Source organism: Aquimarina brevivitae, assembly GCF_004216895.1.
GTDB classification, from domain to species: Bacteria; Bacteroidota; Bacteroidia; order Flavobacteriales; family Flavobacteriaceae; genus Aquimarina; species Aquimarina brevivitae.
In genome coordinates, this window is sequence record NZ_SGXE01000001.1 from 1213551 (window position 1) to 1271221 (window position 57671).

Consider the following 57671-nt stretch of genomic DNA (forward strand, 5'->3'; position numbering starts at 1 on the left):
CTTACTGGTATGCACGCTTACAGCTTTTGCTATCCTGGCTACAGGGGTTTGGCAATTTTCTGATCAAAATGGAATTAGTCTTACCTTATTGGCGTTTAATTCAGCGCTACCTGCTGGATTAGGGGATATTCTTCTAATGATAATGGTTTTGGTGTTTGCATTTTCAACCTTGTTTTCGTATTCACATTATGGAGTAATGTGCCTGGGATATTTAACTAAACCTAAATATGGAAAGTATTACAATTATTTTTATGTCCTATCGATTATCGTAGCAGCAGTGGTTAAAATTGACGTAGCAGTAAATTTAATAGACAGCGCTTTTGCACTTATGGCAATACCTACAGTATTGTCAGGATTATTATTGGCACCTACCATTAATGATATGGCAAAAAAATATTTTAAAGAATTAAAAACCACATCCAACAATACGGTTAATACTTCGTAACGCTTATTCGACTTTATCCCACATTTTATCAGCAGTTAATCTAAAACTTCCTAAATGATTAAAACTACATTCTTCTGGTGCTATGATGGATAGAAATGGATCATCGTTTTCATCCTTATAAAGATAATACACATTACCTACCACAGGCTCGAAACTGAATCTGGCATTATAGATAAGGTTATTGTATTCGTATTTAGTCATCAGTGCCTCATACTGTGCCTTTATTTCATCAAATTGAGCTTTAACTTGCTTATTGACCTTATGGATATTATTGTTTTTCCAGGCGATAGTATCACCGATTTCTATAGCTGGTGCGCCAACATTAGTAGTATAAGGCTTTAAAGCGGCATCATATTTACCTTGCTCCTCATCAAATACCACAGCATCTGGTTTTTTCTTTTTAGTCATTACCTCTTTGCTATTTTATTATGTGTTATCTGTTTTTGACGCGAACATTTAAAACGTCCGGATTCAAAATTACGTAATTTTTGGTGTTTTGTTTTTCGGCCCTGAACGCGTTTACGCCATAACTTAAAGCTCGAGGCTTTCATCTCTCTTCGCATTAAATCGATAACATCTTGTTCTTTAAGATCAAATTGCCATAGAATAGCGTCGAAGGGAGTTCGGTCCTCCCAGGCCATTTCAATAACTCGATCAATTTCTCTAGGTGATAAATTTTGATATGTTGTGTTTTTTTTATCCATTTTGTAATTAACTATTAGTTTAAATTATCCCTGTCGGGGAGTGTATGTTTTTTTAATATCCTAAAACTTTCTTTCTGAACCAAAGGATCTTTTCGTAGCTCCCATAAGGTGTCACTGGCTTTTTTTCGGGTTTTTTGAATATCAACAATGGGTAAAGGATAATCTTCGCCCAATGTAAAATCGTACATTTTTTGCTCCATCGGCGTCATCAGATAAGGTTCGTGGATAAAGTTTTCTGGAATATCGCTTAGCTCCGGAATCCATTTTTTAATAAATTCACCTTTAGGATCGTGAGCAACACTGTTTTTGACCGGGTTATATATGCGCAAGGTATTGATACCGGTTTCGCCTGCTTGCATTTGCAATTGTGGAAAATGAATACCGGGTTCAAAATCCAGAAACATTTGTGACAAATGCGCTGTTGCGGCTTGCCAGGGCTGCCATAAATTATGGGTAAAAAAAGAAACAACTAAAGCACGCATTCTAAAATTGAGGTACCCTGTCTCCTTTAAGCATCGCATACAAGCATCTACAAGCGGATAACCTGTTTTTCCTTCTTTCCAAGCTATTTGGTAAGCTTCAGCAATCTGTTTTTTAAGTTTTCTATACCCCTTATTAATGCTTTCGAACTCCATGACGTCCTCCATTTCAAATTTTTGAATAAAATGTGCTTGCCATTTAAGTCTGGACATAAAGGCATCAATTTGTTTTTTATTTGAGGAAGTTTTTCGTTTTTCTAAGGCATAGTGTATTACTTGTCGTACAGATAAATTCCCCCAGGCCAAATAGGGAGAAAGTCGGCTACATCCTGTTCTTGCTTCCAAGGGTTTGGAAATATGGGCATTGTAATTTACGTAGCGTTCTGCAAAAAAAGACTCCAAATAATGCAAACCTTTTGTAGTGCCTCCAGGTTGAAAGCTGGTGTTATTGTGGGTATGGAGATCAACAGGCTGAAATATTTTTTCTAATTCAGCAATTGTTTCCATTGACATAAAATTATGAGACACACTGGTAAAATCAAAAATAGGCGCGATCATATAGCTTTCCCAATCTTCACGCCAGGTTTCTCTGTTTTCTATACCTCTAAAAACACCATTATTTATATTTTCTTTCCACTGGATTAGATTGTTTTTGCAAAAACGAGAAAAAGCCTTATCGCGGTCATAGGTCAAACGTATTCCTGTTTCTTGATGCGAAAAAACAGATTCAATTTTCCAAAATTGTTGCAATGTACTAATCACAGGGATGATCTCTGATGCTACCGAAAGTACTTTAGTGTTATATGGAGCCAATTGATTATTGAGATCTACAATAGATTGTTTTATAAAATTCCAATGCCGCTCACTGTAGTGTTTATCTTCGATTAGAGAATGTTCAAAAACATATAACAGAAGGGTAGGGCGACTGGCTTTTGCCGCATTATAAATAGCTTCATTATCTTGCAATCGCAAGTCTCTTTTAAACCAAACAATATTTACAGTTTCCTTTTTAGTATTCATCGGGGTTTTTTATAATAGCATTCGCTCTTTCTTTAAGAGCTTTCAACTTCTCCTTATCCATTTTATCTAAAGTGCTAAGCATCATGTTCATGCGTTGGTTGTCCTCAAAATAGGAACGTTTTTCATCTAAAAAATTCCAGTATAATGAATTAAACGGGCATGCATCTTCTTCTGTTTTTTTAGACACTTTATAGTGGCAATCTTTACAATAATTACTCATTTTATTGATATAGCTTCCGCTAGAGACATAAGGTTTGGTAGCGATAATGCCTCCATCCGCATATTGGCTCATCCCACGGGTATTTGTAATTTCTACCCATTCGATGGCATCGATGTATACACCTAAATACCAATCGCAAACTTCATCAGGGTGCACCATACTTAGCAACGCATAATTACCAGTGATCATTAATCGCTGTATGTGATGTGCATAAGCTTCGTCCAAGCTTTCTTTAATGGAATGATGTAAGCAATTCATTTTGGTTTTTGCAGTCCAATAAAATTCAGGTAATTGATTTTGATTATCTAATTTGTTACTTCTTCGATAGCCGGGCATTTCTTTCCAATAAATACCTCTCATGTATTCTCTCCATCCGATAATTTGACGAACAAACCCTTCTACTTGCGAAATGTGAATGTCATCCTTATGTTCCCGCCAATACTCAATTACGGCATCAACAACCTCTTTTGGATGAAGCATTTTACTATTCAAGGCAAAGGATAGGCGACTGTGAAATAGAAATTTTTCATCGGTGTGCATGGCATCTTGGTAATCGCCAAAGTGTACAAGTAAATTTTTACAAAAATAATTTAATACAGATAACGCATCCTCTCTGGATGTTGGCCAACTAAAATTAGTGGCATCTATAGTACCCATCGTTTCCACACCGTGCTCATCAAGTAAAGTTATAATATCAGAGGCATCTTTTCTAAACCCTCTTTCATGTGGGATCTCTGGGTCGCCTTTCCACTTTTTACGATTACTTTTATCAAAATTCCATTTACCCCCTTCAGGATCTTTATCATTAACCATCATAATGTCATATTTCTTTCGCATATGGCGATAAAAATATTCCATGGTGTATTGTTTCTTTCCTTCATAGAAATCAGCAAGATCTGTTCTTGAGGTTAAAAAGTGCTCCGAATCGTACGCATGGGTTTCGATATCCAGATTTTTACAAATCTCAGTTAGTTGCTCGTCTAATCGATATTCGTCGGGTAACTGGTATTCGAACTTATTTGCATTATGCTCTTTAATGAGTTGTTTTAGATTTTTAGTAAGATCTTGCTTGTTATTTTCGTGATCCAATTGATAATAAACCACTTGGTGACCTTTTTCTTCGAGCCAGTTTTTAAAATTGCGCATACTGAGGAAGAAGGCTACAACTTTTTGGATGTGATGACGTGTATAATCTGTTTCTTGTCGCATCTCTGCCATAAAATAAATGACCTCGTCATCTGTAGATGAATACCAGGAATGTTTATAGTTCAGTTGATCGCCAAGTAGTAGTCGTATAGTCATAGTTGCTTAAAATAAAGTGGTTTGTAGCCATTGATTCTGAAATTTTTGATTGGGGTCATAACGCTCTGCCTGACTTGAAATATTAAATTTTCGATCTCTGGGGTCATTACCAACACCAGCAACATACATCCAGTTACCATAATTACTATGAACATCGTAATCTATTAATTGAGATTCAAAATAGGCTGCACCGATGCGCCAATCGAGCTCCTGTTCTTTGGCAAAAAACGAAGCTACATTTTGACGGCCACGATTACTCATCCATCCTGTTTCTTTGATCTCTATCATATTGGCATTGACAAATGGCTCTTTAGTATTGCCAGAAATCCATTGCTCGATAAGCTTAGGATCAGTTTTCCACTCGTAGTCTTTTTCAAGGATACCGCCAATCTTAAAAATACTCGATCCATGTTTCAATGAAATGTATTTAAAAAAATCTCGCCATATGAGCTCAAAAATTAACCAATACGTAGAATCATTCTTATGGACTTTTTCTTCGTATTTCTTTACTTCATCATAAACAGTTCTGGCAGATAGGCAACCGATAGCTAACCAGGCTGATAGCTTAGAGCTATAATCAATACCTACTAAACCATTTCGTGTTTTTTTGTAGTATGACAATTTTTTGGTATCCCAAAAATAGTGTTGGATGCGGGCTAAACCAGCACGCTCACCACCCTTGAACGGAAACGCTGACCTAGAATCCACTTCAAATGGTGCAAAACCTAATGCCTCTAAAGAAGGGATGGAAGTATTGATATCTATTTTATTTTGGGGCGGTAAAGGTGGTATCCCAATAGGCTTTTTGACGGTAACATATTTTTCACATTTTTTTCGAAACTGAGTAAATACTTTAGGGGTTTTTTCAAAGTCAAAAGGAAGTTCATCCGGATCAAAAAGAAATTGATCATAGTAGGCGAACCAATTTGTAGAAGTAGAAGATGCTGCTTGCACGCTAGTCAATACTGTTTGCTCTTCTTGTGTCCATTCCTTTTGTAGATAAACGTTTGATATTTTATACTTATCGATAAGATAAGGAATAGTGTTCTCGGGTGTTTCGTGAGCTACGTGTAAGGAAATATTTAAGTTGTTTAAGTTTTGTTTTAGTTCTGTAACGGATTCAATCATAAACTTAGCTCGGTACTTCTCTGTTTTTTTAAAGCCATAAAGGGTGTCTGCAAATAGTCTGGGATCAAAGCAAAAGACTCCTATGACGCTATCGTTTTGTTCGATAGCCTTATGTAATACGAGATTATCTTGGGCTCTAAGGTTGGTAGTAAACCAGACTAAAGCTGTTTTCATAGCGTAGGCGTTTTTGGGTATTTTTTGTTGCGATTTCTACGGCACCGCTCACTACAATATTTTACTTCATCCCAGACATTTTCCCATTTTTTTCGCCAGGTAAAAGGTCTTTCGCAAACAGCACATATTTTTGTAGGGAGATGCGTTTTCTTCACAAGTATATTTTTGTTTATCAAATTTAAATAAAACTTAAACAAAAATATGAGTTGGACAAGTCTTTAACAGGAATTTTATCATTATCTTAAGTATTAATTTATCCTTTGACGGTACTTAGGATCAATTTCATTACTAATCAAAAGTATATAAAGGGTATAAAGAATATCTTTGCAGTATCTTTGTAAAAAAATACATATGGCGCATAAAGCTGGTTTTGTAAATATTATAGGTAACCCTAATGTGGGTAAGTCTACCTTAATGAATGCGATGATAGGCGAAAGACTTTCAATTATTACTTCGAAAGCGCAAACGACTAGACACCGAATTTTGGGTATCGTTAATGGAGAAGACTTTCAGGTAATCATATCTGATACTCCTGGTATCATAAAACCAGCCTATGAATTGCAAGCTTCGATGATGGATTTTGTTAAATCTGCCTTAGAGGATGCAGATGTACTGCTATATATGGTAGAGATTGGTGAAAAGGATTTAAAGGACGAAGCATTTTTTGCTAAAATTACGCAGTCAAAAACCCCAGTTTTATTATTGTTAAATAAAATTGACCTTTCTAACCAACAGCAGTTAGAGGAGCAAGTAGGGTATTGGAAGGATAAAGTGCCTAATGCCGAGATTTACCCGATTTCAGCTAAGGAAAATTTTAATGTAAAAGAAGTTTTTGATAGAATTATTTCGCTCTTACCAGACTCCCCTCCATTTTACCCTAAAGATCAATTAACGGATAAACCAGAACGGTTTTTTGTTAATGAAGCTATCCGCGAAAAGATTTTAGAGAACTATAAAAAAGAAATTCCATACGCGGTGGAAGTAGAGACTGAAGAGTTCATTGAAGATGAGGATATCATCCGGATTCAATCTGTTATTATGGTAGAAAGAGATTCTCAAAAAGGAATTTTAATAGGACATAAGGGCTCTGCTCTAAAAAGAGTGGGTATACAAGCTAGAGAAACGTTGGAGACTTTTTTTGGTAAAAAAATACACCTTCAATTATTCGTTAAGGTCAATAAGAATTGGAGAAATAATGAGCGTCAATTAAAGCGTTTCGGATACAATCAATAAATCCCTGGATAACATTTTTATAACCTCAACTAAAGTTTCGTCTTTTTAACTTATCATTTAAGTAACCTTAAGGACATATTAAATATGAAGTTTTGAAAAAACTAATCATACAAAACTTCATTAATGAAAATTTTAAACAAATCTATTGTACTAGGGGTAACGCTCGCAGGAATGTTAATTTCATGTCAGCCAGATGATTTTTCTGGTGGTGGCGGAAAAGAAATCACCTTTAAAAAAATTGGAGGCTTAGTCAACGGAACTGGGGATGAGGGTTTTGCTGAGATTTCAGCCTTTGACCCTATTACAAATAAACTTTTTATAGTTAATCCTAATGAGCAGGAGCTTTCGGTTTGGGACTTATCTGAACCATCTACTCCAATTCACGGTACTGATATTTCCTTATCCGGGATACCAAACAGCGTTTCCGTATACGATGGAAAGGTCGTTGTAGCACTAGAAAATGCTGCTAATAAGCAAGCTAACGGTACGGTTGCTATTTTTGATACAGACACCCAAAATAATATTAACTCTTATACAGCCGGGGCATTACCTGATATGGTAACATTTAGTCCAAATGGTAAATACATCGTGGTGGCTAATGAAGGAGAACCTAATGATGATTATACCATAGACCCAGAAGGAAGTATAACGATCATCAATACCGAAACTCAAGAGTCTTCCACTATTGGCTTTCAGGCTTTTTTAACAGATCAGCTTCAAAATGGATTTAGAGTGTTTGGTCCTGGAGCTACAGTTGCTCAGGATATCGAACCAGAATATATTGCAATTTCTGACGACTCTCAAACAGCCTACGTAGCGCTTCAGGAAAATAATGGTTTGGCCATCGTAGATTTAATAACTAAAACCATTACAGATGTGATAGGTTTAGGCGTTAAGGACTATTCTTTAGCAGAAAATCATATGGATGCCAGTGATAAAGATGATATCATTGGTAATTATCAAAGTTGGCCAGTTTTTGGATTTTACCATCCAGATGCGATTACGTATACCAAGATTAGAGGAGCTGAATTTATTATCTCTGCTAATGAAGGAGACGCCAGAGATTATTACGGATATTCTGAAGAAGCCAGAGTTAAAGACCTTACTTTAGATCCAACAGTTTTTCCAAATGCAGCAGAATTACAAGCTGATGAAAATCTAGGAAGGTTAAAAACGACCTTGGCGAATGGTGATCTTGATGGGGATGGAGATTATGATGAGATTTATTGCTATGGGGGTAGATCATTTAGTATTTGGTCGACTTCGGGTCAATTAGTATATGATAGTGGCAACACGATTTCTAAAAAAGTGTTAGAACTGGATCCTTCTTTCTTTAATGCTAATGAAGAGGGCGAGGCAGATAAAAGATCTGATGATAAAGGAGCAGAACCAGAAGCCGTGACCACGCTTAAGGTAAAAGGAGAAATGCTGTTGTTTGTCGGTCTGGAACGTACTGGAGGTGTAATGGTTTATAACATTTCGAATCCTGTAAGCCCTGTGTTTTTGGATTGGCTTAGAGATAGCGAAGACATATCTCCTGAGGGACTAATTGCTATAAAAGGAGAGGATAGTCCCATAGGTAAACCTTTAGTAATTGTTACCAATGAAGTTTCGAATAGTGTGGCGATTTATCAGGTAGATTAGTCATCCATAAAAAGTTTGATGTTTTACAGTAACCAAGTAAGCACTAATAGTTTTTATCTTTGACTTAAGTAATTATTTCACTGACTGACTATCAATTATGAAAAAAGTTCATTGTATCTCACGATCTTTGAACTTTTTTTTGTTTACATAAGTTTTATACTCTCCTTGTAAAGCAGTCTTCTAGAGCGATAGCTATTCTATGGATACGTTTTATCAATCTTTTTTTAAGCTTGCTTAGCGGTAGAATAAATGATTAGATCATACTTATTTAAGAAATGTGAATGGGACTCCAATAAAAAAGCTAATTTTGCACTAAATTTAAAGAAAACCAATGAGTGGAATTGTAGCCATTGTAGGAAGACCTAATGTAGGAAAATCAACCTTTTTTAATCGTTTAATTAAAAGACGAGAGGCCATTGTAGATGCAGTAAGTGGTGTTACCAGAGATCGACACTATGGTAAATCAGATTGGAATGGTGTTGAATTTTCTTTAATCGATACTGGCGGATATGTTGTAGGTAGTGATGATGTATTTGAAGCCGAGATTGATAAGCAAGTGGAATTAGCTATCGATGAAGCGGATGCCATACTTTTTATGGTAGATGTAGAAAGTGGTATAACAGGTATGGATGAGGATGTGGCTAATCTCCTTCGAAAAGTGGATAAGCCTGTTTTTTTAGTAGTTAATAAAGTGGATAATGCCAAGCGAGCGGCCGATGCGGTAGAATTTTATGGGCTTGGATTGGGAGAATATTATACGGTAGCTAGTATGAGTGGTAGTGGTACCGGCGAGTTATTAGATGATCTAGTAAAAGCCCTACCCGAAAAAGAGGACGTAGTAGAAGAAGAGCTGCCTCGATTTGCTGTTGTTGGAAGACCAAATGCGGGTAAATCATCATTTATAAATGCGCTTATTGGAGAAGATCGATATATTGTTACAGATATTGCGGGCACCACAAGAGATGCTATAGATACAAAATACAATCGATTCGGGTTTGAATTTAACTTAGTAGATACTGCAGGAATTCGAAGAAAATCCAAAGTAAAGGAAGACCTTGAGTTTTACTCAGTAATGCGATCCGTGCGAGCGATCGAGCACTGTGATGTTTGTTTACTAGTACTTGATGCTAATAGAGGATTTGATGGTCAAGTTCAAAATATCTTTTGGTTGGCAGAACGAAATAGAAAGGGAATTGTCATTTTGGTTAATAAATGGGATCTTATTGATAATAAGACTAGTAATTCTATCAAGGAATTTGAGCGCGAAATTAGAAGAGAAATTGAGCCTTTTGTAGATGTTCCCATTGTGTTCATATCAGCTTTAACCAAACAGCGAATTTTTAAAGCTATTGAAACTGCAGTTGAGGTATATAACAATAGAGCTAAAAAGATAAAAACAAGTGTGCTGAATGATACCTTGTTGCCAATTATAGAGCAAAATCCGCCACCTGCCTATAAAGGGAAGTATATAAAAATTAAGTACATTACCCAGTTGCCTACTCCTCAACCGCAATTTGCGTTTTTCTGTAATTTACCTCAATACCTTAAGGAGCCTTACCGAAGATTTTTAGAAAACCAACTCCGGAAGCAGTTTGATTTTAACGGAGTGCCTATTTCTGTATATTTTAGAAAGAAATAGTAAAAAGGTTAAACAAACGTTAATAAATTACCCTTTTATATCTTAAAGTTAACATAAATTTTTAGTGCCTGTTCTGTAATTCTGTTCATTAATTATAAATTAGTTTAGTTAGGGTAATTCTCGATGGATTGCCATATCAATTTTATATGTCACTAAAATAATACTTGTCTGAAAGAGGTAAATTTTAATCAGAACGATCATATTGTCGTAGCAGTGGGAGCGAGCGCAGGCGGCTTAGAAGCTCTAAATAGTTTTTTTGATAATGTCCAGGTAAATAGTAATTGTAGTTACATCATTATTCAGCATTTATCGCCAGACCATAAAAGTTTAATGGCGGAGTTGCTGGCTAAGAAAACGAAATTGCCCATTACGGAGATTAATGATGACACAGAATTAGAGAAAAATCATATTTACGTAATTCCTCCTACTATGAATCTTGTCATAGAAGAAGGGCATTTAAAGTTATTAGACAAGCCAAAGGGCTTGAAACTTAATCTACCCATAAATATGTTCTTTGAGTCCATAGCCAAAGAATATAAACAAAATGCCGTGGGTATTATTCTCAGTGGTACAGGTAGTGATGGTTCAACGGGTTTAAAAACCATTAAAGAGCATGGAGGTTTGGTAATTGTCCAAGATCCAAACCAAGCCAAATTTGATGGAATGCCCCAAAGCGCGGTTAGCACCGGCTTGGTCGATTACGTATTACCTGTAGAGAAAATCAACGAAGTCATCTTAGAGTATTTTAATACACCTGAGCTTTTTGAAGCGGATAAAGAATTGGGGGATTTTGATCAGGATTCCTTATATAAAATTTTAGAAGTTCTTAAAAAATCTACAGCTCTTGACTTCTCTTTATATAAAAAACCGACCTTGATTAGAAGAATGTCAAGGCGAATGAAGGTGCTCAAAATTGATTCTTTAGAAGAATATTTGAGCTATATAGAAGCACATGATGATGAGGTGCAAATACTCTACAGGGATTTTCTAATCGGAGTAACCAAATTTTTTAGAGATAGCAAAGTTTGGGAACTAATAGAAAATGAAGTTATACCAGAGCTCGTTAAACAAAAAGCACAAGATGGAATCATTAAAATTTGGGACGTAGGTTGTAGCACAGGAGAAGAGACTTATAGTTTGGCGATGTTACTCCATCAAGAAATTAAAAGGCAGAAAAAAGATCTTGAGTTCAAGATTTTTGCTACCGATATTTCACAGCATCATTTGGATGTAGCGAGTAAAGGTGAATATTCCGAAGCTATTGAAGGCGATGTCCCAGGAGAATACTTATCTCGGTATTTTAAAAAGAAAGATAAAACCTATAAGATTAGTGATAAAATTCGAAGAGCTGTTATTTTCTCCAATCATAATATTATAAAGGACCCACCTTTTAATAATATGGATATGGCGGTATGTAGAAATCTCTTAATATACCTACAGAGTACTATTCAAAATAGAGTTTTACAAGTATTGCATTACTCCCTAAGGTTTGAAGGTTTCTTGGTATTAGGAACTAGTGAAAGTGTTGGAGGAGTACGGCCTTATTTTGAAGAAATTAGTCGAAAATGGAATGTATATCGCAATATTGAAAAATCAAATCGATTGCGAACAGATATTTTAAAGTCAACCGGTAATCGTATGGTTAGTAAATTACCCAAAAATGACGCCTTGTCTGTGTTGCCAACTGATGAACACAATTCAAGATTAGAAATCCTGGTAGCCACATCTGTGTTAGAACATTATGGAGCTGCTAGTGTTCAGGTAGATGAGGCATATACCATTATTGAAGCTCAAGGTGAGTTTAGTAAGTTTGCAAAATTGCCAGAAAAGGGTTTTACAACAAACCTCTTAGGGATGTTGCCTAATGAATTAAAAATACCAGTGACAACTTCTGTGAAGAAGTCCAAGCGGTCAGGGTCAAAAGTCGTTTATAAAGGTATTTCATTACCTAAAAATGATACGCAATATACTATTGATCTGATTGTACAGCCTTATAAAATAAAAAAAGGAGAAGCTACGTATACCTTCGTAATTACCTTAATGGATCATCTAGGAGAAGAAACGGAAGGAGTGATTGTAGAGCAAGCTTCTATGACCGAAGCAGCCAACAAACGCATAATTGACCTTGAAGAGGAACTATATGACTCTAGAGAAGATCTAAAAAGAGCTGTCGAAGAAACAGAAACCAGTAATGAAGAGCTGCAAGCGACCAACGAAGAACTATTGGCATCGAATGAAGAGTTGCAGAGCACTAACGAAGAACTACAAAGTGTTAATGAGGAATTACATACCGTAAACGCTGAACACATTCAAAAGATGGATGATCTTGCAGCACTTAATGCGGATATGGATAACTTATTAAATAGTACTAATATCGGTACTATATTTCTGGACGCAGAACTTAAAATAAGAAAATTCACTCCCGCTGTAAAAGAGAATTTTGACCTGTTGCAACAGGACATCGGTAGACATCTTGAAAATTTCATTACCACATTAGGAACGGAATCTGAAGATAGTATCACAGATCGTGCCCGTAAAGTAATGGAAACAGGAACTTCTTTAGAGCGCAGTATTGTTAATAAAAAAGGTATGCATTTCTTACAACGAATATCTCCTTTTATTGATTCCAATGGCAAAACTGATGGTGTAGTAATAACGTTTACAGATATAGAGACGATTCATCAATCCCAAGAAGAACTCAGGATTAGCGAAGATAAATTCAAAACATTCTATGAAGATGATCCGGTCATGCACGTCAGTATGGAAGCGCACTCTGGGATAATCACAGAATGTAATAAATTATTTTATGAAAATCTGGGTTATACCGCAAAAGAAGAAGTGTTACAGAAGCCAATATTTGATTTTTATGATAAGAAGAGTAAACTAAAAGGGATTAAAATTTTAGATAAGATTAAAAATAACAAAGGTGTTGTCAGAGAAGAAATGACATTGGTTACCAAAGAGGAAAAGAGAATTGTGGTTATGATTAACGCATCTCCTATCTTAGATGAAAACGGCAAAGTTGTAGCAACAAGAACCACCTTATCTGATATCACCGAGCTCAAAAAAATTCAAAGAAAGCTGCGCAAGCAAAAAGAAAACCTAGAACAAGCAAACCAAGAATTGGAACAGTTTGTTTCTATCTGCTCACATGACTTGCAAGAGCCGCTGGGAACAATACGTTTTGGTAGTGAATTGTTAGGTAAAAAATTTAGTGACCAGCTCGATACTAAAGGTAAAGAATATGTAGATTATATACACGAGGCATCGGGTAGATTAAGCAATCAAATAAAAGCATTACTAGAGCATAGCAGGATAGGACAAAATCTTAAAAAAGAAAAGGTAGACACCAAGGAATTAGTTGAAGTGGTAAAATATGATTTGGGCAAACGTATTAAAGAACAAAAAGCTCAAATTCACGTTGGAAATTTACCTACGGTAAAAGGTTATAAAACTGAACTTAGATTATTGTTTCAGAACCTAATCGGTAATGCGTTGAAGTATTCTAAAAAAGGAGTTCCACCGGATGTAAGAATTTCAGCTTTTGAGGACAATGATCATTATGTGTTTTCAATTACTGATAATGGAATTGGAATGAAAGAAGAAGATCTAGATGCTATATTTACTATTTTTAGTAGAGTGCCAACAGAAGATAAGTTCGAAGGAACAGGTGTAGGATTAGCCCATTGCGAAAAAATAGTAAAATTACACGGTGGTAAAATTTGGGCAGATTCACAATTCGGAGTAGGGAGCACCTTTTATTTTAAAATAAACGGATAAATGAGTAGTCCTTCTAATCTTTATCCACAAAAAATTGACCTTACCAATTGCGATAAAGAACCCATACATATTATAGGTAAAATACAATCCTTTGGTGTTCTTTTTGTAATGGATAAAATCACTCAGCAGATTACGCATTACAGTGAAAATTTTGCGACTTTCTTTCAACAAGACGATTTGGTTTTGACAAAAGCTAGTGATTTACTCTCCCTACCACAGCTTGATCAATTGTTTGCTAAATTAAAAGAGCAGCGATCGGTAGCTTTTGAAGTAACCATTTTTGATAAGCTATGTACACTTATGGCATATGACCTTGATGCTAAAATTGTGGTAGAATTTGAACCTAAATCATCTATAGGGGAGATTTTACAGCAACAACAGCAATTAACTAATATCGTAAGTGAGTTGAGTAATGCTAAGGATGAACAGCAGATGTGTGATAAGGCTGCAGGCCTAATTAAAGAATTTTTGGGGTATGATAGGGTTATGGTGTATAAATTCGATGAAAACTGGAATGGAGCTGTAATCGCTGAATCTAAAGAAGATCATCTTGAAAGTTGGAAAGGATTAAACTACCCATCTACCGATATTCCGCAACAAGCTAGGGCGCTATTTTTAAAGCAAGGAGTAAGGATTATCGCAGATGTAAACGATAATGTGGTGTCAATTGTACCCAAATCGCCAGCAAATAATCAGCCAATTGATCTGACTTTGTCTGAATTGCGAGCTTCATCGCCTATACATATTGAATATTTACAAAATATGAAAGTTGGTGCAACGCTAACTGCTGCTATTGTTTATGAAAATTCTTTATGGGGACTTATTGCTTGTCACCATTATGGTCCAAGGTTCACTAATTATTACCAACGGCAATCCGCAAAATTTCTTACGCAAGTATTTTCTACACAACTGGGGCTAAGGTCTTCAAATAAAAATTTAGAATTGATCAATTCATCCAATCGGGTCAGAGCAACACTGGTAGATCAAATGAGTGTAGACTGGGATATAGCTAAGGGATTATCTGCGCATAAGGACAATTTAACTAACCTCACAGCTGCACCAGGGGCTGCAATAATTATTGATGGTGAAATCAAAAAAATAGGTAAGACACCGACAAAAGACGAGCTTAAACTATTGCATCAATGGCTCGTAGCACAAAAGGGAGAAGAGCTTTTTTATACCAATAAATTAAGTTCACATTATTCTAAAGCTGACCAGTATAAGTCAGTTGCCTCAGGGGTGCTTTATGTGGCTATAAATAAAGAGAAGGGAGATTGTTTACTTTGGTTTAAGCCGGAAAAGAAAGAAACCATACATTGGGGAGGAAATCCTGAAAAAGCAGTATTATCCAAACCTGGTGAAGAATTAAGCCCAAGAAAATCTTTTGAAAAATTTATTGAAAATGTTGCAGGGCAGTCAGCGCCTTGGCACGATTATGAAATTGCCGCAGCAAAAGCACTTAAGCAGAGTATAACTGAGATTATTGTTAAGAAATATGATGAGGTCAAAAGCCTTAATGAAAAATTAGAGTCAGCGTATAAAGAATTAGAAACTTTTAGCTATAGCATATCTCATGATCTTAGGGCACCGCTACGTGGTATTGATGGATTTGCTCAGATCATAAAAGAGGATTATTTTGATAGTCTTGATGATTATGGTCAACAAGCTATTCAAACCATTATTGCAGCTACGAGCAAAATGGATAAGTTAATTGATGATATATTGGCCCTTTCTGGATTGAGTCAAAAGCAAAAAAAACCGCAATGGTGCGCTATGGATGAGCTCATCCAAGAGATCTTGGGGTACTTACAAACTGAAATCACATATCCAGATACAGCACTTATCGTTCATCAAGATTTACCCGATATTTTCGGTGATAGACCTATGTTGTTTCAGCTGTTCTTAAATTTAATATCTAACGCTTTTAAGTATTCTGCCAAGGTAAAAAATCCGAAGGTAGAAATAGGAAGTCTTGATCAGGAGCCAACAATATATTTTGTAAAAGATAATGGTATCGGGTTTGATATGGTTCATGCAGATCGAATTTTTGGAGTTTTTAGTCGCCTGCAGCTTGAGGATTATGAAGGTTCAGGAATAGGTTTAGCTATAGTAAAACGTGTGGTTGAAAAACATAACGGGTCCATTAAGGTTCAAAGTGAAAAAGAAAAAGGAACTACATTTTTTGTAAGTTTTTAGATGGGGTTAACCGATATAAACTATTTCGTCTTTAAATGGTTATCAATACACTTGTATCCATTTTAATACCGAAGCATCGGTGTTTAAAATAGCTCTGTAAATAAAAGAATTATTATCTTTGATTGATATCATAACTGAAAACTCAACACTATTTTAAAAATTTATAGTAGGGTTTTATAAAGACAACAACAACATCTTTGAACGCTATTGTCAGATAATAATACGGTGTAAATTATGGATGTAGAAAGTTTAAAAATACTATTAGTTGAGGATAATGCTGAAGACGTTGCCCTAGTAACCCGGCAAATACAAAAAATAGTTGATCAACCAAAAATAGAGATTGCAACGACCTTAGATAGTATAAAGGAGGTAGTCAACTCGTTTATACCTAATATAATTTTATGTGATTATAATCTTCCTACGTGTTCTGGCATGGAGGTTTTGGAATTATGTAGAAATATATCCCCTGCTACTACGTTTATTTTTGTTACGGGGACGATTAATGACGAAGAGCTTGCTGCAAATACGATACTCAATGGTGCTTCTGGTTATCTATTAAAGAAAAACATTAATCAATTACATCAAAAATTAAGACCGTATTTCGTTGCCGCTAGCAAAAACAGTCCTACAACAGAAATTATTAGAGGTAGAGTAGAGGAGACTCGAGAAACTATCCGTAAGATTGAAGAATTTTTAAAACATGCCTCTATTGAAAACTTGTCTCATCAAAAGGGTATTATCAAAATCAGAGAAGATCTCAAAAAATTGAAAGGAGATTATGATAGCTAAGTTACTGAAGGAAAAAACTGCAGAAGCGCATAAAAATACAGAATCCAATAACAGTGCAAAATACATTATAGATCACTCGATAACTAAACATCAATATACAAGATTATTACTCGCTAATTATAATGTCTATAGCGTGGTAGAAGAAAAAATAACACAGCAGTCCAAGCATTTGCCTGTTGCGTTACACGACTTCATTTCTTCTGATAAATCCAATAGACTTGAGCGAGATTTGTTAAATGCGGGTGTGACTAACTTGCATCATCAAAAATCAAATGATGTATTGCTAGAGATAGCTAAACCCATGCAAGCCATAGGAGCGATGTATGTGATTGAAGGTTCTATGCTTGGTGGAATAATGATAGCGAATCATTTAGAGCATTGTAAAGCATTACGGGACTTGAAGGAGCATCATTTTTTTGGAGGAGATCCCAAAATACATATTCAACGTTGGAAAAAATTTGTAAATGCTTTAGATAGTTTAGCAGTAACAGAAACCGAGCTCCATGATATTATTACAGGAGCCAATGCGACTTTTCAATATTTTGATCGTGTTTTTTTAGCACAAGAGGCCTATTAGAAAACAATTAGCTTACCAGCTACCTCCAGCACCACCTCCACCGAAGCCACCGCCTCCAAATCCACCACCGAAACCGCCAGAACCACCGCTAAACCCGCCAGAGCTACCGCCAAAACCTCCTCTACCCAGGCTACTAAGAACAATGATGTCCCAAAGGCTGCCCGTAGATCGGCTGCCCCCTCGTCCATTGCCATCATTGCGATTACTTCGGGATAAGGCTCTTATAATTCCTATAATGATAAAAGCAAGAAATATAAATTCTACAATTGGAAAATTAGGTCGTTTAGAAGAAGTTCTTTTTCCCTCAAAAGTGCCATTTAATACTTCAAAAATCGCAGTAGTTCCTTCATCTAAACCAGCATAAAAGTTTCCTTTTTTAAATTGAGGGGTAATGATTTGATCAATTATGGTTTTGGATTGTAGGTCAGTAAGTTTTTCTTCCACTCCATAACCCGTAGTGATCCATATCTTACGATCATTTTTAGATAATAAGATCAAAATTCCGTTATCCTTTTCTTTTTGACCGATGCCCCATTTATGAGCCCACTCTGCTGCGTAGGTACCTATATATTCGCCATTTAGTGAATTTATGGTCGCAATAACAACTTGTGTAGAGGTAGTGTCAGCATAATTGATAAGCTTTCTTTCTAAAGCAGAGCGTTCTTGCGGATTTAAAAACGATGCACTATCGTATATCGCAGTTTCTTTTGCGGGTTTAGGGGGTATGTTGCGTTGTGCACATAAAGCACCTAAAGTCAGAAAAAGTAAAATAAATGTAGTGCAATATGTTTTAAACTGATCGATAATCATCCTTTTGATATTTCGTCAGACAACTCATTTTTATTATCGTGATCCCAAGGGAAATACTGTTGTAACTCTTTGCCTGCCATTTGTATTCCATTAATTAGCCCTTGGGTAAAGTTTCCTTTTTTAAATTCACTTTTAATGGCATCTCTGGTGGAGTCCCAAAACCCTTGATGTACAATATCGTGGATACCTTTGTCTCCATATATAGCAAATTTATGATCTTCTACCGCGACATATATCAGCACTCCATTTCTTAATGAAGTATTATCCATTTTGAGCCCGTGAAAAACTTCCATAGTGCGTTCTATCACTTCTTTGTCTGTGTGTTGCTCTATATGAACTCGTATCTCGCCTGAAGTTTTTTGTTCAGCAGCACGAATAGCTTCAATAATTTGCTGTTCCTCGGCAGCAGTAAGAAAATCTTCAACCTGTGACATATGTTAAGGTTTAAAATGTTTAGAGTTGAATTTAGAAATTGAAATCAACATCAGGTGCTTTTTCGCTTCCTTCATCCGCCTTAAAACGAGCCATTTCTTCAAAATCTCCAAACCATCTAAGAATTATATTGTTGGGAAACACCTTTATGTATTTATTGTACTCCCCAACCTTTTCATTGTAGCGATTTCGCTCTACATTGATTCGGTTTTCTGTACCCTCTAATTGGGATTGTAGATTTAAGAAGTTTTGATTTGCTTTGAGATCCGGATAGCGCTCTACTGTAACTAATAATCGTGAAAGTGCAGAGCTTAAGCCACTTTGCGCTTGTTGAAATTGATTGAGTTGGTCAGCAGTGATATTGGTTGGATCAATGGATACCGAGGTTGCCTTAGAACGTGCTTCAATCACTTCTTTCAGGGTGGAGCGTTCAAAATCCGCAGCTCCTTGTACGGTTTTTACCAAATTACCAATTAAGTCACTTCGCCTTTGGTAAGCACTCTCTACATTGGACCAGGCTGTTTTAGTATCCTCTTTTAAAACGACTGCGTTGTTATATTTTCCTGCGGATAGCCAATACACAAGAAGTAATAAAATAGCAATAACTATGATTGCAATAATACTTTTTTTCATAATCCTAAATGAATTGATAGTGTTATAATTGTTCTTTAATTTTAAGCAATTGGCCTTTAATATATTCTAGTTTTCTAATAAGCTCAAAATTATCGAGGACACCTTGCTTTTGCTCTTTGAGATGAATTTTTGCACCTTCCAGGGTAAAGCCTCGTTCCTTAACTAAATGGTATATTAGTTCTAAGTTTTTTATGTCCTCTTGGGTGAATTTTCGATTGCCCTTAGCATTTTTTTTGGGTTTTAGAATATCAAATTCCTTTTCCCAAAAACGGATTAGCGAGGTATTAACGCTAAAGGCATCAGCTACCTCTCCAATGCTATAGTACATTTTTTCTGGTAAGTCTACATACATAGTGTTTAGTCTTTTTGTTGTATAAAACTCCCATCTTCTTTAAAAACCAATTTGCTTTCCGGGAAATCCTCTTCAGTAAGTCTTTTAATTTCTTTTAGTGCGCCTTTGTCGTCATCCATAAATGGATATATTTCGTCAATTTGCTTGGCAGAGTGCAACTTACCACTAATAAAATTACCTTCAGTATCAATTAAAACCTCCGCGATTGGTGCATATCCTTTAACTCCAGTAAGGCTAAACCTACTATAGGTGCAAAAGTTCCCCAAACTATAGGCAATAAACTTATTGTTATACACTTCAAGGGCCCTAGATACGTGTGGTCCGTGTCCAAAAATAATATCAGCACCTGCATCAATCATTTCGTGCGCAAATTTGTACACATTACCTCGATCTTCCCCATAAAACCGTTCTGTTTTTCGGGGTACGTGGGTGTGTTGAAAACCTTCTGCTCCGCCGTGAAATGATACAATCACAATATCTGCTTTTGCTTTTAATTCAGTAACAATCTCTTTTGCTTTGGTTAAGTTATGAATTTTTAAGCAATCTTTATTAGGGGCAAAAGCACAAAAACCATAGGTTATCCCATTTTTTTCAAAAATAGTAGAGGGTTGTGCAAATACACCTGCATAGGCAATGTTGTGCCTAGCCAGTGTTTTAGACGTATTTTTAATACCGATATCCCCAAAGTCACCAATGTGGTTATTGGCAATACTCATTACATCAAATCCTGCATCTTCAAGATATTTCCCAAAGCGTTCTGGTGAGCGAAATGAATAGCATTTTGAGGGGTCCGAACAGTGTTTGGCATTTTTACCTTCATCAGTTAAGGTGCCTTCCAGGTTGCCAAATAATATGTCAGCTTGGGATAAAACATCTTTAACTTTTTCAAAGGGGTCGGTTCCCTCAGGTGGTAAATAGTGGGGTTCAGGAAAATTGGTACCCATCATAATATCACCAACAGCCATAACCTTTATGAATTGAGGCTTTTTAGCTAGTGCTATCTTTTCCGCAAAAGTCGTGGTAATAGTATACATTGAGTCAAGTACTTCCTTATTGTATTTTTGGGCATTAACCTGATACCCTAGTGCTGTAATGAAGACTAGGAAAAGTACGTTGCGCATAGTGGATTAATCTAGAGATTCGTTTATTAAATTCGATGCTTTGAGCATTTCATTGAACTCCTCAGAAGTTAAACTTCCATAATAGAAGTTTCTTGGGTTTATTCTGTCCCCGTCTTTAAATATTTCGTAATGAAGGTGTGGAGCCACAGATCTTCCGGTACTACCTACAAATCCAATGATGTCTCCTCGTTTTACCTTTTGACCTGGTTTTACATTATATTTACTAAGATGGGCATAAAGACTTACATAATTAAAACCGTGATCAATTCTTACATGCTTTCCATATCCAGTAGAATTTGCATCGGCTCGTGTTACTACACCATTACCGGAGGCGAATATAGGAGTACCTGTTGGAGCTGAAAAGTCCATGCCATAATGAAATTTTCGTGCTTTGGTAAACGGATCACTTCTCCATCCATATCCAGAAGCCATTCTTTTTAAATCTTCATTTTTGATTGGTTGAATAGCAGGAATAGTAGCTAATAACTCTTCTTTTTGCTCCGCAAGATTTGCGATGTCATCAAGTGATTTAGATTGAACAACAATTTGTTTTGTTAATTTATCTAACCGTTCACTGGTTTCTATGATCATTTCTGAATTATCGAAACCTTCTAAATTTTTATACCGATTTACTCCACCGAATCCTGCATTTCTTAATTCTTCAGGTATCGGTTTCGCACCAAAATAAAGGCGATAAATATTATCGTCGCGCTCAGCTATTTCGGTTAATATATCTTCATTGCGTTTTAAACGCTTATTGATGAGTTCGTATTGAAGCTCCATATTTTCCAACTCGCGGCGTAATGCTTTTTCTTTTGGAGTTTCGAGTTGAGGAATGTTGAGATAAACTAATAAAAGAATAAAACCGGCCAAAAGTGCTCCTAGGATACTCAGAATAGCAATACCTGCTTTTCTACCTTTTTTTTGTTCAATTTTTCGGTAAGAAAGTGTATCGCTGTCGTAATAATATTTAACCTTTGACATATTCTAAATTATACTATTTTTGCAGGATGTTTGCTTAATTCACCTCTTAATATAGCTTACAAATAAAGCACAAATATAGTAAAATGTATATAAGTGTGGAAAAAGCGGAAAAAAGTGAAGTGTAATTACTTCTTTTTTATAAGATAAATTGGAGTTGGTTATCATAAATAGTAGTATAGCGGCAGTACGTTAAATTAATCAAAATAAAGACTACATAAATAGATAAGTGTATGAAATCTCAGGATATTAGAAAGCAGTTTCTAGAATTTTTTAAAGCAAAAGGACACAGTATAGTTCCTTCTGCCCCTATGGTAATAAAGGACGATCCAACTCTGATGTTTACCAATGCTGGGATGAATCAGTTTAAAGAATATTTCCTGGGAAATGCTACGCCAAAAAGTAGTCGGGTTACAGATACTCAGAAATGTTTGCGGGTAAGTGGTAAACACAATGATTTGGAAGAGGTTGGTATGGACACTTATCACCATACGATGTTTGAGATGCTAGGTAACTGGAGCTTTGGGGATTATTTTAAGAAAGAAGCAATAGCTTGGGCTTGGGAACTATTAACGGAAGTTTTTAAAATTGACAAAGACATACTTTATGTTTCTGTTTTTGAAGGAGAAAAAGATGAAAACCTCGAAATGGATCAGGAAGCGTATGATATATGGAAGGAGATTGTACCCGAAGATCGAATTATACTAGCCGATAAAAAGGATAATTTCTGGGAGATGGGTGATCAGGGACCTTGTGGGCCTTGTTCTGAGATACACGTGGACATAAGATCAGCAGAAGAGAAGGCAAAAATCCCAGGAAAGGATTTAGTAAATGCCGATCATCCTCAAGTAGTAGAAATCTGGAACTTAGTATTTATACAGTTCAATAGAAAAGCCGATGGTTCTTTAGAAAAATTACCTGCACAGCATATTGATACAGGGATGGGATTCGAACGTCTATGTATGGTATTACAAGATGTGAAATCTAATTATGATACGGATGTGTTTACACCGATGATTAGAGAAATTGAGACCATTACAAACTCAAAATATGATAAGGATAGTAATCCAGAAGATGAAAAAGGTAAGGTGAGTGTGGCTATCCGCGTAATTGCGGATCATATAAGGGCTGTAGCGTTTTCTATTGCTGATGGTCAACTACCTAGCAATACAGGTGCTGGATATGTGATTAGAAGAATTCTGCGTAGAGCAATCCGATATGGTTTTACGTTCTTAGATCAAAAATCACCCTTTATATATAAATTGGTAGATACCCTTGCTAATCAGATGGGACAAGCTTTTCCGGAGTTAAAATCCCAAAAGAATCTTATTGTAAATGTAATAAAGGAAGAAGAACAATCCTTTTTAAGAACCTTAGACCAGGGGTTAGTTTTATTAGATCAGGTTATTGAAGAAACAAAAGGTAAAGAAGTAGCAGGAGAAAAAGTTTTTGAGTTGTATGATACCTATGGTTTTCCCGAAGATCTTACGGCATTAATATTGTCCGAGCAAGGATTATCCTATGATAGTAAAACATTCAATACGGAATTACAAAAGCAAAAAGATCGATCCAGAGCAGCATCACAGGTGTCTGCTGGTGACTGGGAGGTCGTTTCTGATGAGCCTGCAGGAACTTTTATAGGATATGATCAATTAGAAGCTGAGGTAGCTATTGCGCGATACCGTAAGGTAGAAAGTAAAAAAGAAGGAGCACTTTATCAATTAGTGTTTAATCATACCCCATTTTATCCTGAAGGTGGAGGACAAGTAGGTGACAAAGGTTATCTGGAGTCCGATAATGGAGATGTGGTGTATATTATAGATACTAAAAAGGAAAATAATTTAATTATTCATTTGACCAAAAGCTTGCCAAAAAACTTGAAGGATAGTTTTAAAGCAGTGGTCGATAGTAAGCAACGCAAAAGAACCGCTTCAAATCACACCGCAACACATCTTTTGCATCAAGCGTTAAGAGCAGTCCTAGGAACCCATGTGGAACAAAAAGGGTCTATGGTGCATAGTGGAAATCTTCGATTTGATTTTTCACATTTTTCTAAGGTTTCTGCAGAAGAATTGCAGGAAGTGGAAAACTTTGTCAATGCAAGGATTAGAGAAGGTTTACCCTTAGAGGAGCAAAGAGAAACCACATACGATCAAGCAATTAAGGAAGGTGCTATTGCATTGTTTGGTGAAAAATATGGGGATTCGGTTAGAACGATTCGTTTTGGTGAGTCTATGGAATTATGTGGTGGTACTCATGTCCAAAACACCAGTGATATATGGCATTTTAAAATTACATCAGAAAGTGCAGTGGCTGCAGGTATACGACGAATTGAAGCCATAACAAGTGATGCTGCTAAGGAATATTTTTCAGAGCAAACTCAGGTTTTAGAAGAGGTAAAAGCAATTCTTAAAAACCCAAAAGATCCGGTTAAGGTAATTAATTCACTTCAGGAAGAAAATTCAAATCTTAAAAAACAAATCGAGGCTTTATTAAAAGATAAAGCTCGAAATATGAAGAGTGAGTTAAAACTAGAGTTTGAAGAAATTAATGGGATAAAGTTTTTGGCAAAAAAAGTGGATCTTGATGCAGCAGGAATTAAAGATTTGTCTTTTGAGTTGGGTGGTGAAATTGAAGATATTCTTTTAGTTCTTGGATCCAATCAAAACGGTAAGGCCTTATTATCTTGTTATATTTCAAAGAACTTAGTGGATGAACGGTCTTTAAACGCGGGTCAAATCGTACGCGATTTGGGTAAATTTATCCAAGGCGGTGGAGGTGGACAACCATTCTTTGCTACAGCAGGGGGTAAAAATCCAGCTGGTATAGAAGAAGCTCTTATAGAAGCTAAAAAAATAGTGGCTAAGTAAAGTTTAGTGTTACACCATTAAAATGAGTAAATCATGGAGTTGCAAACGAATATAAAATTATCAAAAGGTACTCCACTGATTGATTATGATTCCAATCTATTTATGGTTGGTTCTTGTTTTGCGCAACATATTGGTGATAAATTAGAGTATTTTAAGTTTAAAAATTGCATCAATCCATTTGGTATTTTGTTTCATCCCAAAGCCATTGAAACCTTTTTATACATGGCAACTCAGCAGGAAGAATATGCAGAAGAGGATATTTTTTTTCACAATGAGCAGTGGCATTGTTTTGACGCGCATTCTTCGCTTAGTAGTTCCGATAAACTGGAGCTCTTGTTTAATTTAAACAACAGATTGATTAATACCTATACCAAGCTGAGGTCAGCAACGCACGCTATTATTACTTTAGGGACATCTTGGGTATATCGATTACGACAACTCGACATGGTGGTTGCCAATTGTCATAAAGTACCATCAAAAGCGTTTGAGAAACAATTACTTTCTGTAGCCGAAAATGAAAAGAGTATAGAAAACTGCATTGCGCTCTTACGAAGCGTTAATCAAAATATAAAAATAATCATTACGGTTTCTCCAGTACGTCATTTAAAAGACGGAATGGTCGAAAATAACCTAAGCAAAGCAAATCTGATCAGTGCGATACATTCTGTAATGCAAAAGGACAGCAGTATAGCTTACTTTCCTTCTTACGAAATCATGATGGATGAATTAAGAGATTATCGTTTTTATAACCAAGATATGATACATCCTTCACCCCTAGCTATATCTTATATCTGGAATAAATTTAAGGAAACCTGGGTTAGTCCTGATGCTCGTGCACTAATGCAAAATATTGAAGAGATTCAGAAAGGTTTAGCGCACAGACCTTTTAATCCAAACTCTGAAGCCCATCAACAATTTTTAGAAAAATTAGATGCTAAGAAAAATAAGTTAACAGCAGTGTATCCTCATATCAAGTTCTAAAAATTGTATTCGTTTTTGTAAGTCCCTTTCTTCTAATAAAAAAGTTGTTGCCGTATGTTTACTTCAGCTTTACTATGTTCACTAACAATAAACTGGTGGATTTTTTAACTAGTTTTATATTGTGAGGTTTTTTTAACTTGAAACCGGATACTACTTATTCAAGTAAGTAATGTCCGGTTTACAAGTCATACATGATATTTTATCTTACAAAATATTTTCTACAGCCTGTTGTTGAATAATCTGAATTCCGGATTCAATAAGATGTTTAATTTTAGGTTTTTGAAGCTGTTGTGCTTGTAGATAGCTTAATAATTTTGCTGCAAAAGAAGGTTCACGGTCATATACCAATTCATAGATTTCTATGGCTAATAACCAATCCTCTTTATGTGTTTCTTTTAAGATTTCAAAAACACCTTCGAGCGAAAAATCACTATCCTTACCTTCTCTTATGTTTCTAACAGATTGGTATAGGCGGTGTAATTCTTTTTCTTTATCAGTAAAAGTGGGCTTAAAGGTAGTAGAGGTGGTTTTATGATTTACCAAATCAAAAGAATAGTCATCAGCAGGACCACTAAACGCAGCGACGATTTCTTTACCTACCGCAAGATCAAAAGTCCCCCACTCCGGTTTGAACAAATATTCATCCTTGTACTTCACCGTACATTCGCTAAATTGAATCAATATCAAATCCCCTTGAATATTACGCATACCTGTAATGTTATTCCCTGCAACGGTGATACCACTTTCAAACTCAAATTCAATATACTCGCCGTCATAAAAATGATAGGCTTTGAGATCCCTGGGAGACATGTTTTCTATGGCAAGATTAATACCTTTGAGTTTTCCAAGCGGCGATCGAAAACCGTTAGGGTGAAAATCTACACCGTGGTTGATGAGCTCTTTTTCTCTAAATGACAATGCCGTAGGGCCTTCGGTTTCAAAATAAATAACTTCGTTATCTTCATTTTTTAACATCCTCGTAAATACCCCGGATATTTGTAATCCGGTACTGAGTTCAATCGTACCTAAGTTGTTAGATTCAATGAGTTTTGCCAACCCGCGGTGTCCTCCTTTACGCAACGCCATGGTATTAGCAAACTCTTCTAATACTTGACTTAAATAAGCAAAATCAGGAGTAACATATAGTTGTGGTTGCGGTTTAGTGATGTCAAAATCTTGATAAGCAGCTTCTGGCGCATATGGTAATTTTTTCACCTGATTCGTCATACACCATTCGCTTTCTCCGATTGAAGAGAGTAATCCTGCACCATAGATTTTTGGGTTTTCGGGTGTTCCGATTAGTCCATATTCTACTGTCCACCAATGTAAGTTTCTAATCAAAGCCATTTCTGAGGGTTCATCCTTGCGATTTTGGAGTTTGGCTACTTTTTCTTCAGCTTCTTCGATTTCTTCTGGTTTCGTATTAGGCGCTTCTTTAAGTATGGATAATAGTCTTACGGCTTCATACATTTCGTAATCTTTCTTGGAGGAAATCGCTTTGCATCCAATTTTGCCGAAACGTCTAAGATATTCGGCATAATCAGGGTTTGCGATTATTGGAGCGTGCCCGGCCGCTTCGTGTATGATATCGGGTGCTGGGGTGTACTCAATATTTTCGAGTTGTCTTATATCTGATGCAATGACAAGGATGTTGTAGGCCTGAAACTCCATAAATGCATTAGGAGGTATAAAACCATCTACCGCAACGGCAGCCCAACCGATTTCTTTTAATATTCTATTCATCCCATACATACTTGGGATTTCTTCAATCGAAATTCCTGTTTTTTGTAATCCTTCTAAATAAGATTTATGGGCAACTTTACTTAAACTAGCTACGTTTTTTCGCATTACATATCTCCATACCGCGTGATTAACAGGGGTGTAGTCCTCGTAATTTTGAGGTTTAATAAACTGTTTTAAGTGTGGGGGTAATCTATCTATCAGGGGATTACTTTCTATATCAACGAGACCAGACATAATTTGAATTTCAAAATAAAAGGTGAAATTAATAGTTTTTATTTTTAAAAAAAGGCTTACTTATTATTAAATTTGTTAAATCACTTTAAAAAAAGACGATATGAAGTCCTACAAATTACTACTGCCTTTTATTTTTTTTATTTCATTAATACAGGCACAGGTTACCAACGAAGGTAAGCCACAAAGTTTTAACCTCAAACAAAAAGCAACAGTTGATCCCATTAAAATGCCTGAGTTTGATTTAAAAAAAATTCAGGAAGAAGATAAAATTAATGACCAGGATAGAGCAAAACCGTGGAGATTTGGCTATGAGTTTAGTGTTGATTATGGAATGAAAAATTCTGGCGTATGGGACGAAATTCCAGGTAAAGGAAGAATATGGAGAGTGTTAATTGAGTCGAAAGGAGCAAAAACATTAAACTTTGTTTTTAATAAATATAAAGTTCCTACGGGAGCTACAGTGTATTTATATAATGATGATAAAACGGACTTACTAGGTGCTTATACAAATGTGTTTAACAGACCAGATGAAATGCTAGGAACCTGGATGGTTGATGGAGATAAGGTTTGGATCGAGTATTTTGAACCAAATGCTGTAAGAGGTCAGGGGAATTTAAATTTGTCTAAGGTGGTACATGGCTATCGATCTGTAACAAACGCTGAAGTTATGGCTAAAGCATTGAATTCGTCAGGAGATTGTAATCAGGATGTTGATTGTCCTGTGGGTAGTGATTTTGATGCTATCAAAGATGAACTTAAAAGAGCAGTTGGTTTTATTATTCTTAATGGCTTTGTTTGTTCGGGTACTCTTATTAATAATACCAATAATGATGGTGCGCCTTATTTTTTAACAGCTAATCATTGTGATGAAGGGTCACACTCAACATGGGCATTTCGATTTAACTGGATCAGCCCAAACCCTTCTTGTGCTACTGTTGCTAATAGTACCGATGCTGCCGTAAATCAAACGACAAGTGGTGCTACGGTTCTGGCTGCAAATTCTAAATCTGATATGAAATTACTTAGACTTGATGGAGGATTAGATGAGTCTTGGGATCTTGAGTGGGCAGGATGGGATCGTTCTGATAACACACCTAGTTTTGTGGTAGGAATTCATCATCCAAGTGGAGATATTATGAAAGTATGTAGAGAAAATGATGCTCCAACAAAAACAGCAATTAGTTTTAACGGTAATCCAAGCACGGAGATGTGGCGAATTGCAGATTGGGATTTAGGTGTAACTGAAGGAGGGTCTTCGGGTTCTGCAATTTTTGATCCAAGTGGTAGGATTGTAGGTCAGTTGGCCGGTGGTGCAGCTGCTTGTCAAGGAACAAATGATAATAACCAGTTTGATGTATACGGACGATTTAATATCTCTTGGGACTTTGGAACTACAGATGCTACTAGATTATCAAACTGGTTAGACCCTGCAAACACAGGTCAAACCACTTTAGATCGATTGTCACAAGTATTAAGTGTAGAGGATAATCTATTGAAGGAAGGTATTCGTTTATTTCCTAATCCTGTAGAAGAAGAGCTAACTGTTATTAATTCATCAGGTAATCCAATTCAATATAAAGTGTTTAATCTATTGGGTCAATTGGTTAATGCGGGCAAAGATGATTTGGAACGTTTTCCTATTAATGTAGCTAATAATAAAAGTGGTATGTATTTTATTACTATTGAAGATATGGTCACTAAAGGAAAAATCAGTCAAAAAATTATCATCAAATAATATTTTGCTTTAAAGTTTTATAAAAAAAGGAGATCATTGGATCTCCTTTTTTTATTCTTTTACGCCAGCAAGTAGCGTTTTCCCTTCCATACCATTAAGCAGTAATTGATCTGATTTTAATTGCGTTGTTTTACAAGAAGTCAGCGCCTTAAAAAAATCCTTTTCCAGATCTCCTAAATCTGGACAATATCTTTTAGTAGCCATCGGAATGTCAATTACAACGCCATTATCCGATACGGTGTAAGTTGAAGAATACGTATTACAACCAGAATAGCCAGATACCTTTTTGTTTTTTTTGTCAAACTCCATAGTTATATTATGCTCTGATACGTTTTCTCCGTTGAGTTGGGTAACCAAATACTTTCCATCTAACGTGCTTATTGTTTTTTCTGTAGTACTATCAGATGCGTTCTTTTTAGCTGAAGAACACGCTAAAAATAAAAAAGAAACAAATATTGATGCTGCTAGTGATTTCATAATTTAAGTGATTAGAGTTTATACAAATTTATCTTTTTTAGCATAAAAAGATTAAATCTACATGGGTTAATCCATATTAAAATTTATTTTTGAGTAAAAGAACAAAAATGAAGCCAGAAGGAAGAAAGCAAGAAATTATTGATTCAGCTGCTATTCTCTTCAAAGAAAGAGGGTATAGTGCGGTGACTATGCGAGACCTGGCCAGAGCTATGGGAATTAAAGCTGCGAGCTTGTATAACCATATACAATCAAAACAAGAAATTTTAGCTTCTATAATTATCGATCTGGCCGAACATTTTACTACCGGAATGAATGAAATTGTTAAATCTGATTTAACAATTATCAAAAAATTAGAAAAAATCATTGAGCTTCATATTGATATTACATTGACCAATGCCGATGGACTTGCTTCGTTAAACAATGACTGGATGCATTTAGAAGAAGAAAATCTTACTTATTTTGAGCAAATGCGTCACGATTACGAAGAAAATTTCAGACAAATAGTGCGTACAGGTGTTAATAATGGTGTGTTGGCTAATAATAATATTGAAATCATTGTCTTTTCTACACTTTCTACCCTCAGAACACTATATCTATGGTATCCTAAACAAAGAACTATTGATCCAGACATTTTGAAGAAAGATATGATCACCGTTCTGTTAAAAGGAATCATATAAAATTAACTATAATTTTTTGCTAGTAAAACTAACAATCGTTAGTTTTGTAGAACTACAACGTTTTAGATTGAGTATATGGCAGAATTTTATGGTGTTAAGGTACAAGAGGTTAAGAAAGAAACGAAAGATTGTACATCTATTACTTTTGATATCCCAAAAGAATTAAGAGAAGCGTTTACCTATAAACAGGGACAGCACCTTACATTAAAAGCGATTATTGATGGGCAGGATATCAGAAGATCCTATTCCCTATGTTCGAGCCCGGTTGAAAATAAATGGCAAGTGGCCGTTAAAAAAATTCCTGGTGGAATATTTTCTAATTATGCCAATGATTTATTGAAAATTGGAGATACCTTAGAAATTATGCCACCTTCCGGTCGTTTTTATGTGGATGTGGACCCTACAAAAAGTAAACAGTACATTGTTTTTGCAGCAGGTAGTGGCATCACTCCCATATTGTCAATTATTAAAACGCACTTGGCCTTAGAGCCTTATAGTAGTTTTAAGCTGTTTTACTTGAATCGAACCGCAAAATCCATTATATTTAAAGAAGAGATTGAGGCCCTTAGAAATAAGTATTTTGGAAGATTTGAAATATTTTATTTTCTAACTAAAGAACAAAGAGATATCCCATTATTAAATGGGAGATTTACAGCAGAGAAACTTCAAGAGCTAACCTCTAAAGTTTTTGATGTTGCTGAGGTAGATGAATGTTTTGTTTGTGGACCAGAGGAGATGATATTTTTAATACGAGATCAACTTGTTGCTTCTGGATTGCCTAAAGAAAAAATACACTACGAACTTTTCTTTTCTGGTGCATCAGAACAAAATAATAAAAGAGCAGCCGAGGCCATAGAACATAAATTTGATGGTACCAAAGTAACCATCATAGACGGCGGAAAAGAATTTCACTTTGCTATGGACGAAGAATATGACAATATCTTGGATGGTGCCTTAGCCGCTGGAGCAGATTTGCCTTATGCTTGTAAAGGGGGAGTGTGTAGCACTTGTAAGTGTAAAGTGGTAGATGGATCCGTAGAAATGAAAGTTAATTATGCCTTGGAAGAGGATGAGTTGGCTAAAGGGCTAATACTTTCCTGTCAGGCTGTACCCACTTCTGAAAAAGTTGTGGTTGATTTTGATGTGTAAAAATTAAAATATTACGACTTAGCTAGTTGTTGAATTAAAAATAAATGTTGTTATGAGTGAGAAAGAAGTTAAGAACTTAGAAGCAATTTTTGAAGATAAAATTGCGCGTGATGAGAAAATAGAACCAAAAGACTGGATGCCAGAGAAATATCGACAAACACATATTCGTCAGATATCTCAGCACGCCCATTCAGAAATAGTAGGTATGTTACCCGAAGGAAACTGGATAACCAGGGCACCTTCTTTACGCAGAAAAGTTGCCTTGCTGGCAAAAGTTCAGGATGAGGCAGGTCACGGTTTATACCTTTATAGTGCTTGCGAAACCTTAGGTGTTTCAAGAGAAGAACTCTATGAGCAATTACATATCGGCAAAGCAAAATATTCAAGTATTTTTAATTATCCGACCATTACTTGGGCAGATATTGGTGCTATTGGTTGGTTAGTAGATGGTGCAGCGATCATCAATCAGGTACCGCTTTGTAGTACATCTTATGGTCCCTATGCTAGAGCGATGATTAGAGTTTGTAAGGAAGAAAGTTTTCACCAAAGACAAGGGTATGAAATTATGATGATCTTGGCTAATGGAACTCCAGAGCAAAAAGAAATGGCACAGGATGCGCTGAATAGATGGTGGTGGCCAGCCTTGATGATGTTAGGTCCAACTGATGCGGAATCAGTTCATACAGAACAATCCATGAAATGGAAACTTAAGAGAAAAACTAATGATGAGTTACGTCAACAGTTTATTGATCAAACCGTACCTCAGGCAGATCTGATTGGACTTTCCATACCTGATCCAGATCTAAAATGGAACGAAGAAACCGGTCACTATGATTTTGGAGCAATTGACTGGGATGAATTTTGGCAAGTAGTAAAAGGTCACGGTCCTTGTAATAAAGAACGTTTAAACGCCAGAGTTTCCGCTTGGGAAGAAGGAGAATGGGTGAGAGATGCTGCTATGGCATATGCTAAGAAGCAAGAGAATATAAAATTGAAAAAAGCAATCTAATAATTTTAGAAGATGAAAAATAACTGGCCACTTTGGGAGGTTTTTGTAAGAAGTAAGAATGGATTAGAGCATAGACACTTCGGAAGTTTACATGCTGCCGATGCAGAAATGGCTTTAGAGAATGCCAGAGATGTATACACACGTAGAAATGAAGGTGTAAGTATTTGGGTAGTCGAATCAAAACATATTACAGCTTCTAATCCAGATGATAACGCAGAACTGTTTGAACCCGCCAAGGATAAGGTGTATAGACATCCTACTTTTTATGATTTGCCAGATGAGGTAAAACATATGTAAGGAGTATAACGGTACCTGTGTTTAGCATCTATTTGGATATCAGCTAAGATATATACTTAGATATATACTATTAGAGCTGCATATTCAACTTAAAATTCAATTTCAGAGAAATGAAAAACGATAATTTAATACAATATATATACAGTATTGCGGATAATGCTTTAATTCTTGGACAACGGCTTTCGGAATTATGTGGCCATGGGCCAAGTTTAGAGACAGACATCGGAATTACTAATATGGCGCTCGATCTTTTAGGGCAAACCAGAAGCTATTTTCAATATGCGGCTAAGCTTTCTGAAGAGGATATAACCGAAGATGACCTGGCTTATTTACGGACAGAGCGTCAATATAGAAACGTCCTATTGGTAGAGCAGCCCAATAGAGATTTTGCTTATGTAATCACCAGGCAATTCTTATTCGATGCCTTTCATTTGCTGCTTTTACAAAAACTTCAAAATAGTGCTGATGAAACGTTAAGTGCTATAGCTAAGAAAAGTATAAAAGAGGTAAGCTATCATTTCAGGTTCTCATCGGATTGGGTAAAGAGACTAGGAGATGGTACTGATAAAAGCCATGCTAAAATTCAGGATGCCGTTGATAATTTATGGACCTATACCGACGAACTATTTCATAATCTAGGTACTGATTCCGAACTGATTGAAAAAGGAATTGCAATAGATCTCACCAAATTAAAAGAGGAGTATTATAATAAAATAAAAGAAATTATTTCGGAAGCAACATTGTCAATTCCAGAATCTAAATATTTCCAAAAAGGTGGAAAAAAAGGAATCCATACCGAACATATGGGGTATCTATTAGCAGATCTGCAGTATATGCAACGTACTTACCCAAATATGAAATGGTAAGTCTCCATCAAATAAATTTTTTATGACCGTAAAATTAGAGCAACATATTGATCCTTCATTAATTCCAGTCCTTCAAGAAGTATATGATCCGGAAATACCGGTACTTTCTTTAATGGACATGGGAGTAGTGCGGTATGCCCAGCTAATTGATGGTAAAGTTAAAATTAAGATCACACCAACCTACAGTGGTTGCCCGGCTATGGATGTTATGGCGGATGATATTGTGGCGGCTTTTGCCGAGCAAGATATGGAAGCGGATGTAGAGTTAGTTTTATCACCTGCCTGGACAACAGATTGGATTACTGAAAAAGGTAAAAAAGCTCTAGAAAAGTATGGTATCGCTGCTCCTCTCGAAGAAAAGTTGGATAAAGCCGCGCTGCTAGGCAATGAAAAAATAGTAAAGTGTACCAATTGTGGTTCTACCAATACAAAAATGATTAGTCAATTTGGTTCTACAGCGTGTAAAGCATTATTTCAATGTGAAGACTGTCAGGAACCCTTTGATTACTTTAAATGCTTAAAATAACTAATCTTAAATAAACAACATGGCTTCTATAGAAGTATCGATTGCAGATCATATTGCAAAAATTACCCTCAACAGACCAGAAAGTTTTAATAGCTTTAACAGAGAAATGGCACTTTTGCTTCAAAGTAAATTAGATGAATGTAAAAGTAACGATGATGTGAGAGCCATAATTTTAACAGGAAACGGTAAAGCTTTTTGTGCCGGTCAGGATTTAAAAGAAGTTACTTCTCCAGAACTCAATCCAGGTTTTAGAAAAATATTAGAAGAACATTACAATCCCATTGTAGAACGAATTAGAGCAATCGAAAAACCGATAATCGCCGCTGTTAACGGAGTCGCTGCAGGAGCTGGAGCCAACTTGGCACTGGCTTGTGATATTGTTGTGGCACACGAACACGCAGCTTTTATTCAGGCATTCAGCAAAATAGGATTAATACCAGATAGTGCAGGTACCTTTTTCTTACCAAGATTAATAGGATTCCAAAAAGCTTCAGCTTTGATGATGCTTGGAGATAAAGTAAGTGCTACGGAAGCCGAATCTTTAGGTATGCTATATAAGGTTTTTGAGGCAGATACTTTTGAAGAGGAAGTACATAAATTAGCAAATACTATTGCTAAGATGCCTACTAAAGCGCTGGGGCTAACCAAGAGGTTGTTGAATCAATCGTTAACTAATGATTTAACACAACAATTAAACTTAGAGTCAGATCTTCAAATAGAAGCTGCAGAAAGTGAAGATTATGCTGAAGGGGTTAAAGCATTTATCGAAAAAAGAAAACCAGTTTTTAAAGGAAAGTAATTAACGATTGCTTAACAATAATATACTTCCAAAACTTTAAAAAACAGCTCATTACAATGACACTTCAATCAACAATACATGCCATAGGAATTATTGGATCAGGAACTATGGGTAGTGGTATCGCTCAGGTAGCAGCTACGGCGGGTAGTGCAGTCATAGTTTTTGATACTAATAAAGAAGCTTTAGAAAAGAGCGAAAAGGCACTTGAAAAAATATTGACCAGATTGGTCGAAAAAGAAAGAATAACGACTACAGCAAAGCAAGATATACAAAGTAATATTCGCTATGTTAATAATTTAAAAGAGTTAAAGGATACTGACTTAGTTATCGAGGCTATCGTGGAGGATTTATCCATTAAACAAAAGGTGTTTTCAGAGTTGGAAAATTACGTATCAGCAAATACTATTTTGGCATCAAACACCTCTTCACTTTCCATAGCATCAATTGCTTCTTCTTTAGATAAGCCCGAGCGTTGTATCGGGATTCATTTTTTTAACCCTGCTCCTTTAATGAAATTAGTTGAGGTTATACCCGCGGTTCAAACTTCTAAAGAAGTTTTACAGCAGGTCGTAAGCACAATTAAGAATTGGAAAAAAGTGGTTGCAATTGCCAAGGATACTCCTGGGTTTATAGTAAATAGAGTAGCACGACCTTTTTATGGAGAGTCTTTAAGAATATTTGAAGAAGGGATTGCAGATATACCAACCATCGATACAGCTTTAAAATCCATTGGCGGATTTAGAATGGGTCCTTTTGAATTAATGGATTTTATTGGCAATGATGTCAATTACACCGTAACGGAGACTGTATTTAAAGCTTTTTACTACGATCCAAGATACAAACCTTCATTTACACAAAAAAGGTTATCAGAGGCCAATTATCTAGGTAGAAAAACGGGCAAAGGATATTATAATTATAATGAAAACGGAAAGATTTCTTCTCCTAACATAACCGCAAACATAGCAACAACAAAAAAAGATGTGGATCAATATATTTTTGATCGGGTCTTAGTCATGTTAATTAATGAAGCGGCCGATGCGTTGTTTTGGAATATTGCCTCAGCAGAAGATATTGATAATGCGATGACTAAAGGAGTGAATTATCCAAAGGGGTTGTTAGCCTGGGCAGATGAAAGAGGAATTTCCTGGTGTGTTACTACTTTAGACGAATTGTATGATGAGTATCGCGAGGATAGATATCGTTGCAGTCCATTACTTAGAAGAATGGCCAGGCAACAAGAAACCTTTTTTGCATCAGAAGCGGTAACTAATAAGTAATAACTATGTTAAAACCAGAGGCGATACCTCATAAAATGATTTCTTTAGACCCTTTTAGCAGTTGGTTAGGGATTGAAGTACTAAGCGTTGAAGTTGGCAGATGTAAAGTTGGTATGACTATTCGCAAAGAAATGTTGAATAGTATGGGAAAAACACACGGTGGTATTTCATATAGCTTAGCAGATACAGCATTTGGTTTTTCTGCAAATACGCATGGCAAATATGCGGTGTCTATTGAAACGTCTATAAATCATATCGAAGCGCTAGAAGAAGGGGACTACATTACAGCAGAGGCGGTTACGGATATTAGTAAGACTAAGGTGGGTTTTAATATTGTTGAAGTAAAAAGAGGAGAACAGATCGTAGCACTATTTAAAGGTGTAGTATATCGAACAGCAAAAGATTGGGAATGAAATTAACGAACACAAAACTCATGAGAATTTTAGTAATCATAGTATTAGCTACCTTTTTTTCTTGCAAAAAGAGTGCTGAATCTAGAACTGAAGTGTTGGAAGGCACAGAAGTAACCAAAGCTGAACCTAAAGAAGTAACAACCCAAAATCCACTGGGTGATGTTTTTGGAGATCAAATAATTATGGAAGTGGATGAAACAGTTTTTGTTATTGATAATGGCACAAATAGGGCTAATGAAGATATGTCAGCCGGAATTATGAAAATGCTTGCTCCTCAACCTTATGCAACTTTTAAGGAAAGAATGCTACAAAAGCAAAATGAACAGCAAGGTATTGAGGTGTTGAGTATCGAAGAGACAGAACTGGAGGGTAAAAAAGTACTTTTAGAAAGATCTAAAACACTGGATGATGCAGGTGAGGAGATGATGATGGTGATGTATGCTTTTCCAGCCTCAGCGGAAAAAACTATCATGATCTCTTCGTATTATATGAAAAACGAAGAAAAGAAATATTTACCATTGATAGAACAGTCGGTACTATCGGCTAGACTAAGAGAATAAAAATTTAAGATAACCTATTGGTTAATAAAGAGTAAGGCAATAGCATGAAAAACGCATATATAATTGATGGAGTTAGAACTCCAATCGGAAATTACAAGGGAACCCTATCTACGGTTCGTACGGATGATTTGGCCGCTTTGGTAATCGAAAAATTAGTGGCTAAATATCCGAATATCCCAAAGGAAGCATATGATGATGTAATTCTTGGCTGTGCTAATCAAGCGGGTGAAGATAATCGGAATGTAGCAAGAATGGCTTCGTTATTGGCAGGTTTGCCTTATACAGTTCCTGGCGAAACGGTAAATAGGCTATGTAGTTCAGGACTTTCAGCAATCATACATGCTAACAGAGCAATTAAGGCAGGTGATGGAGAGCTCTTTATTTCTGGTGGAGTTGAAAATATGACCAGAGGTCCTTATGTGATCGCCAAGCCTTCTTCCGCCTTTGGAACAGATGCTAAGATGTACGATTCCAGTTTTGGCTGGCGATTTGTAAACCAAAAAATGCACGATCTATACGGAACAGACGGTATGGGTAATACCGCAGAAAATTTAGTGGAGAAGTACGATATATCCAGAGAAGATCAGGATACTTTTGCCTATTGGAGTCAAATGAAAGCTGCCAAAGCTCAAGAATCAGGGCGATTAGCGAAAGAAATCGTTGCGGTAGAAATTCCGCAGCGCAAAAAAGACCCCATAGTGTTCTCTGATGATGAGTTTATCAAACCAGGAACTTCAAAAGAAATTTTGGCCAAGTTAAGACCTGCCTTCAAAAAAGAGGGAAGCGTAACTGCGGGGAATTCTTCTGGGTTAAATGACGGAGCAGCTGCTACAATTGTAGCTTCGGAAGATGCGGTTAAAAAATATGATTTAAAACCGATGGCAAAAATTGTTAGTTCAGCCGTGGTAGGAGTAGAACCAAGAATAATGGGTATTGGGCCCGTGGAAGCTTCAAACAAAGCATTGGCAAAAGCGGGCTTGACTATGGATGATATTGATATAATTGAGTTGAATGAAGCATTTGCTTCACAGGCGCTTGCTTGTATTAGAGCCTGGGGTTTAAAAGATGATGACCCAAGAATTAATCCTAATGGTGGTTCCATAGCGATCGGTCATCCACTGGGTGTTACAGGCACTAGAATAGCCTACTCTGCAGCATTAGAACTACAAGAGCAGAACAAAAGATATGCTCTTATCACTATGTGTGTAGGTGTAGGACAGGGTTATGCCTGTGTTATTGAAAGTGTAAGTTAGTGGGTCTTTAGAGATGTGCACTAAAAGTTTGAAAAGTTAAAAAAACGATGGCTATTCCGTCCTGAAGCATCGGGAGAATTGGAATCCAAATTAGGTTTAAATAAAATAGTATGAAAACACTACAAAGTTATATCAACGGTAAATGGGCAGAAGGATCTGGAGACGGAATCATCATGCACGACGCCGTTACCGGAGAAGTTATTGGTAAATCTACTACCGATGGACTTGATATTCCTGAAGTTTTACACTATGGTAGGACAAAAGGTGGCGAAATGCTGCGAAAAATGACGTTCCAGGAACGTGGTAATATGATCAAAAAGCTTGCTCTTTATTTGACTAAAAGAAAAGAAGAGTTTTATGAAATCAGTTACCGAACGGGTGCAACGAGAATTGATAGTTGGATAGATATTGAAGGAGGGTTTGGTAATTTATTTGCGAATGCTTCTTTACGTAAATTATTTCCTAACCAGCCGTTTCATGTAGAGGGCGACCCTGTAGACCTGTCAAGAGGAGGTCGATTTATGGCACATCACATTTTAGTACCTAAACGTGGGGTAGCAGTTCATATCAACGCCTTTAATTTTCCGATTTGGGGAATGTTAGAAAAGTGCGCCGTAAACTGGATGGCGGGTGTACCAGCAGTGGTGTTACCTGCGCCACAAACTGCATATTTAACGGAAGCAGTAGTTAGAGTCATTGTAGATTCAGGTATAATGCCAGAGGGGTCTTTGCAGTTATTAAGCGGAATGACTAAAAATATTTTGGATACGGTAGAGTCTCAAGATGTAGTAACGTTTACGGGATCAGCTCACACCGGTAAGATGTTAAAAGCACATCCAAGATTGATCGAAGAATCTGTACCTTTTACTATGGAAGCCGACTCCTTGAACGCTTCTGTTTTAGGGGAAGACGCAGTACCGGGTACGCCAGAGTTTGATCAGTTTATCAAAGAGGTTCGCAATGAAATGACGGTTAAATCTGGTCAAAAATGTACTGCAATTCGCAGAATTATTGTGCCTTCAGGATTGGTTGAAGATGTTCAGATTGCTTTAGGAAAACAATTGGATAAAGTAACGATTGGAGACCCAAGATTAAAAGAAGTACGAATGGGTGCTTTGGCAAGTAAAAAGCAAGTGGAGAGCTTTAAGAATAATGTTTCTGAGATTGCTAAAACCGCACAGATCGTTTACGGAAGCTTAGACAAAATAGAAACTATAGGAGCAGATGCGTCAAAAGGCGCTTTTGTTAGCCCTATTTTAATGCGAGAGGATAAACCATTGCAAAATGATAGCGTTCATACGATAGAAGCTTTTGGTCCAGTGTCTACCATAATGCCTTATGATACTTTGGAGGAAGCTATAGAGCTAACCCATAGAGGTAAGGGGTCATTGGTTTCTTCAATTTTTACCTATGACGATAAAATAGCTAAAGAATTTGTGGTTGGTGCAGCATCGCATCACGGTCGTATTCTAGTAGGTAACCGAGAGAATGCACGTCAGAGTACAGGCCACGGTTCACCATTACCGATGTTAGTTCACGGAGGTCCAGGAAGAGCTGGAGGGGGTGAAGAAATGGGAGGTATGCGCGGTATCAAACACTATATGCAGCGCTGCGCAATTCAAGGAACACCAACTACAATATCAGAAGTTACCGGAATTTATCAAGCCAATGCAAAATATAAAGAAACAGATAAGCATCCGTTTGCCTATCATTGGGAAGATATTGAACCAGGTATGTCAATCAAAACGCATAAACGAACCATTACGGATACAGATATTATTAATTTTGGTAATCTAACGTGGGATCACTTCTATGCACATACCGATATTACCTCGTTAGAAGGTAGTATTTTTGAAAAAAGAACTGCTCACGGGTACTTTATCCTTGCCGCTGCTGCAGGATTATTTGTATATCCTAATAAAGGACCTGTAGCCGCAAATTATGGTTTGGAAGAATGTAGGTTTTTAAGACCAATTTATCATAATGATACCGTCTACGTAAGACTTACTTGTAAGCAAAAGATAGATCGAGATCACCGTGGTAAGGATTTGCCTAGTGGAATTGTAAAATGGTTTGTCGAGGTTTATGATCAGGAAGAGGAGTTGGCGGCTATTGCAACCATATTAACTATGGTTCAAAAGAAATCTCCTTTTGTTCCAATCGATCGTACTAATATCGAAAATTATTTAGCAAAGCTTACAGCGGATGCTCAACCAAAGTGGGGGTCTATGACGCCTCAACATATGCTAGAACATCTGGAACATACCATACGTATTGGAGCGGGAGAAATCCAGGATTTTGAAATTGCTACACCCGAGGAGCATTTAGAGAAAGTGCAGGAAATGATCTATAACCATAAACCTATGCCTCGAGGACACCAGCATCCTTTAATGAAAAAAGGAGAATTGGAGGAATTAAAGCACCCTGATTTAGAAACTGCAAAACAAAAGGTGGTAGAAGCATTGGATAATTTAGATAACTTTTTTAAAGAGCATCCAGAGGCAACAACAAGGAATGCAGTTTTTGGTGATATGAATAAGTTTGAATGGGAATTGCTAAATGTGAAGCATCTAAATCATCATTTTGAACAATTTAAACTGTTGGATTAATTTGCTCGAATTTTCTGTGCAAGGCAGGAAGTTTACACTATTGAAAATAAAAATGTACAACCGAAAAATGTAAAATTTTACATTGAAAAATTATATTTGTTTTGACACAACCATACGTTAACATCACAACTGATAATGGAGTAGGAACCATAGAATTTTTTCATCCTGCTCATAACTCTTTACCAGGAGACATATTGGCTAAATTAGCGCAAACCATTACAGAAGCAGGTAAAGATGAAGCAATTAAGGTAATTGTATTAAAAAGTGGTGGTAATCGCACTTTCTGTGCGGGTGCAAGCTTTAAAGAATTGATCAATATCAATGATGCGGAAACCGGAAAAGTGTTTTTCTCTGGTTTTGCCAATGTTATCAATGCTATGCGAAAATGTCCTAAGTTTATTATAGGAAGAGTACAGGGTAAAACTGTAGGAGGGGGAGTAGGATTAGCTTCTGCAACAGATTATTGTATGGCGACAAAGTTTGCAGCCATAAAACTAAGCGAATTAAATATAGGCATAGGCCCCTTTGTAGTAGGACCCGCAGTGGAACGTAAATTAGGATTGTCGGCAATGTCTCAAATTGCTATAGATGCGAATTCGTTTTATGAGGCAGAATGGGCAAGAGATAAAGGATTATTCACTAAAGTTTTTGAAGACACAGAAACCTTAGATCAAGAGGTAAAAGCCTTTGCCGAGCATTTAGCAACCTACAATCCAGATGCTATGACAGAAATGAAAAATGCATTTTGGGCTGGTACAGAGGACTGGGATACTTTATTGGCAGAACGAGCTGTGATAAGCGGCCGACTAGTGCTTGGAGAATTTACCAAAGAAACGTTGAAGCGGTTTAAGTAGATAGGAGAAGGCAGAATATATGATCTACAGAAAAGATTAGTCAAGTTTTCTGCCAGTATTATATTAAATGTTGGAGGTTTAAATAGGAGTTTTGCTTCAGAACACTTAATTAAACGGTTAATAAGGTCGTCGTCTTCTGCCGCACTAAATTATGGTGAGGCTCAAGCTGCTGAATCAAGAAAAGATTTCGTGCAAAAAATGAAATTATGCCTTAAGGAGCTAAGAGAGTCTCAGGTAAATTTGCAGATTTTAATAGAGTCCGAGCTTATAAAAGACGTTGATGGATTTTATAGTATTATAAAAGAAAGCAAGGAGTTAGTAGCTGTTTTTACAAGTAGCATAAAAACTTTAGGAAAATAAATGTAAAACTGAAAAATGTAAAATTTTAAATTTTAAACTCAAAAGTTATACTTATCAGAACTTTAAACTTTATCATTTTACATTTAAAATTTGATAGTTAAGATTGATTTATTCATTTAAAGGATACATACCGGTAGTTCACGAAACAAGTTTTGTGCATCCGTTGGCAGCGGTTACGGGCAACGTAATTATTGGTAAGCATTGTTATATCGGTCCAGGAGCGGCTATTCGCGGTGATTGGGGTGAGATCGTACTAGAGGATGGTGTTAATGTACAGGAAAATTGTACAGTACATATGTTTCCAGGTAAGTCGATTGTGCTCAAGGAAAGCGCTCACGTGGGCCACGGGGCCGTGATTCACGGAGCCAATTTAGGTCGTAATTGCCTCATAGGTATGAATAGCGTAATTATGGATGATGCAGAAATCGGGGACGAGTGTATTGTTGGAGCTATGTCTTTTGTAAAAGCCAATACTGTATTTGAAAGCAGAAGCTTAATTGTAGGTAATCCAGCAAAAGTGATCAAACAGGTGACTGACGAAATGATCGATTGGAAAACCAAAGGAACCAAACTGTATCAACAGTTACCAGCGGATTGTTTTGCAACTTTAGAGGAAGTTGAACCGCTTAGAGAAGTACCTAAAGATAGACCCGAACAGGAGGCTTTTTATCAAACATTAAATGAATTTAAAGGTAAAGAATAAAGAATGACAATGAAGGAGATTAATTTTCTGATCGAAGAATTACAACCAGTACGCCAAAAATTACTACAGCATCGGTTGTATAGCCAAATAGAGAACACGGATGACGTTAAGTTATTTATGGAGCATCATGTATATGCGGTGTGGGATTTTATGTCCTTACTTAAGAGCTTACAACTACAGTTAACTACTGTGGATGTGCCTTGGGTGCCAGCAAAAAATCCTAAACTAAGTCGCTTTATTAATGAGATCGTTTTTGGAGAGGAAAGTGATGTTAATGAAGTTGGACAGCCGATGAGTCATTATGAGATGTATATTGAGGCTATGAATGAGGTCAAAGCGAATACGGATCAAATCGAGGAATTGATCAATAGCATTAAGGATGGGTATTCAATTGAAGAAGGTTTAAAAAAATTAAATTTACCTGAAGCGGTTAAAGACTTTCTGAAATTTACTTTTGAGGTGATTGCCTTAAAAAAACCTCATATCACAGCTGCTGTTTTTACGTTTGGGAGAGAAGATCTGATTCCTGATTTGTTTTTAGGTATTGTAAAAAACCTGGAAAAGAGCAGTGATGTGTCTTTAAACAAACTTATTTATTACTTAGAACGACATATCGAATTGGATGGTGATGAACATGGTCCGCTTAGTTTAGGTATGGTTGAAAGTTTATGTGACACTCAAAAAAAATGGGATGAAGCTTTGATGTACAGTAAACTAGCTTTAGAAAAAAGAATAGCTTTATGGGATACAATTAGCAATGCGTTAATACAAAATGATAACGTTTTGTCGTAACTTATTACTACAAAAAACTAACAAACATTAGTTTGTTTTGGTAAAGAAATTTAATTTTGAAAAATGGTTGGCAATTCTAAAAATATCAGCAATACATGTCAAAAATAGAGTTGAAAATGCCCAAAATGGGCGAAAGTATTTCGGAAGCAACGGTGCTTAATTGGTTAAAAAATGAAGGAGACACCGTGGAGCAGGATGAAACTGTTTTAGAGGTAGCCACGGACAAGGTAGATTCAGAGGTTCCCTCTCCTTGTGATGGAGTGATTGCAAAGATTTTAGTGGAACCTAATACAGTAGTTAATATTGGAGATGTTATTGCTATCATTGAGGCAAATGGAGAAGCAGGTGCCAAGAAAACAGCACAAAAAGAAGTAGCTGCAACTCCGTCTCCTGAAAAAAAAGAAACGAATTCGACCACTACTAAAAAGACGGAACGCTATTCAGCAGCAGACTATAAAGCGTTGAGTGCAGGTGAAAATGATGGTTTTTTGTCACCTTTAATTCTAAATATCGCAAAGAAAGAAAACCTTAGCATAGAAGAGGTACTGAGTATTAACGGTAGCGGAGAAGGTGGAAGAATAAGAAAGAGTGATGTGGTAAGCTACTTAAAAAACAGACAATATCCATTACCAAGCAGACCTGTACAGCAAGTAAGCGCACCTAAATCAAATTATAAAGCACCACCGATTTCCTTTGTAGAGGGAAAAGACCGTATAGTAGAGATGGATCGTATGCGACAGATGATCGCTGATCATATGGTGTACTCTAAGCATACTTCACCACACGTAACCAGTTATATCGAAGTTGATGTAACTAATATTGTGGAGTGGAGAAACAGAGTTAAAAAAGAGTTTCAGCAAAAGTATAATCAAAAGTTAACCTTTACGCCAATTTTTGTAGAGGCTGTGGCAAAAGCGATTCAGGCGTACCCAATGATCAATGTAGCGGTGGATGACAATAAAATTGTAGTTCGCAAGGATATAAACATTGGGATGGCAACGGCTTTACCTAGTGGCAATTTGATAGTTCCGGTAGTTAAAAATGCTGATGAAAAGAATTTACTAGGGTTAGCAAAACAGGTAAATCACTTGGCAGAAAATGCAAGAAACAATAGCCTTAAGCCTGAAGAGATCAAAGGAAGCTCCTTTACCATTTCGAATGTAGGTACGTTTGGAAGTTTAATGGGTACCCCGATTATCAATCAACCCGAAGTAGCCATATTAGCTTTAGGTATTATTAAGAAAAGACCAGAGGTAATTACCATGGATAAAGGTGATGAAATCGCCATTAGGAGTATGATGTATTTATCACTTTCATTTGACCATAGAGTGGTAGATGGATTTCTAGGTGGTTCTTTCTTACGAAAAGTGGGAGACGAGTTGGAAGCTTTTGATAGCAATAGAGAAATTTAAAGAGTAGCAATTTGCTTGTAGAGGTAGAATAATCTTAGCGCCAGGGATAGTAGCGGCATCCTTTTTTATATGATGCGAATGAATATAAAGAAGATGGTAATTAAAAAAGATAAAGCGAATAGCCCGGTCTCAAGGGTAACCTTGAGAGGCGTCAAAAACAATAAATGATGCAACAGATAAAAATTACCAAAACAGAAAATTCAGGGTTAGGGAATATAGACTTTTCTAATATTCCATTAGGTACCACGTTTACCGACCATATGTTTGTTTGTGATTACAAAGAAGGAACTTGGGTAAATCCCAGAATAGAACCATTAGCAACGATACCCACACATCCTGCTGCTATGGCATTGCATTATGGGCAAGCTATTTTCGAAGGAATGAAAGCTACCGTGGGTAAGAATAAGACACCTTTACTGTTTCGTCCGGAGCAAAATGCAAAACGTTTTAATCATAGTGCTCGTAGAATGGGAATGCCAGAGGTACCAGAAGCGCTTTTTGTTGAAGCGGTGAAGCAGATTGTAGCTTTAGAACACAATTGGATACCTCCACAATTGGGCAGTGCTTTATACCTGCGTCCATTTATGTATGCTGATGAGCCTTTTATTGGTATGCGAGCTGCTACGAGCTATAAGTTTATCGTAATTTGCTCGCCTGCAGGACCATTTTTTTCAAAAAAGATCAAACTCTACGCTGAGACTGAATATATCAGAGCTGCAAATGGAGGTACAGGTGAAGCTAAGGCTGCGGGTAATTATGCAGCAGCAATTCTGCCGACTGAGAAAGCGAAAGCTAAAGGCTATGACCAGGTATTATGGTTAGATGCCAAAGAACATCGCTACATTCAGGAAGTAGGGACAATGAATATATTTTTTAAAATAGACGGTAATTTTATAACACCGAGTACCGATGGTTCTATTTTAAAGGGAATAACAAGAGATAGTGTTATTACCCTGCTAAAGGATAAAGGATTTACAGTAACAGAGCGTCCGATTACTATTGATGAAATTATACAATTTTCAAAAGACGGTAGGCTAGAGGAGGCATTTGGAACCGGAACAGCGGTAGCCATAGCTATGATAGAAAGTATTGGCTATAAAGATGAAGAGATTATACTACCTGCCAATAATCCGGTTAGTGAGGATGTAAAACAAACGCTAGACCAAATTAAAACACAGGAGCAAGATGATAAGTTCGGGTGGATTATACCTGTGGAGATAGAGGAAAAAGTTAGTTAGGTCATAGAAAAGAAGGTCCTTTATAAAATATATTAAGTTAAGAAAGAAGATTATGATAGCGGAAAAAACAGTATCTAAAGAGGTTTTACAACAAGCATATTCGTTATTGTCTACAGCAAAGGCGATGGCTGAATTGTATGAAGATAACTTCAAGGTAGTTTCAAAATATGTTCATGCTACTTCTCGCGGTCACGAGGCTATACAAATCGCAGCAGGTATGCAATTGTTACCTCAGGATTATGCATTTCCGTATTATAGGGATGATGCGATGTTGCTGAGTGTAGGGATGAAACCTTATGATCTGATGTTACAACTATTGGCTAAAAAAGATGATCCTTTTTCCGGGGGAAGAACCTATTATTCACATCCTAGCTTAAGAGATGAGGATAAACCAAAGATTCCGCATCAGTCTTCTGCAACGGGTATGCAGGCCATACCAGCAACAGGAGTAGCATTAGGGATGCAGTACAAAGAGCTAGTTGATATTCCGCATAGTCAAATTGAAGGCGATGAAATGCCGTTGGTATTATGCTCGCTAGGAGATGCATCGGTTACCGAAGGTGAGATTGCTGAAGCTTTTCAAATGGCGGCGCTTAAACAGTTACCAATATTATATTTAGTTCAGGATAATGGTTGGGATATATCAGCAAATGAAGCCGAAACCAGAGCGCAGAGCGCTTATGAATATGCTGCGGGATTCCACGGGTTGGAGGCTATATCTATAGATGGAGCCAATTTTATGGAAAGTTATACCGCTATACAAAAGGCTATTGAGACGATTCGCAAAGAACGTCGCCCTATTCTTGTTCATGCTAAGGTACCGTTGCTTAATCATCATACCTCTGGGGTTCGAATGGAATGGTATCGAGACGATCTGGAGGAAGCAAGATCAAGAGATCCTTATCCAGTATTAAGAAAACAGCTATTGGAAAACGGTTTTTCTGAAAAAGAATTAGATGCAATTGATGCAGACATAAAATCAACAGTAGCAAAGGATTTGGAAGAAGCAATGAAAGCGGAAGATCCAACTCCTGAAGATTTATTTACACATGATTTTGCACCTACTCCAATTACTGAGGAATCAGGTGAACGTGCTCCTGCGGATAAAGACGAAGTAGTTATGGTAGATTGTGCGCTATTTGCTGTTGAGGAGTTAATGAAGAAACATAAAGAGTGCCTTCTTTATGGTCAGGATGTAGGAGGGCGTTTGGGAGGTGTATTTAGAGAGGCCGCAACACTAGCACAAAAATTTGGAGATGAACGCGTGTTTAATACACCAATCCAAGAGGCCTTTATTGTGGGTTCTACCGTTGGAATGTCTGCGGTTGGTTTAAAGCCAATAGTTGAGGTTCAGTTTGCGGATTATATCTGGCCAGGACTCAATCAATTATTCACCGAGGTAAGCAGGTCTTGTTATTTATCCAATGGAAAATGGCCGGTATCTATGATCTTACGTGTACCAATTGGAGCGTATGGAAGTGGTGGGCCTTATCACTCTTCTTCAGTAGAGTCTGTAGTTACTAACATAAGAGGTTTAAAAATTGCATATCCTAGTAATGGAGCGGATCTTAAAGGGCTTATGAAAGCAGCCTATTATGATCCTAATCCGGTGGTGATTTTTGAGCACAAAGGGTTGTATTGGTCCAAAGTAAAAGGAACTGAGAAGGCTAGGACCACGGAACCTGCGGAAGATTATGTATTACCATTTGGCAAAGCTAGTGTAGTACAGCGCATATGGCCTCAAGACGATAAAGAAACCATGTCTATTATCACGTATGGGATGGGAGTGCATTGGGCATTAAATGCTACAAAAGACTTAAAGGAGGTAGTAGAAGTTATTGATTTAAGAACCTTACATCCCCTAGATGAAGAGACGGTGATGGAATCAGTGAAAAAGACCAAAAAGTGTCTAGTTGTTACCGAAGAGCCTTCTGATAATTCATTTGCCAGGGCGCTGGCGAGTAAAATTCAGGAACAATGTTTCAGAGATTTAGATGCGCCTGTAATGACTATTGGTTCTGAAAATATGCCGGCTATTCCACTAAACAGTACATTAGAGCAGACTATGATTCCGTCTACAGAAAAGGTTAAAAGAAAAATAGAGGAGTTATTAAGATACTAGAAAAGGTGTCCTAATTTTAGGACACTTTTTCTGTTGCTTCCGGGTTTTGAACATTTAATTCAACGGTATGCTCAATGCTCCGTTGATATGGTATACCATAGTTGATTAACTAGGTCAAGAGAATAAATTCTTTTTGGTAGTGATTCTTCGGTAATTTCGAATGCGTTTAAACTATCTACAGTTACCAAATCCTTGTTAGTTATGCAACCCTATTGATACATGGCCATTAGCGGAAATATTAAAATATGTAGTTGAAATGATATCAAAACTTATTCCTAGCCTATTATCCGGTTCATAGTCTTTATTACTAAAAATGATTGATTCGTCTAACGTAGGGGAAGGAGTAGCAAGATCCAAAACGTTATCAGAAACAGCTTTTATAGAAAATGATGGTCTTCCTGTAAGATTTGTTGAATCTTTATTGATGATTTCTAGCGTCATAACTTCAGAAGTCAGTTGCGCTCCGTCGTAAATTTCTGAATTTACAGGCTTGCTTGGTATAAAATTAGCTCTAGAAGCTAGACGATTAGGTTGATTATCTTTTAGAATTAATTGTACATTCCGATCAGATTTTATGATGTAGCTTCTTTGGAAATCCACACTAAAAGTATAAGTCATTTTTTTATGAGGATTATGGCCTCTACTAGTGTAATCAAAAGAGTTTTTATAAAAAGTATTTAATTTTCCCAAATCAATCAATTGTGACACTACTAAAGGGCCAATAGAATTGTTTACATTATTATTACATGAGCTATAAAGAAATAACAATAGAAAAAATAAGATTTTTGAAATCTGCTTCATGTAATTTAAAATTAATTACTAATGCTATATTGTTTTTAGCAACTCTTTAGGATTCTATATGATGGAGTGTAATTAAATCAGGTTTTTCTTGACTCTAATTCCTTACGTATTCTACTTAGTTGGGTGGAAGTTATATTGAGATAGGAGGCTATATGATAGAGAGCGATTCGTTGTTCAATATCAGGATATTGTTGTAATAGAGAAAGGTATTTTTCGGTAGCATCTTTTGTAGCAAAAAGGAATTCTTTGTCTTCCTTTTTAACAATCCAATTAATTTCTAAATACCTCAGATATGCTCTTTGAATATCAGGTATAGTTTCAGCAAGTCTCCTGAATTTTTTAAAATCTATTCCTACAAGCAACGTTTTTTCAATGGATTCGATGGTAACATTACTTGTGGTACCTTGGATTAAGGAAGAGGTGGCAGAGGGGAAATCATTTTCAAAAAGAAGATTTTTAGTATATCTTTTGCCACTTGCATCTGTATAATATATAATTACAGCGCCTTGATAAATAAAAAAAATATCTTTAGGCATTTGACCTGCTTCAATAATGTATTGGTCTTTTTCAACGGAATAGAAGTTTAGTGATTTTTCAAACTGTGACCAGGATTCATTTGATATTTGAACCAATTCATTCATTACAGTCTTTAGTCGCAAGACCATCGTCGATGTATCTCCTTGTATTTCCTTCATTGATATTGACTATTCTAATTACTGCACATTACTATCCTTCTTAAATTTGATTATACCAAAATTTAGTTGGTTGATTTGGGGACGGTAAAGCTATTGAATGATATTTTTATAAAAAATTACATATGTTGATTTCATTTTTAAATTTAATCTTTACGATATGTAGTATTTCTATCACAAAAACATCACAGATATTACTATAAAACCGTTAAAAAACATATATAATAGTTAATATACATGATTTAATTTAAAGGGTAACAAACAGTATATCTTTTCACTGAAAAGTTAAGTTAGCGCTTTCAGTATCCGAAGATGAAAGTTTAAAAAAATGTGAGTTTTAATTTAAGCGGAAGGCCCAAAAATTAAGATGATTTGTGTGAAGAAAAAAGAGTGCGAAAGCACTCTTTTTTCTTACAAGTTATGAAGTATGATTTTATTTATTACTCAGCATTAGCAACTCATTACATACTATCTCTGTAATATATCGTTTATTTCCTTCGTTATCGTCATAACTTCTTGAGGTTAGTTTTCCTTCAATAGCTACTTCTTGACCTTTGTTGACATACGTTTCAATTATATCAGCGGTTTTTCCCCAGGCAACGATATTATGCCATTGGGTGTCCTGAATCTTTTCTCCTTGTTTGTTGTAATAGTAATCATTAGTGGCAATAGAAAATTTTGCCAATTTTTTTCCAGAATCTAAAGTAATTACTTCTGGATCTTGTCCTAAGTTTCCAATCAACTGTACTTTGTTTTTTAGCGTTTTCATAATTTTAATGTTAAGGTTAAACAGTTAATACTAATTGTCTGGCTGAGGTGAACTTCAACTCGACAGTGCAAACCTAGGGACGGATTAAACAAACATTCGGTTAGGAGTCGTTTAATTTCGCTTGTAAACGATTGTAAACGTTTGTAATCTTTTGTTTGATTGATTTTTAATTATTTAAAAATAATTAGTATAACAAGGGTAGGGTAAACAAATTTACATTCGTTTTACTTATGAGTTTGCCATTGCTTTGCAATTGGAATTAGAGTTTGTTAATAATCTGTAATTAATTCGGCAGCGTTTAAGGGACAAATAACTCTGTTATACCATACAGATTATGAAAAGGGTGAAAGCGAAGTTGCGATGACCCTTTTTACTTATGTAATAAGGTCTAAGATACGTTCTAATTTCATTCCTCTGGAGCCCTTGATCAAATTAGCATCTACTACCAAAGAGGTGTTCCAATCGCTTTTCAGGTCTTCGAATGTTCTATAGGTTTTGATTTTAGAACTGGTATGGGTTTTAAAGAAATTTTCTCCGATAAGTATGATGTTATGAATATTGGTTCCTTCTAAAAGATATACAATATCTTGATGCTCTTTGTGCGCATCTTCTCCTAGTTCAAACATATCTCCTAGAAAAACGCTTTTGGTTGTAAAATTTAGGGCTACAAAATTTTGAATAGCAGCTTGCATACTTGTAGGATTCGCATTATAAGCATCCATAATAATGGTAGCTTCTCCCTTTTGAATGATCTGAGATCGATTGTTTTCGGGTATATAAGATGCTATAGCCTCTTTTATGGTCTCATTTCCGATTTCAAAATAACGCCCTATAGCAATTGCAGCAGCAATATTACCGAAATTGTAGTCCCCGATAAGATTACTTTGTATAGTGATATTATCATATTGAACGGAAACCATAGGGTTTACTTGTTGTAATATAACTTGAATATCTGCCTTACCGGATTCTTGAGAAAAAGTAAAACTATTTAAGTCTCCAGCTGCATTGGTAAGCTTTTCGTCGTCCTTATTTAAGAAAATCATTTTATGATGTTCTTTTAAGTGAACGTACATTTCTGTTTTTCCTTTCAATACACCTTCTATTCCTCCGAACCCTTCTAGATGTGCCTTACCTATATTGGTGATGTATCCATAGTCAGGAAGTGCGATATCGCATAAAAAAGCAATTTCTTTTTGATGATTAGCCCCCATTTCTACGATTCCAAATTCAGTACTACTGTCCATTCGCAGTAGGGTTAGTGTTACGCCGATATGATTATTTAAATTTCCTGAGGTTGCTATGGTAGTATATTTTTTGGAGAGAACGGCGTTGATAAGTTCTTTGGTTGTTGTTTTTCCATTACTTCCGGTTAAGGCGAGTATAGGAATTCCTAAATAATGTCTATGAAACCTCGCTAAATCCTGAAGAGCGCATAAAACGTCTGGAACTACTATGGTTTTATCAGAAATATAGTATTTCTCGTCATCAATGATAGCGTAAGAGGCTCCGGACTCCAACGCTTGTGCGGCAAATTGATTTCCGTTGAAATTACTTCCCTTTAGTGCAAAAAATAGGGTGTTTTCCTTAATGTTCCTGGTATCGGTTGATACCCCATCGCTTTTTAAAAATAGTTGATGTAGTGCTGTGCTATTCATGTTGATACGGATAACATAAAAAACCCTGAATGTTCTATTCAGGGCTTTTCGATATATTCAAAATAATTTCTACTTTATTTTTGACTATAGATTAATTAGGGCCTTTGTGCTTAGGTGTTTTCTTTTGTTTCGCCTTTTCTCCTACTCTAGACATTGCATTTCTAAATCCAATATAATCAGTCGCCATATCTTGAGGCATAAATCTTCGTTGTGCAGGGTCTAACCAATAGGCTCTGTCTTTCCAAGATCCACCTTTATAAACCCGTACATTATCATCAATAATCGTTGTTCTTGTACTGGTTTCGTCGTATCTACGATCTAATTTAGTGCTATCTTGAGCATCAACGGTTACACTATGAATAGGTGCATTGTACATTCTTTTTGAAGGATCTCCTTCAAAATCTTCATAGCCTAAGAAATTTCTCGAAGAGCTTTTGTCACCATCCCTAAAGTTACGGTTATCACTTTTCGTAAAGTTCGTTCTTAGATATGTTTCGTTTTCATCGATTGGAGTTTGTAAAATACCTCCAGGTAATACACGTGCAACTATTTTACCATTACTTAATGTATCGTATACAATTGAATCTACAGTGGCAATTTTTACAGTTCCATCAGGATTGATGGCGTTTTTAGTATATACATTACCTCTGTAATAGTTAAAGTCATTGTATTCATCATCAATTATTGGTCTGTAGATATCAGCAACCCATTCTGCTACATTACCTGCCATATCATATAGACCATAATCGTTTGGATCGTATGATTTCACTGGAGCAGTAATATCCGCACCGTCATCACTCCATCCAGCAATTCCACCATAATCTCCATCACCCTGCTTGAAATTCGCTAATTGATCTCCTCTTGTTCTTCTTTTACCAGAACGTGTATATTTACCACTCCAAGGGTATTTTTTTCTACCTCTATATATGTTGTAACTTCTTAATTCTACTAAACCAAGTGCAGCATATTCCCACTCTGCTTCAGTTGGAAGCCTGTACTTTGGTAATAGTAACCCATCCTTACGCTGAACATATAATTCAGTAGAGTCATTTCTTTTTGCATAATTTTGAGAAACTTTTCCTCCTCTGGTAGCATCATCATTACCTCCATAAGTTTGGCTAGGAGCGTTTAAATAAGTTTCAGTATCGAATGTGCTTTCTGCAGACACATCTTGGAAAGGAGCATTATCTCTAATGTAGCCTTCTTCTTCTAAAATTCTTTCGTTTACTCGGTTGGTTCTCCAATTACTAAATTCTACTGCCTGTATCCAGTTCACTCCTACGACAGGATAATCTGCATACGCTGGATGTCTTAAATAATTATTGGTCATCATCTCATTAAATCCAAGACGATTTCTCCAAACTAAAGTATCTGGTAGTGCACCGTAGTAAATGTTTCTATATTTTGGTTCTGTTGGAGGGTAAACTGCCTTTAGCCAATCTAAATACTCTAAGTACATAATATTGGTTACCTCAGTTTCGTCCATGTAAAAGGATTGAACGTGTTGCTGGGTTGGAGTATTGTTCCAATCCCTCATTACATCATCTTGAACACGTCCCATAGTGAAGGTACCTCCTTCAATAAAAACTAGTCCAGGACCAGTCTCCTGTTCCTTATAATTTGTATTAACTTGAAATCCTCCATCCTTGGAGTTGTATTTCCATCCTGTAGCTCTAGAACTGGTGCCATAATCGTTTTTATTACAGCTCATCAGTATAACACTGATTGTCAGTACCAATAGCGACTTAGAAATAAACAATTTTCTCATAATCTTAAGTTCGTTAAAGTAGAAATTAGGGCTTGCAATATAGCAATTAACGTTAAATTTACCCCAAAAATTTTAAAATATTATTAAATATTAATTTTTTCAGTATTTGCAATAACTTTTGCTCTAACGCAAAATTCTTTAGTTTATTATTATTTTTGATGAAAATCAATAATTGCAAAAGTACTAAAAAAGGTGTGAAACCCGTTATTTTTCTATGAAGCGAAGTATTTTATTAGTAAACATTTTTTTTCTGACTCTATCATTATATAGTCAAAAAACAATTAATATACAAATTGATTGGAAAGATATCGTAGTGGGATCAGGTACGAATACGGAAAGGATTCCAGGGTTTAAAGATCAATTTTTTAGCTATGATCCCAATGAAGGTGTATTGTATAATTATGGTTGGGACGATTATCGATATGTTGATCCTAGTTCAGTTGAGATAGTTGATATAACATATAAAACAATAACCAAAGAGGAGCTAAAGGGCTTAGAGGTTAAAAGTGTACCTGCCAAGGTTTCATTTACTTTAATTGGAAATAGAGCACGGTTTAGGAATAAGGCAGCGTTGCAATTCTCTCCTATAGTATATTCAAATAATCAATACAAAAAAGTTACTTCACTAACCTTTCGCTATGATTACTTGACAACTTCAAAAGGTAGGCGTAAACTAGCGGTGACTAATTCAGTCTTAGCCTCGGGTAATTGGTTTAGATTTTATGTAACCCAAAGCGGAGTACATAAAATAACTCCAGGATTTTTAGCTGATTTAGGAATGGATGTGGCAAACATTGACCCACAAACCATTAAGATATATGGTAACGGTGGTAAAATGCTACCCTTATTAAATCAGGAAAATCAGTTTTTTGATCTGCAAGAGAATGCTATTAAAGTTATTGGTGGAGGAGATGGTACTTTTTCCGGTTCAGATCATATTTTATTTTATGCCGAAGGTACTCAGGGTTTTAGCGAAGAAAATCAGACCAACCTTAATTTATATGAGGATAAGTCGTATTATTATGTTACTTATGGTACAAATAGTGGACAGCGAGTAGCTCCTTATATTGAGCCTACTGGAGATCCTACGCTGCAGCTTACCACTTTTACAGATTATCAATTTTACGAAGTTGATAATGAAAATTTAGTCAAATTAGGGCGAAGATGGTTTGGGGACCGATTCGATGTGCAGCGAAATAGAGAATATTCATTTGATTTTCCAAATCTAGTTACATCAACACCTATAGAACTAAGGGTGTTGGCAGCATCCACAGCGGAGTCAAGCACAAGTATGACAGTGCAATTTAATGACCAGAATGTAGGTTCGCTAAATTTTTCAGCAATAAGTGGAACCACTCTAGCTTCTGGAAGGGAGCTCAATGCTACTGTCAACTCAAATTCTGATCAGGCAAAGGTAACATTGACTTATTTTAACAATGGAAATCCAACAGCAACGGGCTATTTAGATTTTATTAGTTTAAAGGCCGAACGCTTATTAGCAGGTACAGGTAAGCAATTCAGATTTTCAAATGATCAAGTAGCTACGGTATCCGGAATTGGAGAATATACTTTTACTAATGCTTCAGTTTATGATGAAATATGGGATGTTACTGATTTTTCGGCTATACGGGTAATTGAAAATAATACAGGCGCTAATACGCTTTCTTTTAAAAGTACATTAGGAGAAGAAAGACAGTTTGTAGCTGTAATTTCAGAGGATTACTTTACACCTTTCATAGACAACACTAGGATTGTAAATAATCAAAATATAAAGGGGACTATTTTTCGCAATGAACAAGGTCAGTTCGAGGATATTGATTATTTGATTATAACTCATCAAAATTTAATTGCTGCCGCTAATCGACTAGCAGAACATCATAGAACTACTAATAACTTTAATGTAAAGGTGTTAACCTTGGATAAAATTTATCATGAGTTTAGTAGCGGAAAACAAGACGTAGCAGCCATCAGAAACGTCGTAAAATATATATATGATAACGCTTCCCAGCCTGAGGAAGCGTTAAAGTTTTTGTGTTTACTAGGAGATGCTTCGGTTGATTATAAAGATAGACTTAGAGATAATAACAACATCGTGCCGACTTTTGAAAGCCTTAGTAGTTTTTCATTGGTGAGTTCATTTGCAACGGATGATTTTTACGGTTGCATGGATCCGCAAGAGGGTAGAATGCCTGGTTCTGATTTAACTGATATTGCTATCGGTAGAATAATTGCAGATACTCCACAATTAGCCAATGCAATGGTGACTAAAATTATAAATTATAGTAAAGAACAGTCGTATGGTAGATGGAGAAACGCAATGTTATTAATTGCGGATGATGTAGATGACGATTGGGAAGAGACCATTCAGCGAAATTTAGATGAACTAGGACAAGATTTAGATCAGCGAAAGCCATTTTTTAATATCGCAAAAATCTACGCGGATTCCTATCAACAGGAATCTTCAACCTCCGGAGCAAGATATCCTACGGTCAATAAAGATATCGTGGAAACCATAGAAAGCGGGGCTTTGGCTATTGATTATTTTGGACACGGGGGAGAAGACGGTTTAGCGAAGGAATTTATATTTACTAAATCCGATGCGGTAGGATTGGCTAATACAAATAAACATCCATTTTTAATAACCGTAACATGCGAGTTTACAAAGTTTGATAATCCATTACGGCCTTCTGCTGGTGAGTTTATGTACTGGAATAATGAAGGTGGTGTGGTAGGATTGATAAGCACTACCCGAGATGTGATTGTAACCTTTGGGATATCAGTTAATGACCGTTTAAGTGCATTCTTGTTTCCAGATGGAAATGAATACCCAACAGTTGGAGAAGCAGTGCGTCAGCTAAAAAATTCATATACCACAAATAGTAAAAGAGTGGTATTCTTTTTTGGAGATCCTGCTATGAAAATGGCTATCCCGAAACCTAACGTTAGGCTAACACAAATAAATGATGTCCCTATAACTCAACCCACAGATACGCTCAAAGCACTTAGTAAGATAAAAATTACTGGTGAAGTGGTAGATGCAGTAGGCAACCGCTTATCTAATTATAATGGAGTAGTTTTTTCCACTATTTATGATAAACCAATTGACAGAGTCACACTGGCCAATGATGGTGTGCGAAATAGTCAAGGGGAGTTGATTAAACTAAATTATCAAACCTTAGGTGCGGTTCTTTTTAGAGGAAAAGCTTCGGTGCAAAACGGCGTTTTTAATTATGAATTTGTAGTACCTCGAGACATTGCTATTCCCGTAGGACAAGGTAAGCTTAGTTTTTATGCTTCTAAATCAGGTGAATTAGATGATCAAAGTGGTGCTAACAAAACTATTTTAATCGGGGGCGTAAATGAAGATGCTC

At 36.3% G+C, this 57671-nt stretch carries 50 protein-coding genes (2 of these 50 cut by a window edge); 31 read left to right on the forward strand and 19 right to left on the reverse strand.

The window, feature by feature from the left end:
• Window positions 1-445, forward strand: partial view of an alanine/glycine:cation symporter family protein gene (locus tag EV197_RS05155; protein WP_130285658.1) — the final stretch only. Its footprint begins 905 nt before the window's first position; the window shows 445 of its 1350 coding nt (coding positions 906-1350); the start codon falls outside the window, past its left edge; its stop codon occupies window positions 443-445.
• A gap of 3 nt (window positions 446-448) precedes the next feature.
• Here EV197_RS05155 and EV197_RS05160 read toward each other — a convergent pair whose 3' ends face one another.
• Genes EV197_RS05160 through EV197_RS05185 form a run of 6 tightly spaced genes read right to left on the reverse strand, consistent with a single transcriptional unit; the run spans window position 449 to window position 5627 of the window.
• Window positions 449-853, reverse strand: coding sequence for a DUF2452 domain-containing protein (locus EV197_RS05160; RefSeq protein WP_130285659.1), 405 nt, complete (start codon window positions 851-853; stop codon window positions 449-451).
• A complete protein-coding gene (locus EV197_RS05165) occupies window positions 853-1149 on the reverse strand; it encodes a TIGR03643 family protein (protein WP_130285660.1) in 297 nt (98 codons plus the stop codon). The genes EV197_RS05160 and EV197_RS05165 overlap by 1 nt, the downstream gene beginning before the upstream one ends.
• 14 nt (window positions 1150-1163) lie before the next feature.
• Entirely contained in the window at window positions 1164-2648 is a 1485-nt protein-coding gene (locus tag EV197_RS05170) for a cryptochrome/deoxyribodipyrimidine photo-lyase family protein (RefSeq protein WP_130285661.1), read from the reverse strand.
• Window positions 2638-4170 (reverse strand): cryptochrome/photolyase family protein, encoded by a 1533-nt coding sequence (locus EV197_RS05175; protein WP_130285662.1) that lies wholly within the window; start codon window positions 4168-4170, stop codon window positions 2638-2640. The genes EV197_RS05170 and EV197_RS05175 overlap by 11 nt, the downstream gene beginning before the upstream one ends.
• A 6-nt stretch (window positions 4171-4176) precedes the next feature.
• The gene (locus tag EV197_RS05180; protein WP_130285663.1) at window positions 4177-5472 is read right to left on the reverse strand and encodes a DASH family cryptochrome; all 1296 of its coding nucleotides are present in this window, start codon (window positions 5470-5472) and stop codon (window positions 4177-4179) included.
• Window positions 5469-5627 carry a DUF2256 domain-containing protein gene (locus EV197_RS05185; RefSeq protein WP_130285664.1) on the reverse strand — a complete coding sequence of 53 codons (159 nt, stop codon included), beginning with the start codon at window positions 5625-5627 and terminating at the stop codon, window positions 5469-5471. Before EV197_RS05185 ends, EV197_RS05180 begins: the two co-directional genes overlap by 4 nt.
• A gap of 196 nt (window positions 5628-5823) precedes the next feature.
• Between EV197_RS05185 and era the strand changes: the two genes are divergently transcribed.
• The 7 genes from era to EV197_RS05220 all read left to right on the forward strand — a co-directional run bounded on the left by era (window position 5824) and on the right by EV197_RS05220 (window position 17330).
• Window positions 5824-6705, forward strand: a complete 882-nt coding sequence (era, locus tag EV197_RS05190) for a GTPase Era (RefSeq protein ID WP_130285665.1) — start codon at window positions 5824-5826, stop codon at window positions 6703-6705.
• A gap of 123 nt (window positions 6706-6828) precedes the next feature.
• Entirely contained in the window at window positions 6829-8349 is a 1521-nt protein-coding gene (locus tag EV197_RS05195; protein WP_130285666.1) for a choice-of-anchor I family protein, read from the forward strand.
• 331 nt (window positions 8350-8680) lie between these two features.
• A complete protein-coding gene (gene der, locus EV197_RS05200) occupies window positions 8681-9988 on the forward strand; it encodes a ribosome biogenesis GTPase Der (RefSeq protein WP_130285667.1) in 1308 nt (435 codons plus the stop codon).
• 213 nt (window positions 9989-10201) lie between these two features.
• Window positions 10202-13768 (forward strand): chemotaxis protein CheB, encoded by a 3567-nt coding sequence (locus EV197_RS05205; protein ID WP_242610691.1) that lies wholly within the window; start codon window positions 10202-10204, stop codon window positions 13766-13768.
• Entirely contained in the window at window positions 13769-15964 is a 2196-nt protein-coding gene (locus EV197_RS05210) for an ATP-binding protein (RefSeq protein WP_130285669.1), read from the forward strand.
• A 234-nt stretch (window positions 15965-16198) separates the two neighbouring features.
• On the forward strand, window positions 16199-16753 hold the full coding sequence (locus tag EV197_RS05215; RefSeq protein ID WP_130285670.1) for a response regulator: 555 nt from the start codon (window positions 16199-16201) through the stop codon (window positions 16751-16753).
• On the forward strand, window positions 16743-17330 hold the full coding sequence (locus EV197_RS05220) for a biliverdin-producing heme oxygenase (RefSeq protein ID WP_130285671.1): 588 nt from the start codon (window positions 16743-16745) through the stop codon (window positions 17328-17330). The genes EV197_RS05215 and EV197_RS05220 overlap by 11 nt, the downstream gene beginning before the upstream one ends.
• Window positions 17331-17342: 12 nt before the next feature.
• Here EV197_RS05220 and EV197_RS05225 read toward each other — a convergent pair whose 3' ends face one another.
• Genes EV197_RS05225 through EV197_RS05250 form a run of 6 tightly spaced genes read right to left on the reverse strand, consistent with a single transcriptional unit; the run spans window position 17343 to window position 21662 of the window.
• Window positions 17343-18140: a TPM domain-containing protein gene (locus EV197_RS05225; RefSeq protein WP_130285672.1), complete on the reverse strand. Its 798-nt coding sequence runs from the start codon at window positions 18138-18140 to the stop codon at window positions 17343-17345.
• Complete coding sequence (locus EV197_RS05230; RefSeq protein WP_130285673.1) at window positions 18137-18574, reverse strand: TPM domain-containing protein; 438 nt, start codon at window positions 18572-18574, stop codon at window positions 18137-18139. Before EV197_RS05230 ends, EV197_RS05225 begins: the two co-directional genes overlap by 4 nt.
• A gap of 31 nt (window positions 18575-18605) precedes the next feature.
• Window positions 18606-19205 (reverse strand): LemA family protein, encoded by a 600-nt coding sequence (locus EV197_RS05235; RefSeq protein ID WP_130285674.1) that lies wholly within the window; start codon window positions 19203-19205, stop codon window positions 18606-18608.
• 22 nt (window positions 19206-19227) lie between these two features.
• Complete coding sequence (locus EV197_RS05240; protein WP_130285675.1) at window positions 19228-19557, reverse strand: MerR family transcriptional regulator; 330 nt, start codon at window positions 19555-19557, stop codon at window positions 19228-19230.
• A gap of 5 nt (window positions 19558-19562) precedes the next feature.
• Window positions 19563-20678 (reverse strand): CapA family protein, encoded by a 1116-nt coding sequence (locus EV197_RS05245; protein ID WP_130285676.1) that lies wholly within the window; start codon window positions 20676-20678, stop codon window positions 19563-19565.
• A 6-nt stretch (window positions 20679-20684) separates the two neighbouring features.
• Window positions 20685-21662, reverse strand: a complete 978-nt coding sequence (locus EV197_RS05250) for a M23 family metallopeptidase (protein WP_130285677.1) — start codon at window positions 21660-21662, stop codon at window positions 20685-20687.
• Between the two features lie 230 nt (window positions 21663-21892).
• Here EV197_RS05250 and alaS point away from each other — a divergent pair, with 230 nt between their 5' ends.
• A complete protein-coding gene (alaS, locus tag EV197_RS05255) occupies window positions 21893-24529 on the forward strand; it encodes an alanine--tRNA ligase (protein ID WP_130285678.1) in 2637 nt (878 codons plus the stop codon).
• Between the two features lie 33 nt (window positions 24530-24562).
• Window positions 24563-25510, forward strand: a complete 948-nt coding sequence (locus EV197_RS05260; protein WP_130285679.1) for a GSCFA domain-containing protein — start codon at window positions 24563-24565, stop codon at window positions 25508-25510.
• Between the two features lie 204 nt (window positions 25511-25714).
• On the opposite strand, the gene EV197_RS05265 is transcribed toward EV197_RS05260, so the two are convergent.
• Window positions 25715-27487: an aromatic amino acid hydroxylase gene (locus tag EV197_RS05265; protein WP_130285680.1), complete on the reverse strand. Its 1773-nt coding sequence runs from the start codon at window positions 27485-27487 to the stop codon at window positions 25715-25717.
• A gap of 100 nt (window positions 27488-27587) precedes the next feature.
• On the opposite strand from EV197_RS05265, the gene EV197_RS05270 reads away from it, so the two are divergent.
• Window positions 27588-29222, forward strand: a complete 1635-nt coding sequence (locus tag EV197_RS05270) for a T9SS type A sorting domain-containing protein (protein WP_130285681.1) — start codon at window positions 27588-27590, stop codon at window positions 29220-29222.
• 51 nt (window positions 29223-29273) lie between these two features.
• Here EV197_RS05270 and EV197_RS05275 read toward each other — a convergent pair whose 3' ends face one another.
• Entirely contained in the window at window positions 29274-29699 is a 426-nt protein-coding gene (locus tag EV197_RS05275) for an META domain-containing protein (protein WP_130285682.1), read from the reverse strand.
• Between the two features lie 89 nt (window positions 29700-29788).
• On the opposite strand from EV197_RS05275, the gene EV197_RS05280 reads away from it, so the two are divergent.
• From EV197_RS05280 to EV197_RS05370, 19 genes are all read left to right on the forward strand, one after another.
• The gene (locus EV197_RS05280) at window positions 29789-30376 is read left to right on the forward strand and encodes a TetR/AcrR family transcriptional regulator (protein ID WP_341273011.1); all 588 of its coding nucleotides are present in this window, start codon (window positions 29789-29791) and stop codon (window positions 30374-30376) included.
• A gap of 75 nt (window positions 30377-30451) precedes the next feature.
• Window positions 30452-31525 (forward strand): 1,2-phenylacetyl-CoA epoxidase subunit PaaE, encoded by a 1074-nt coding sequence (gene paaE / locus EV197_RS05285; protein WP_130285684.1) that lies wholly within the window; start codon window positions 30452-30454, stop codon window positions 31523-31525.
• Window positions 31526-31577: 52 nt separating this feature from the next.
• Window positions 31578-32534, forward strand: coding sequence for a 1,2-phenylacetyl-CoA epoxidase subunit PaaA (paaA, locus tag EV197_RS05290; RefSeq protein WP_130285685.1), 957 nt, complete (start codon window positions 31578-31580; stop codon window positions 32532-32534).
• 12 nt (window positions 32535-32546) lie between these two features.
• Complete coding sequence (gene paaB / locus EV197_RS05295; RefSeq protein ID WP_130285686.1) at window positions 32547-32831, forward strand: 1,2-phenylacetyl-CoA epoxidase subunit PaaB; 285 nt, start codon at window positions 32547-32549, stop codon at window positions 32829-32831.
• Between the two features lie 110 nt (window positions 32832-32941).
• Window positions 32942-33697 (forward strand): 1,2-phenylacetyl-CoA epoxidase subunit PaaC, encoded by a 756-nt coding sequence (gene paaC, locus EV197_RS05300; RefSeq protein WP_130285687.1) that lies wholly within the window; start codon window positions 32942-32944, stop codon window positions 33695-33697.
• 22 nt (window positions 33698-33719) lie between these two features.
• Window positions 33720-34223 carry a 1,2-phenylacetyl-CoA epoxidase subunit PaaD gene (gene paaD / locus EV197_RS05305; RefSeq protein WP_130285688.1) on the forward strand — a complete coding sequence of 168 codons (504 nt, stop codon included), beginning with the start codon at window positions 33720-33722 and terminating at the stop codon, window positions 34221-34223.
• A gap of 19 nt (window positions 34224-34242) precedes the next feature.
• Window positions 34243-35022: an enoyl-CoA hydratase-related protein gene (locus tag EV197_RS05310; RefSeq protein WP_130285689.1), complete on the forward strand. Its 780-nt coding sequence runs from the start codon at window positions 34243-34245 to the stop codon at window positions 35020-35022.
• 56 nt (window positions 35023-35078) lie between these two features.
• Entirely contained in the window at window positions 35079-36299 is a 1221-nt protein-coding gene (locus tag EV197_RS05315) for a 3-hydroxyacyl-CoA dehydrogenase NAD-binding domain-containing protein (protein WP_130285690.1), read from the forward strand.
• Between the two features lie 5 nt (window positions 36300-36304).
• On the forward strand, window positions 36305-36712 hold the full coding sequence (locus EV197_RS05320) for a PaaI family thioesterase (RefSeq protein WP_130285691.1): 408 nt from the start codon (window positions 36305-36307) through the stop codon (window positions 36710-36712).
• Between the two features lie 20 nt (window positions 36713-36732).
• Window positions 36733-37272 carry a hypothetical protein gene (locus EV197_RS05325; protein WP_130285692.1) on the forward strand — a complete coding sequence of 180 codons (540 nt, stop codon included), beginning with the start codon at window positions 36733-36735 and terminating at the stop codon, window positions 37270-37272.
• Between the two features lie 44 nt (window positions 37273-37316).
• A complete protein-coding gene (gene pcaF, locus EV197_RS05330; protein ID WP_130285693.1) occupies window positions 37317-38525 on the forward strand; it encodes a 3-oxoadipyl-CoA thiolase in 1209 nt (402 codons plus the stop codon).
• A gap of 110 nt (window positions 38526-38635) precedes the next feature.
• On the forward strand, window positions 38636-41134 hold the full coding sequence (gene paaZ, locus EV197_RS05335; RefSeq protein ID WP_130285694.1) for a phenylacetic acid degradation bifunctional protein PaaZ: 2499 nt from the start codon (window positions 38636-38638) through the stop codon (window positions 41132-41134).
• Between the two features lie 101 nt (window positions 41135-41235).
• A complete protein-coding gene (locus EV197_RS05340; protein ID WP_130285695.1) occupies window positions 41236-41988 on the forward strand; it encodes an enoyl-CoA hydratase/isomerase family protein in 753 nt (250 codons plus the stop codon).
• Window positions 41989-42003: 15 nt separating this feature from the next.
• On the forward strand, window positions 42004-42348 hold the full coding sequence (locus EV197_RS05345; RefSeq protein ID WP_130286193.1) for a four helix bundle protein: 345 nt from the start codon (window positions 42004-42006) through the stop codon (window positions 42346-42348).
• Between the two features lie 103 nt (window positions 42349-42451).
• A complete protein-coding gene (locus EV197_RS05350; RefSeq protein ID WP_130285696.1) occupies window positions 42452-43051 on the forward strand; it encodes an acyltransferase in 600 nt (199 codons plus the stop codon).
• A gap of 9 nt (window positions 43052-43060) precedes the next feature.
• Window positions 43061-43843 carry a DUF3050 domain-containing protein gene (locus EV197_RS05355; protein ID WP_130285697.1) on the forward strand — a complete coding sequence of 261 codons (783 nt, stop codon included), beginning with the start codon at window positions 43061-43063 and terminating at the stop codon, window positions 43841-43843.
• Window positions 43844-43938: 95 nt separating this feature from the next.
• Window positions 43939-45255: a dihydrolipoamide acetyltransferase family protein gene (locus EV197_RS05360; protein ID WP_130285698.1), complete on the forward strand. Its 1317-nt coding sequence runs from the start codon at window positions 43939-43941 to the stop codon at window positions 45253-45255.
• 164 nt (window positions 45256-45419) lie between these two features.
• On the forward strand, window positions 45420-46493 hold the full coding sequence (locus EV197_RS05365) for a branched-chain amino acid aminotransferase (RefSeq protein WP_130285699.1): 1074 nt from the start codon (window positions 45420-45422) through the stop codon (window positions 46491-46493).
• 52 nt (window positions 46494-46545) lie between these two features.
• Window positions 46546-48615: an alpha-ketoacid dehydrogenase subunit alpha/beta gene (locus tag EV197_RS05370; protein WP_130285700.1), complete on the forward strand. Its 2070-nt coding sequence runs from the start codon at window positions 46546-46548 to the stop codon at window positions 48613-48615.
• 195 nt (window positions 48616-48810) lie between these two features.
• Here the strand turns inward: EV197_RS05370 and EV197_RS05375 are convergent, their stop codons facing one another.
• The 5 genes from EV197_RS05375 to gldJ form a co-directional block, all read right to left on the reverse strand.
• On the reverse strand, window positions 48811-49416 hold the full coding sequence (locus EV197_RS05375) for a hypothetical protein (protein WP_130285701.1): 606 nt from the start codon (window positions 49414-49416) through the stop codon (window positions 48811-48813).
• A 77-nt stretch (window positions 49417-49493) separates the two neighbouring features.
• Window positions 49494-50111, reverse strand: a complete 618-nt coding sequence (locus EV197_RS05380; RefSeq protein WP_130285702.1) for a Crp/Fnr family transcriptional regulator — start codon at window positions 50109-50111, stop codon at window positions 49494-49496.
• Window positions 50112-50541: 430 nt separating this feature from the next.
• Entirely contained in the window at window positions 50542-50877 is a 336-nt protein-coding gene (locus EV197_RS05385; protein ID WP_130285703.1) for a single-stranded DNA-binding protein, read from the reverse strand.
• Between the two features lie 374 nt (window positions 50878-51251).
• Window positions 51252-52532, reverse strand: a complete 1281-nt coding sequence (locus tag EV197_RS05390) for a UDP-N-acetylmuramoyl-tripeptide--D-alanyl-D-alanine ligase (RefSeq protein WP_130285704.1) — start codon at window positions 52530-52532, stop codon at window positions 51252-51254.
• Window positions 52533-52623: 91 nt separating this feature from the next.
• Window positions 52624-54300, reverse strand: coding sequence for a gliding motility lipoprotein GldJ (gene gldJ / locus EV197_RS05395; protein ID WP_130285705.1), 1677 nt, complete (start codon window positions 54298-54300; stop codon window positions 52624-52626).
• Window positions 54301-54514: 214 nt separating this feature from the next.
• On the opposite strand from gldJ, the gene porU reads away from it, so the two are divergent.
• Window positions 54515-57671 carry the 5' portion of a type IX secretion system sortase PorU gene (gene porU, locus EV197_RS05400; RefSeq protein WP_130285706.1) on the forward strand. The gene runs 668 nt beyond the window's last position, so the window shows 3157 of its 3825 coding nt (coding positions 1-3157); the start codon lies at window positions 54515-54517; its stop codon lies beyond the right edge, outside the window.

Coding starts and splice junctions, on each gene's coding strand:
- EV197_RS05160 (WP_130285659.1), bottom strand. CDS start 853: ATGACTAAAAAGAAAAAACCAGATGCTGTGGTATTTGATGAGGAGCAA.
- paaZ (WP_130285694.1), top strand. CDS start 38,636: ATGAAAACACTACAAAGTTATATCAACGGTAAATGGGCAGAAGGATCT.
- EV197_RS05360 (WP_130285698.1), top strand. CDS start 43,939: ATGTCAAAAATAGAGTTGAAAATGCCCAAAATGGGCGAAAGTATTTCG.
- gldJ (WP_130285705.1), bottom strand. CDS start 54,300: ATGAGAAAATTGTTTATTTCTAAGTCGCTATTGGTACTGACAATCAGT.
- EV197_RS05235 (WP_130285674.1), bottom strand. CDS start 19,205: ATGAAAAAAAGTATTATTGCAATCATAGTTATTGCTATTTTATTACTT.
- EV197_RS05215 (WP_130285670.1), top strand. CDS start 16,199: ATGGATGTAGAAAGTTTAAAAATACTATTAGTTGAGGATAATGCTGAA.
- alaS (WP_130285678.1), top strand. CDS start 21,893: ATGAAATCTCAGGATATTAGAAAGCAGTTTCTAGAATTTTTTAAAGCA.
- EV197_RS05315 (WP_130285690.1), top strand. CDS start 35,079: ATGACACTTCAATCAACAATACATGCCATAGGAATTATTGGATCAGGA.
- EV197_RS05250 (WP_130285677.1), bottom strand. CDS start 21,662: ATGTCAAAGGTTAAATATTATTACGACAGCGATACACTTTCTTACCGA.
- EV197_RS05325 (WP_130285692.1), top strand. CDS start 36,733: ATGAGAATTTTAGTAATCATAGTATTAGCTACCTTTTTTTCTTGCAAA.
- EV197_RS05260 (WP_130285679.1), top strand. CDS start 24,563: ATGGAGTTGCAAACGAATATAAAATTATCAAAAGGTACTCCACTGATT.
- EV197_RS05365 (WP_130285699.1), top strand. CDS start 45,420: ATGATGCAACAGATAAAAATTACCAAAACAGAAAATTCAGGGTTAGGG.
- EV197_RS05390 (WP_130285704.1), bottom strand. CDS start 52,532: ATGAATAGCACAGCACTACATCAACTATTTTTAAAAAGCGATGGGGTA.
- der (WP_130285667.1), top strand. CDS start 8,681: ATGAGTGGAATTGTAGCCATTGTAGGAAGACCTAATGTAGGAAAATCA.
- EV197_RS05195 (WP_130285666.1), top strand. CDS start 6,829: ATGAAAATTTTAAACAAATCTATTGTACTAGGGGTAACGCTCGCAGGA.
- paaB (WP_130285686.1), top strand. CDS start 32,547: ATGAAAAATAACTGGCCACTTTGGGAGGTTTTTGTAAGAAGTAAGAAT.
- EV197_RS05220 (WP_130285671.1), top strand. CDS start 16,743: ATGATAGCTAAGTTACTGAAGGAAAAAACTGCAGAAGCGCATAAAAAT.
- EV197_RS05380 (WP_130285702.1), bottom strand. CDS start 50,111: ATGAAGGAAATACAAGGAGATACATCGACGATGGTCTTGCGACTAAAG.
- EV197_RS05180 (WP_130285663.1), bottom strand. CDS start 5,472: ATGAAAACAGCTTTAGTCTGGTTTACTACCAACCTTAGAGCCCAAGAT.
- era (WP_130285665.1), top strand. CDS start 5,824: ATGGCGCATAAAGCTGGTTTTGTAAATATTATAGGTAACCCTAATGTG.
- EV197_RS05370 (WP_130285700.1), top strand. CDS start 46,546: ATGATAGCGGAAAAAACAGTATCTAAAGAGGTTTTACAACAAGCATAT.
- EV197_RS05275 (WP_130285682.1), bottom strand. CDS start 29,699: ATGAAATCACTAGCAGCATCAATATTTGTTTCTTTTTTATTTTTAGCG.
- EV197_RS05385 (WP_130285703.1), bottom strand. CDS start 50,877: ATGAAAACGCTAAAAAACAAAGTACAGTTGATTGGAAACTTAGGACAA.
- EV197_RS05320 (WP_130285691.1), top strand. CDS start 36,305: ATGTTAAAACCAGAGGCGATACCTCATAAAATGATTTCTTTAGACCCT.
- EV197_RS05225 (WP_130285672.1), bottom strand. CDS start 18,140: ATGATTATCGATCAGTTTAAAACATATTGCACTACATTTATTTTACTT.
- EV197_RS05265 (WP_130285680.1), bottom strand. CDS start 27,487: ATGTCTGGTCTCGTTGATATAGAAAGTAATCCCCTGATAGATAGATTA.
- paaC (WP_130285687.1), top strand. CDS start 32,942: ATGAAAAACGATAATTTAATACAATATATATACAGTATTGCGGATAAT.
- EV197_RS05210 (WP_130285669.1), top strand. CDS start 13,769: ATGAGTAGTCCTTCTAATCTTTATCCACAAAAAATTGACCTTACCAAT.
- EV197_RS05170 (WP_130285661.1), bottom strand. CDS start 2,648: ATGAATACTAAAAAGGAAACTGTAAATATTGTTTGGTTTAAAAGAGAC.
- EV197_RS05230 (WP_130285673.1), bottom strand. CDS start 18,574: ATGTCACAGGTTGAAGATTTTCTTACTGCTGCCGAGGAACAGCAAATT.
- EV197_RS05175 (WP_130285662.1), bottom strand. CDS start 4,170: ATGACTATACGACTACTACTTGGCGATCAACTGAACTATAAACATTCC.
- EV197_RS05245 (WP_130285676.1), bottom strand. CDS start 20,678: ATGCGCAACGTACTTTTCCTAGTCTTCATTACAGCACTAGGGTATCAG.
- EV197_RS05310 (WP_130285689.1), top strand. CDS start 34,243: ATGGCTTCTATAGAAGTATCGATTGCAGATCATATTGCAAAAATTACC.
- paaA (WP_130285685.1), top strand. CDS start 31,578: ATGAGTGAGAAAGAAGTTAAGAACTTAGAAGCAATTTTTGAAGATAAA.
- EV197_RS05165 (WP_130285660.1), bottom strand. CDS start 1,149: ATGGATAAAAAAAACACAACATATCAAAATTTATCACCTAGAGAAATT.
- paaE (WP_130285684.1), top strand. CDS start 30,452: ATGGCAGAATTTTATGGTGTTAAGGTACAAGAGGTTAAGAAAGAAACG.
- paaD (WP_130285688.1), top strand. CDS start 33,720: ATGACCGTAAAATTAGAGCAACATATTGATCCTTCATTAATTCCAGTC.
- pcaF (WP_130285693.1), top strand. CDS start 37,317: ATGAAAAACGCATATATAATTGATGGAGTTAGAACTCCAATCGGAAAT.
- EV197_RS05240 (WP_130285675.1), bottom strand. CDS start 19,557: ATGTATGTAGACTTACCAGAAAAAATGTACTATAGCATTGGAGAGGTA.
- EV197_RS05270 (WP_130285681.1), top strand. CDS start 27,588: ATGAAGTCCTACAAATTACTACTGCCTTTTATTTTTTTTATTTCATTA.
- EV197_RS05375 (WP_130285701.1), bottom strand. CDS start 49,416: ATGAAGCAGATTTCAAAAATCTTATTTTTTCTATTGTTATTTCTTTAT.
- EV197_RS05355 (WP_130285697.1), top strand. CDS start 43,061: ATGAAGGAGATTAATTTTCTGATCGAAGAATTACAACCAGTACGCCAA.